A 56,908-nucleotide genomic window follows, 5' to 3' on the forward strand; every position below is an offset into this window, starting at 1 on the left:
CGAAATGATGAAGAGCGCGCCCGCCGCACCGGCGGTCACAAGAACATCGTCAGGCGAAATGCCGGAATCCTGCGCCGCGATCAGCGCCCGCAACTCCTTGTCGCCGCGATGCTCGCCGTAGAACAGCGTGAGATCCGGCAGCGACAGGCCGACGTCGGAGAGTTTCTGATCGGCGATCGAGCTTTCGGAGAGATTGAACCGAATGCGATCGTAGCCGTATTCCTCCGGCGCCTCTTTCTCGATCACCATTCTGGCGTAGTTCATGGCTGCTCCCCCAAAGTCCTGACACTCAGAGGTACAAGCCATAAAAGCACGAAGCCTGCCAAGGCTCATTTGCCGGCAGGCTTCTGTTCCAGTCGTCCAAACGATTGGCTCAGGGCCGAGGCGCTGATCCCACTCAGGCCGGAACTTTGGCCTTCCGACCCTTGGCTTTCGCCGGCGCGGCCACTGCAGCCTTGCGGCCGAGGCCGATCGACTTGGCCAGCTCGGAGCGCGACGCCGCGTAGTTGGGGGCAACCATCGGATAGTCGGCCGGCAGGCCCCATTTGGTACGATAGGCTTCCGGCGTCAGGTTGAAATGGACGCCGAGATGGCGCTTCAGCGATTTGAATTTTTTGCCGTCCTCGAGGCAGATGATGTAATCCGGCGTCACCGACCGCTTGGGATTGACGGCCGGGATCTGCGGCGCCGCCACTGGGGCCGGCGGCTGGCTGAGCCCGCCGATCGACGCCGCAACGCTGGCGATGAGATCGCTCAGGCCGGCAACGGGCAAGCGGTTCTTCTCGACGTAAGCGGACACGATATGGGCGGTAAGCTCGAGCAGGTCGATGTCCTTGTCAGAGTCGTTGCTGTCGTCGGCCAATTTATCTCTCCGTCGCTAGGGGGTGGCGGAAACTCCCAGAGCGGTCCCAGCGGAGCCGGAAATCCGCTCTAGTCATTTGTCTTGCCGCATATGTGCGGTTGCGCCAGATGATTCCATCCGGTGCCACCGATCTAATCGCCAAATCTGCGTAACGCAATGACTTCGTATCGCGCCACACGTCATTTTGAACAACTATACTGAATTTTAATACTATCAGACGATCAGCGCCTTGTCGCGCCATAGTCGAAAACCGCCCTCGAAGGCGCGCGTATTGTCGCCACGCCTGGATGTGGCGGGCAATTCATCCAGTCTGTCGACATTGCCGCCGCCGATGACGACATAATCCGGCTGCAGCGCCGCACGCAGCCGCCCGACGACGTCGAAAACGTATTTGCGCCATTTCTTCTTGCCGTATTTCTCCAGGCCGCGCTCGCCGACATAATCTTCGAAACTGCCGCCCTTGCGGTACGGCAGATGCGCCAGCTCCATCGGCTGGCCGACATTGTTGAGGATCATCGCCGCGCCCAGGCCGGTGCCGAGGCCGAGGAACAGCATGCGCCCGCCATCGTAGCTGCCGATCGCCTGCAGCAGCGCGTCGTTGACGACCTTGACCGGCTTGCCGAAGGCGGCGGCAAAATCGTAGCCGTCCCAGCCCTTGCCGAGATTGGCGGGATCGAGCGAAGGCCTGTTGTGCCTGACCGGGCCGGGATAGCCCATCGAGATCACGTCATAGGGCAGCCCTTCGGCCAGCGTCTTCACCGTGGCGACCATCTGCTGCGGCGTCAGATCCGGTCCGGAATCGGCCCGGCGCATCTCGCCGCCTGCGCTGGTGAGGATTTTTACGTGCGAGCCGCCGACATCGATCGTCAGCACGATCGGTTCCGCCTTGGCCTTCGCGGGCCTGGCTGCCTTGGCCATGTCGTTTCCTCCGCTCACTTGGCGCGTTCCCCGTTTCAGGGAAACGGGGGAATGCTCCAAGTCTTTGTTTTTACGCAATTCCGGACGGAAAAACCGCTCGCACTTTCCTGGAATTGCTCAACTCGGATTGATCCAGCCGTTGGGCGGCCCGAAGCTGGCCATGGCGTCGGCCGGCCCCCAGGTCTTCGGCTCATACATATGCGGCGGCGTGGTGTCGCCGAGCACCGGGCCGACAATGCGCCAGGCAAGCTCGCTGGCATCCTGGCGGGTGAACAATTGGCCATTGCCGTTCATGGCATCGCCGATCAGCCGCTCATAGGGCGGCATGTCGCCCTTCGAATCGTCGAGCGCGGTGAGCTCGACCTGCTCGCCGACCATGTCGTCGCCGGGCGCCTTGCGCTGCGCGCCGATCGAGATCGCCACCTGCGGGTCGATGCGGAAGCGCACGTAATTGGCGTCGCTGGGCTTGATCGGATCGAAGACGTCGAGCGGCGGCCGCTTCAGCCGCACGATCACTTCGGTCACATGCACCGGCATGTTCTTGCCGGTGCGGATGAAGAAGGGCACGTCCTGCCAGCGCCAGGTGTCGACCATGAAGCGCACCGCGGCAAAGGTTTCGACCGGCGAGTTCGGCTTCACGCCGGGTTCAGCGAGGTAGCCGGTGAACTGGCCGCGCACGACGTCGTCCTTGGTCAGCGTGCGGATGGCGCGCAGCACCTGCACCTTCTCGTCGATCAGATCGTCGGCCGAGCGGCCGACCGGCGGTTCCATGGCGAGCAGCAAAAGGATGTTGAGCAGATGGTTCTCGATCACGTCGCGGATAGCGCCGACATCGTCATAGAATTTGCCACGGCCTTCAACGCCGAAGTCCTCGGCCATGGTGATCTGTACGCTTTCGACGAAGTTGCGGTTCCAGATCGGCTCGAGAAAGGAATTGGCAAAGCGGAAATAGAGCAGGTTCTGGATCGCCTCCTTGCCGAGATAGTGGTCGATGCGGAAGATCGACTGCTCTTCGAACACCAGATGCAGCACGCGGTTCAGCCAGCGCGCCGATTGGAGATCGTGGCCGAACGGCTTTTCCACCATCAGCCGCGCGCCATGCGCGGTACCGGATTGCTCCAGCCCCTGGACGACGGTCTCGAACATGGTCGGCGGCACCGCCATATAGTGAAGCGGCCGCTGCGCCGAGCCGAGCGCCGTCTTCAGCTTCTCGAAGGTCGCGCCGTCGCGGTAGTCGCCGCTGACATAGCGCAGCAGACTGGCGAATTTGGCGAAGATCTTTTCGTCGATCTTGCCGAGAGCGTTGACGATGCCGTCGCGGGCCCTCGCCTGCAATTGGTTGATGTCCCAGGCATCGAAGGCGACGCCGATCACCGGCTCGGTCAGCGTCCCCTTGGCTACCATCTGGTAGAGGGCCGGAAATATCTTCTTGTGGGCAAGGTCGCCGGTTGCTCCGAAGAGCACCAGCGTGTCGGACCGTTCCGGGCTCATCTTGCGAGTCTCCCCTGCGGCCTTCACTTGCCGGCCTTCGGCTTTTCGACATGGCCGCCAAAGGCATAGCGCATGGCCGACAGCAGCTTGTCGGCGAATTCGGATTCGCCCTGCGAGGAGAAGCGGTCGAACAAAGCCGAGGACAGAACCGGCGCCGGCACGCCGGTGTCGATCGCCGCCTTCAGCGTCCAGCGGCCTTCACCGGAATCGGAGACGCGGCCGCCGAACTGGGCCAATGCCGGGTCGCTCTTCAGAGCGCCGGCGGTGAGGTCGAGCAGCCAGGAGCCGATCACACTGCCATGGCGCCAGACCTCGGCCACCTGCGGCAGGTCGATGTCGAACTGATAGTATTGCGGGTTTTCCAAAGGGCTGGTCTCGGCGTCGGCAGTGCGCTGTCTTTTGCCGGCATTGGCCGATTTCAGGATGTTCATGCCTTCGGCGTAGGCGGCCATGACGCCATATTCGATGCCGTTGTGGATCATCTTGACGAAATGGCCGGCGCCGCTCGGTCCGCAATGCAGGTAGCCAAAGGGTGCGGTCCCGCCCGCCTTGTCGGGCGTGGCGCCGGCATCGGCGCCGGGCGCCAGCGTGGCGAAGATCGGATCGAGGTGTTTGACCGCCGTATCGGGGCCGCCGATCATCAGGCAGTAGCCGCGCTCCAAGCCCCAAACGCCGCCGCTGGTGCCGACATCGACATAGTGCAGGCCCTTGGCCGCAAGCTCGGCCGCCTGGTCGACAGCGTCGTGATAATAGGAATTGCCGCCGTCGATAATGATGTCGCCGGGCTCCATCAATGCTGCCACCTGGTCGGCGATCTTGCCGGTGATCGCCGCCGGCAGCATCAGCCAGGCGCTGCGCGGCTTGGAAAGCTTGCCGACGAACTCCTCCATCGATGCGGCGCCGATGGCGCCATCGGCAACCAGGGCGGCAACGCTTGCCGGGTTGATGTCGTAGACGACGCATTGATGGCCGTCGCGCATCAGGCGGCGCACCATGTTGGCGCCCATCCTGCCCAGTCCCATCATTCCGATCTGCATGGTGTTGTCCTAGTCGCTTGAGGAAAGAAATTGCTGGCGAGTTAGTTCTCAATGCCGACGGTGAAGTCGACATTCTCCCAACGGTCGCCGTCGGGCCAGAAAAAAGTGAAGACGATCGTATTACCTCGCGGAATATCGGTCACCGGCAGATCCGCCATATGGACGCCAAAGACATTCACGGACGTGTTGATTTCATGGCTGGTCTGCCACTGGTCGCCGCTCCAGCGGATCAGTGCCGGCTGCAGCAGTTCAACCCGCAGCGTCTTGCCGGCTTCCATGGTGCGCAGCCTGTTGTTGAAGCGCCATATCCTCAGCGGCGAGCCGGTCTTGTCCCTGACATAGCGCTTGACGCCTTGCGGCGGCATGTCGAAGACGGCGCCGTCGCGGAGCGAGCGCAACAGCTTGATGTGTTCCGAATGCGCCCAGACCAGCGGCATGGCGCTGCCCGACGGCTTGCCCAGCCACAATTCGCGCTCCGGTATGTCGGCGCCGTCCCAGACCTGTTCCGGCAGCAGACCGCCCACACCAGCCGAAGCCTCGAATGTCCTGAGCAGGCTTGCCGCCTTGTCCTTGTTACCGGCGGCCAGCTCGTAGTGGGCGCGTTCGCCGGCCAGCAACGGCCAGGGCCGGCCCTGGCCGTTGCCGTCGAAGGGCGCGCCGTCGGCGTGTTCGCCATAACCGTCGCTGGTGTAGCGATACCAGAGAGGCCCTTGCGGCAGGTCGCAGCGCAGTTGCGCGTCTATGATCTTGACCGTGCCGACGATGCGCGGATCGTCCGCGGCCCTGAGGCCGAAGCGGACCAGCGCCAGCGCGTCCGGGCTGACAATCGCTTCGGCCGGCTTGTCGGTATCGCCCGGCGGACGGTTCTTGATCGGTACGAAGCCGTCCTTCGGCGATGCGGCGCCTGAAGCGTCGGCCGGCGCGATGCGGATGTAGTAGCCGTCGACGCCAGCCTCGTGGCACTCCGGTGTGCCGGTGACATAGGTCCAGCGCTCGATCTGGTCGTTCCAGCAATCCGCGACCTCGCGCAAATAGTTAGCCGGCTCGGGTTTGCCGTTGACGTCGAACAGATCGGCGGCGCCAAGCAGTGCCGATATTTCGACGGCGAGCGTGAATGGGCTGTAGCCGGCATCCTCTTCCCAGCGGTCCTGCCCGGTGACGGGACCATTGCGCACGACATAGGACATGGCCTTCTCGATCATCGGCATGAAGGCGGCGAGCTTGGCGCGCGGCAGATGGCCGGCGCGGTGCAGCGCATCGGCAAGCAGCAGCGGGAAGGCGCATTCGTCCATCTGGATGCCCGGCCAATAGAGCGAGCCGTCGAGCCACACATTTTGTGGCCAGTGGCCGTCCGGCTGCTGGATGGAACGGAGATAGGCGAGGATCTCAAGCGCCTGCGCCGGATCGCCGGCGGCGACGAAGCCGCCCGCGGTTTCGACGAGGTCGCGCGGCCAGACCAGATGATATCCGCCAAGGTCGTCGTCGCCCTTGCTGAACCCCCAGGGGATCGACAGGCTGGCAACGGCCGCACCGGGCCTCGCCAGCGACAGGTGTGTCGCCAGCACCGCTGTGCTGACGCGGTAGGTGTTGAGGCCGGATGCATCATGGTGGTCGAGCGCCGTCAGGCCTGCCTGCCATTTCCGCCATTTCGCGACATAGGCCTTTGCCGCCGGCTCAAAACCGCGTTTCAGGCTGGCGGCGGCGTTTTCGGCCGCTTCATCCGGCGTTGCCCCAAACCCAAGCGCAAGCAAGGCTTTGCTGTTGCGTAAGGAAAAGCCGATCTCGCCGGTCAGCGCGACATTGCCGTCCTCCGCCCTTTGGCAGGCCGGATCGAGCCGGCCGGCGCGGCTGAGTTGCTGCCAGCCGTCGGAAAAGCCTGCATAGCCGGCCGAGCAGTCGCCCCAGGGCAGCGAGGAGGCAAGCGCCAGGCAGGTGCCGCGCCCGGACGCAAACAGCATCGGCTTGCCCTTGTGCTCGCCGATCCAGGCGGTGTTGCCCATGCCGGCATTGACCAGATGCGGCGCCAGCAGGGCGTAGACGCGGTAGTCCGTGGCCACGCCCTCGAGTGCCGTGAAGCTGGTTTCCTGCAGCAAGGCCGGGCGCGCCGGATCCGCCAGGATGCGCTTTTCGACCCGGTAACAGGCCGTCGCGTTGACCAGCCGGTAGGCGGGCACGCCGTCCTCGAACGGCTCGATGGCATGTGTGGCGTCACGCTTCTCCTCGGAAAACCAGCCGCCGGGACCGGTGACCAGCAGTCCCATGTCGCGCGTGCAGGCGCTGTCGAGGCCGGGATAGTAGACTTCATTGACGATGCCATGGCTGAGCGTGAACCAGACGCGGCTCGCCGTTGAAAGCGCGGCACCTACGCCGCTCTTGGCGCTTGACGTCCAGCGCGCCGGAATTCCGGGCGCGCCCATTCTTTTGGGTGCACTGGGGGGAAGGGTCGGCGGCGTCGCTGCCATGCATGGTCTCCTGGGCCCTTCCCTAGACCAGCAGGCGAAGGCTTTTCAATCATCGCACCTGAAGTTGATCGCCAAAGCGTAACCGATCGCAGTTGACAAGCGAGCTCATCTGCATTTGTCTGACAATAGATAAAAAACAGGCAGCCAACGCCAAAACCATCAGCAACAGTCGGCGGGGCCGACAATCCATGGGAGGATTATGACATGAAGAAACTGCTCGTCCTGAGCGCTCTGGCGGCGATGCTCGCCTCGGGCACGGCGCTTGCCGACACCAGCGGCAAGAAGATCGCCTTCTCCAACAATTACGCCGGCAATTCGTGGCGTCAGGCGATGCTCGACAGCTACGGCATCGTCACCAAGAAGGCGGTTGAGGATAAGATCGTCGGCGCCGCCGACATCTTCACCACCGCCGACAAGGAAGTGCCGACCCAGGCTGCCCAGGTGCAGAACCTGATCCTGCAGGGTTATGACGCCATCGTCATCAATGCCGCATCGCCGGATGCGCTGAACGGCGCCATCAAGCAGGCCTGCGATGCCGGCATCGTCGTCGTCTCCTTCGACGGGACCGTCACCGAACCTTGCGCCTACCGCGTCGTCGTCGACTTCAAGGACATGGGCAAGCAGGAAGTCGAGCAGATGGCCAAATTCCAGCCCAAGGGCGGCAATTTGCTGGAAATCCGCGGCCTTGCCGGCACCTCGATCGACGATGCCATCCATGCCGGCATCCTCGAAGGCGTCGCCGCCCATCCCGAGTTCAAGATCGTCGGTTCGGTGACCGGCGACTGGGACCAGACGACGGCGCAGAAGGCGGTCGCGACGATCCTGCCGTCGTTGCCCGACATCGTCGGTATCGTCGACCAGGGCGGTGACGGTTATGGCGCGGCACAAGCCTTTGCCGCCGCAGGCAAGCCGCGTCCGACCATCATCATGGGCAACCGCCAGGACGAGCTGAAATGGTGGAAGGAGCAGAAGGACAAGGATGGCTACCAGACCTGGTCGGCCTCGATCGCGCCCGGCGTGTCGTCGCTGGCCTTCTGGGTGGCGCAGCAGGTGCTCGACGGCCGCACGGACATTCCGCATGACCTTTTGGTGCCGTATCTCGCCTTTACCCAAGACAATTTCGAGACCGAGCTGCCGAAAATCAAGGAGGGCGGCGTCGCCACCCACGAATACAGCCAGGAAGACGCAATCGCGGCGATCAAAGCCAATATCAAGTGATGCATTGCATTCATTGCCAGCGGCATGACCGACCGGATATCGTTGAGCATGCCTGAGGCCAATACGGACATCATCAGACTGGGCGGCGCCGAAAAACAAATCGGCGCCGCCCATTTGGACATCATCAGGCTGAACGGCGCCGAAAAACATTTCGGCGCCGTTCGGGCGCTTAACGGCGTCGACTTCCATGTTGTATCAGGCGAATGCGTCGGGCTGGTCGGCCACAACGGCGCCGGCAAGTCGACGCTGATGCATATGGTGGCCGGTACGCTGCAGCCCGATGGCGGTGAGATCGCGGTGCGTGGCAATGCCGAAACCGACTACTCGGTGGCGCGCGCGCTGAAACTCGGCATACGCTGCGTGTTCCAGGAACTGTCGCTCTGCCCTAACCTCAGTATCGCGGAGAATACGCGCCTCAACCATCCGGCGCTCACCGGCTTCGGCTGGCGACGCAAGGCGGCTGCTCTCATTGCCGCCAAGCTGGACGAAATCTTTCCGGATCACGGCATCTCGGCGGACGACATTGCCGGCGATCTCTCCATCGGCCGGCGGCAGATGGTCGAGGTGGCGCGCGCCTTCACGGTGACGCGCGATCCGCTCGACCTGGTCATCCTCGACGAGCCGACCTCTTCGCTGGACGCGCATACTGCGGGCCAGCTGCTTGCCTTCGTGCGCCGTTTCGTCGCCACCGGGGGCAGCTGCATCCTGATCTCGCATGTGCTGGGCGAGGTGCTGCAGAATGCTGACCGCATCGTGGTGATGCGCGACGGCAAGGTGGTCGCCACGGACGTGGCAAAAGCGTTCGACCGCGACCGGCTGGTGACGACGATGGGCGGCGCGGAAGCGTGCGAGAAGATCGCGGCGGAGATCGCCGCCAGGCCGGCGGCGGGCCCGCTCAGGGTGCGGGCGCGGCCCGAGCGGCAGCAGGACGGCAAGGAGCTTGTCGCCCGCGCCGGCGAGATCATCGGGCTTGCCGGGCTTGCCGGCCATGGCCAGACCGACCTGTTGCTGGCGATCTTTGCCGCCGCGACGCGTAGAAGGCTTGATATCGAGGTGACCGCCCCGGTGGCGCTGGTGGCCGGAGACCGCCAATCGGACGGCATTTTCCCGCAATGGTCTATTGCCGAAAACATCGGCATCCGCTCGCTGGCGCAGCTGCGCAAAGGGCTGCTGATCTCGCCGCAGCGCGAGGCCGAGCTTGCCGAGTTCTGGAAGCAGAAGATTGGCATCCGCACGCCTGATATGACCAACAACATCTTCTCGCTGTCCGGCGGCAACCAGCAGAAGGCGCTGTTTGCCCGCGCACTGGGTTCCGATGCGCAGATCGTGCTGATGGACGATCCGATGCGCGGCGTGGACATCGGCACCAAGCTCGAGGTCTACGATCTCGTGCGCGAGGAGGCGGCCAAGGGCCGGACCTTCCTCTGGTACACCACCGAGACCGAAGAGCTCGACAATTGCGACCACATCCATGTCTTCAAGAACGGCCGCATCGTCGCCAATCTCACGCGCGACGAGCTGACCGAGGAAAAGATCATCCAGTCCTCATTCGGCGACGCGGCCTGAGATGACGGCAATCGCTCCCGGCCCGACGACCTCGCCGCGCAGCAGTGCCGCCCGCGCGCGCCTGTTGCGCAGCCTGTTGCCGGCGCTGTCGCTGGCGCTGGTGGTTATCGCCATCGCCTGGCTCAACCCACGCGCCATCAGCTATTTCGGCTTCAGCCTGATGTTGAACCTGGCTATCCCGATCGCGCTGGCGACGATCGCCCAGATGTTCGTCATCGCCGGCAATGAGCTCGATCTGTCGATCGGCACTTTTGTCGGCTTTGTCGGCTGCGTCACCGCGACCTGGCTGAAGGACGCGCCGCTGCTCGGCGTGGTCATCCTGCTCGGCGCCATCGGGGTCTATGCACTGCTGGGCGCATTGATCCATCTGCGCAATCTGCCGTCGATCGTGGTAACGCTGGGCATGAGCTTCGTCTGGCAGGGGCTTGCCATTCTGGTGCTGCCCAAGCCCGGTGGCAAGGCGCCGGACTGGCTCTTGTCGCTGATGGCCTTCAAGCCGCCCTTCATTCCGTTCCCTATCATCGCCGCGCTGGCGATCGCAGCGGTGGTGCATTTTGGGCTGATGCGCACCTCTTATGGCGTCATCCTGCGGGGATCCGGCGGCAATCCGGCGGCGCTCAGGCGCGCTGGCTGGTCGCTGCTTCGAACCAAGATCGTGCTGTTTGCGCTGACCGGCCTATTCGGCGTTCTGTCCGGCATGGCGCTGATCGGCATCACCACCTCGGCCGACGCTAATATCGGCAATGGCTACACGCTGCTGGCGATCGCCGGCGTCATCCTCGGCGGTGGCGAGTTCGTCGGCGGCCGGGTATCGCCGATTGGCGCCGTGCTCGGCGCGCTGACACTGGCGCTGGCGGCATCGCCTCTGCTCACCTTCATGCACATTCCGCCGGACTGGCAGGTCGCGGCCAACGGCGCCATCCTGATCATCGTGCTGGCAGCCCGCGTCCTGATCAGCCGCAGGGAGAGGTAGCGATGACGCTGGTTAAATCGCTTGTCGCCAAACCCTGGATCTGGTCGTTCATCGGCGCGATGTTCGTCTGGCTGGCGACCATCGCTTTCACCGGCGGCTATGGCGGCGGCGGCATGATCACGGCGGCACTTTCGCTTGCCGTGTTCACCGTGATCGTCGGCGTCGGCCAAATGTTCGTCATCACGCTCGGGCCAGGCAATGTCGACCTGTCGCTGCCGGCCAATATCGGGCTCGCCAGTGCCGTCGCCATGAAGGTCATGGGCGGCAGCGATTCCATGATCGTGGTCGGGCTGCTCGCCGCGCTCGCCTGCGGCGCTGCCATCGGTGCCGTCAACTATCTCCTGATCTGGGCGCTGAGGATCCCGCCGATCATCGCCACTCTGTCGGCCAGCTTCATCATCCAGTCGATCGACATCAGCTATGGGCGTGGCCTGCAGATCAAGCCGCCGCCCGGCTTTGCCGATTTTGCCAACTGGCAAATCCTGGGCATTCCAGTGCTGGCGATCCTTACCGTATTGTTCACCATCGGTGCGGCCATCGCCTTGCAGCGCATGATCTATGGCCGCTCGGTGCTGGCGATCGGCCAGAACATCCGCGCCGCGTGGCTTGCCGGCGTCAATGTCGGCCGCACCCGCTTCCTCACTTACACGCTGTCGGGCGCGCTCGGCGGCATGGACGGGGCGCTGCTCGCCGGCTATTTCCGCGGCGCCAATGTCGATATCGGCAACGAGTACCTGCTGGCCTCGATCGCCGTCGTCGTCATCGGCGGCACCTCGGTTGCCGGCGGCAAGGCCAATGTTCCCGGTGTCTGGGGCGCGGCGCTGTTCCTGGTACTGCTTCTGACCATGCTCAACACGTTCGGCGTCAGCGCCGGCGTTCGGCTGTTGCTGACCGGGCTGATCATCGTCGGCGTCATCACCGTAGCCGGCGGCGAGAAAGCGCTGCGCTAAAAGGCGTGAGCCCGGCAGCAGTCCCGCCAAATTTGACCATGTGGACAAAAGTCCGCACCCGTTCCATAGTTCCGCGTCTGATTTCGGAACAGTCGGCTCGACACGGCTGTCAAACAGAGGGGCACTAGATGGAAAACCGGAAAAACAAATCGCAATCGACCGGCCTGTCGCGGCGCGACGTGCTGGAACTCGGCGCACTTGGCCTGGCCGCAGCCATGCTGCCGGGTGCAGCCCTCGCCAAGGACAAGAAGCTGAAGGTGGCGGCGATCTTCGCCACGCCGATCGAGGAGCCGTGGGACAACCAGATCCACGTCGCCCTGCAGAAGGCCGAGAAGGAACTCGGTATCGAATACAAATGGTCGGAAAAGGTGCAGACCGCCGATTTCAGCCGCGTCATGCGCGAATATGCGCAAGGCGGGTACCAGCTGGTGCTGGGCGACGCCTTCGCCGCCGAGCGTGAATCGCGCCGCACGGCAAAGCAGTTCCCGAAGACGGCATGGCTGTTCGGCTCGGGCGCCGGCCCGGCCGAGCCCAATTTCGGCGTCTTCGACAACTGGATCCACGAGCCGGCCTATCTCTCCGGCATGATCGCCGGCAAGATGTCGAAGTCGGGCACGATCGGCGCGGTGGCGGCCATGGGCATTCCGGAAGTGAACCGGCTGGTCAACGCCTTCTTTGCCGGCGCCAAGGAGGTCAATCCCAACATCAAGAAGAAGGTCGCCTTCATTGGCTCGTTCTTCGATCCGCCCAAGGCCAAGGAAGCGGCGGTCGCCCAGATCGATGCCGGCGTCGATGTCATCTATGCGGAGCGCTTCGGCGTCATCGAGGCAGCGGTGGACAAGAAGATCCTCGCCATCTCCAATATGTCCGACCAGTCGAGCCTCGGCCCCGACACGGTCATAACCGGGCCGGTCTGGGACATGTATCCGACGGTCGAGCAGGCGATCAAGCTGGTCAAGGCCGGTGTCTTCACCGCGCAGGACTATGGCGATTTCTCGCGCATGGCCAAGGGCGGGTCGTTCCTGGCGCCCTACCATAAATTCGACAAGACGCTGCCGGCGGATGTGAAGGATCTGGTCGAGAAGAAGAAGGCCGAGATCCTGGAAGGCAATTTCCGGGTGGATGTGGATGAGAACACGCCGGTTTCGGATTAGCTCGGCGCACCCCCTCCCCCTTGAGGGGAGGGTGGCCCGCAGGGCCGGGTGGGGTCCTCCGCGAAGTGCTCCATCCTGCTAAGTCATGGGTTGAGGCAGTTGACGTGACCCCACCCGCCTCGCTTCGCTAGGCACCCTCCCCTCGAGGGGAGGGGTATCTCCGCAGGAGCATCCTTGTCCGCCCCTCTCATCGAAATGCGCGGCATCACCAAGAGCTTCGGCGCCGTCAAGGCGAATGAGGCTGTCGATCTAAGCGTCGCCCCAGGTGAGATCCTCGGCCTGCTGGGCGAAAACGGCGCCGGCAAGACGACGCTGATGAATGTGCTGTTCGGCGCCTATGCGCCGGATGCCGGCGAAATTCTTATCCAGGGCAAGACCGTGCGGATCACCAGTTCGGCCGATGCGCTGGCCGCCGGCATCGGCATGGTGCACCAGCATTTTCATTTGGCGCCAAGGCTGACGGTCCTGGAAAACCTTCTGATTGGCATTCCCGGCAAATCCGGCCGCATCGACCGCGCCGGCGGACTTGCCCGGTTGTCCGACATCAGCCGTCAGCATGGGCTGACGCTGGACCCCAACCTGCCTGTCTCCGCGCTGTCGGTCGGCGAGCAGCAGCGGCTCGAAATCGTCAAGGCGCTGTTTCGCGGCGCCAGGCTGTTAATCCTCGACGAGCCGACGGCGGTGTTGGCGCCGGGCGAGGTCGACGGGCTGTTTTCGGCGCTGCGCTCGATGGCGGCGCAGGGGCTCGGCATCATCTTCATCTCGCATAAATTGAACGAGGTGCGGGCGCTCACCCATCGCTGCACCGTATTGCGGCACGGCCGCGTCGCCGGCCGTGTCGACGATCCGGCGAACACGACATCGGCAGAAATGGCGCAGCTGATGTGCGGCCATGAGATCGTGCCGCCGGCAAGAGGACCTTCGACCCCAGGCGCGGCGGTGCTGACGCTCGACGGTATTTCCACCTCACGGCATTCGGGGACGCCGCTGCGCGATGTATCGCTTGCCGTTCGCGCGGGCGAAATCCTCGGCATTGCCGGGGTCTCCGGCAATGGCCAGCGGGCGCTGGCCGAGGTGATTTCCGGCACGCGCGCGCCCGACGCCGGCGCGATGACGATAGCCGGCAAACCTGTTACGCGGTTCTCGCCGCGCGAGGTGCAGGCGCTCGGCCTTGGCCGCATCCCGGAAGACCGTATGACGACCGGGCTGGTCACCAATCTGCCGCTCGCCGATTCCATGGTGTTGCCGCGCATTGGTACTGCGGCTTTCAGCAGCCGGGGCCTGCTCAAGCCAGATGCGATCCGCGCCTTCGCCGAAGAACAGATCAAGGCCTATGACATCAGGTGCCCCGGGCCGATGACCCGCGCCGGCGCGCTGTCGGGCGGCAATCTGCAGAAGGCGCTGCTGGCGCGCGAACTGGCTTTCGACCCGAAGGTGCTGATCGTCTCGCAGCCGACGCGCGGCCTCGACATCGGTGCCGCTCGCTTCATCCACGAAAAATTCCTCGACATGCGCGCCAAGGGCTGTGGGATCATCGTCATCGGCGAGGATCTCGAAGAGCTGCTGGTGCTCTGCGACCGCATCGCGGTGATGTATGAGGGCCGCATCGCCGGCACGCTGGACAGCGCCGATGCGACCATCGCGCGGCTTGGGCTGCTGATGACCGGGGCGGAGGGCAGAGCCTAGATGGACTTTCTCACTCGGTTCCTCGCAGAAACCTCAAATAATACTGCCCGCTTTTGGCTGACTTTAAGCGTCAGCGCTGCCCCTCACCTGCCTGCCGGCATCCTCTCCCCGTATAGAGACGGGGAGAGGGGCTCTCACCCATGGTTTCGCCAATCACCACAGCTGCAAGAGGGGAGTTGCATAGGGCCCAGATCCCTTCTCCCCGTGTCTATACGGGGAGAAGGTGCCGGCAGGCGGATGAAGGGCGGCGCGACCGTCTGGGCGGCGGAGGGGCATAGCTGATGTTCCGCCTCGAAGCCCGCAGTTCCACCCCCGCCTGGTTCAATCTCGCTTTGCCGCTGCTGGCCATCGGCGCAGCGCTGGTCCTGTGCAGCGGCCTCATCGCGCTGGCCGGCGCCGGCGTGCTTGAGGCCTATGGCGTGATGCTGTCGGCCTCGTTCGGCGACAGCTATGCCATCACCGAAACGCTGGTGCGCGCCGCCCCGATGATCTTCACCGGGCTGGCTGTGGCCGTCGCCTTCCGGGCCAAATTCTGGAACATCGGCGCCGAGGGCCAATTGCTGGCCGGCGCCGTGGCCAGCTGCTTCGTCGGCGCCATCCCGATGCCGGGCGCGCTGGCGATCCTGTCGATGGCGCTGGCGGGCGCTGCTGCCGGTGCCGCGGTAGCGCTGGTGCCCGCGACGCTCAGGGTCAAATTCAAGGTGGACGACGTCGTCAGTTCGCTGCTGCTCAATTCGGTCATCTACTATGCGCTGATGGCGCTGATCGAGGGGCCGTGGAAGGACTCGTTCAGCGGCTATCCGATCTCGCCGCCGATCGAGGATTCGGCGAATTTCCCGGTGCTGCTCGAAGGCACAAGGCTGCATCTGGGTGTCATCGCCGCGTTGATCGCGGCCCCGTTGATCTGGTTCCTGATCGTGCGCACCACGCTCGGCTTCCGGATCAGGGTCACCGGCGAAAGCCCGGAAGCCGCCCGCTATGGCGGCATACATGTCGAGCGGGTGCTGATCTCGACGGCGCTGCTGTCGGGCGCGCTGGCCGGGCTTGCCGGCGTCGGCGAGGTCGGCGGCGTGCATTTCCAGGTGATGAGCGACATTTCGCCGGGCTATGGCTATTCCGGCATCGTCGTTGCCATGCTGGCCAGGCTCAATCCGCTCGGCGTCGTACCGGCGGCGATCTTCCTGGCCGCCGTGATGACCGGCGCCGAAGCGATGTCGCGCGCCACCGGCGTGCCGGCGTTCCTCAGCGATGTCATCCAGGGCACGGCGCTGCTCGCCATGCTGGTGGCGCTGCTGTTCACGGCCTATCGCATCCGCCGCGTCGGTGCCGCCTTATGAGCGCGGTGTTCGAACAGATCTTTCAGGTCGGCTTCCTCGCCGCCATTATCCGCATCGCCACGCCGCTGGCATTTGCCACGCTGGGCGAGATGTTCTCCGAGCGGGCCGGCGTGCTCAATCTCGGTATCGAAGGCATCATGCTGCTCTGCGCGATGACCGGCTTCACCGCCGCCAGCCTCAGCGGCAGCCTTTGGCTCGGCGTGCTGGCCGCGGTGTTGACCGGCATGGCGATGAGTGCGCTGCATGCGCTGTTCACCGTAGCGCTCGGCCTCAGCCAGCATGTCTGCGGCATCGGCGTTACTTTGTTCTCGTCCGGCCTTGCCTATTTCCTCTACCGTCTGACCTTCGGCCAGCAATCGGTGCCGCCCAGCATCAAGGGTTTTCAGACGGTGCCGATCCCGCTGCTGTCGGATATTCCGGTTCTGGGGTCAGCGGTTTTCAACCAGTTTGCGCTGGTCTACTTGGCAATCACTGCCATCCCGCTCGCTGCTTTCGTGCTCTACCGCACGCCTTGGGGGCTGTCGGTGCGGATGGTCGGCGAGAACCCGCGCGCCGCTGATTCCGCTGGGGTCAGCGTCATCGCCACGCGCTTCCAGGCGGTCATCCTCGGCGGTGCGCTGATGGGGCTTGCGGGCACCTTCCTCACCATGGCACAGTTCAACGCCTTCACCTTTGGTGTCGTGTCGGGCCGTGGCTGGGTGGCGATCGCGCTGGTCGTGTTCGGCCGCTGGGACCCGTGGCGCTCTGCGGGCGCGGCGCTGCTGTTCGCCTTCGTCGATGCGCTACAATTGCGCATGCAGGCGAGCGGCCTCGGGCATATTCCCTATGAGGCGTTCTTGATGCTGCCCTTCATTTTCACCATCGTCGCGATGGCCGTGATGTCACGCAACGCGGTTGCGCCGTCGGCGCTGCTGAAGCCGTTTCGACGAGAAGAGCGGTAAGGCGAGTAGGACTTGGCGCCCTTCCTCTCCCTCCGGGGGAAGAGGTGGCGCTGCGAAGCAGCGACGGAGCGGGGAACCACCTCGCCACTGTTGCCAACGGGTGCGCATGAATCTTCCTTGCGCCAAGGGTCGACCCCCACTCCGTCGAGTTGCGCTCGACACCTCTCCCCCGATCGACGGGGGAGAGGAAGGGCGCCAAGCCTGGGATACTCACATCGCCGTAAAACCATTATCGACAAACAGATGCGTGCCATTGACGAAGCTGGACTCATCGCTGGCGAGGTACAGCGCTGCCTTGGCCACTTCCTCCGGCTCACCGATGCGGCCCTGCTGTGCGGCCAATGCGGCGTCCGACACGTCGACGCCGAGCTTGCCGAGATCGGCGACCTCGCGCAGGCCGTGCGGCGTGCGGATGAAGCCGGGACAGACGGCGTTGCAGCGTATGTTGCGGTCGCGGAATTCGACTGCGATGGCGCGCGCGAACATGTGGCAGGCGCCCTTGGTGGTGTCGTAGAGCACCTCCATGGGTGTGGCCGCCACAGCCGAGATCGACGAGGTGCAGACGATCGAACCGCCACCGGCAGCGATCATGCCCGGCAACACGGCGCGCGTCATCAGGAACATCGAGCGGACATTGACCGCATGCAGCCAGTCCCATTCCTGCACTGTCGTCTCCAGGAACGGCTTTATCACGATGGTGCCGGCATGGTTGAACAACACCGTGGCCGGGCCGAGCCTGGCAGTCGCCGCCTTCACTGCGGCCTCGACCTGCGCCTCGTCCGAGACGTCGGCCACCCAGTGTTCGGCGATATGTCCCCGCGCGCGTATCGCCGCCGCAGTGGCTGCCGCCGCCTCGCCATTGCGGTCGATGATCGCCACCTTGGCGCCTTCGGCGGCGAACAATTCCGAGGCCGCTCCGCCCATTCCGGTCGCGCCGCCCGAGATGATTGCAATCTTGCCGGCTAGTCTTGTACCCATGTTCTGTTCCCGTTCCCGATCGAAATGATCCGCATTTATGCCGGAATGGCGATGCTATCGCCTATGCAGACGTCGGCCAAGCTTGTCGCTCGCTTGTCGCCAGCAGGGGTCCCCCAGCAATCCAAAACCAAATAATAAGGCATACTGAGAAAATCGTTCTACATATCGCCAAAAAATAGCACTCGACAAAGTCTACTGATTTTATAGATTAATCCGCAAGACGGAGGTCGATATGTCCTATATCCAGAACGCCGAGACGGACCGCACCAGCCAGAGGCTGGCCAATAGCCAGGCTTTCCGCCCGGCCTATGCCGGCGCCTTCGCCTATCTCGTCTTTGCCCTTGCGTTCGTGTTCACCGGGGCAGTCGTGCTCGGCTTGATTCCCTGACCCGTTCAGGCCGAAGGGTGGCGACCTATCGCTTTCAGTGAGTGACCGGAGTTGATGAACCGAATGCGGATGCGCTTTGGCGCTGACCGCTTGTTTTTACGCATGTCGTCGTCTCAAAAACCGGGGCCACTTTTGGGCGACATACATCCAACGTGATGGAGGAGATGGCAATGCCGATCGAGTTCACGCATGTTCCCGGTAAAACGCATGCCGCCGACGCCGGTTCGGCCGTTCCGTTCTTCTATGATTTCGTCGAGACGCCGACAAAGCTGTCGCTGATCGAGGATTCCGGCTTCCAGAACATCGTCGTCGACGACCCGGCCGGGCTGTTGACCAATATGGACATCGCCGCCCAGGCGCTGGACCGCACCTCGTCGCTGGAAGTGGTGCTGACGCACTGGGCCGGCGTGATCGCGCCTGCGGTTGCGGCGCGGCAACTGGCGGCGCTCGACGCCAGGAGCGGCGGCCGGCTGGCGCTGAGGATGCTGAGCGAGCCGCTGGATGACGACGATGCCGAGACGCGTCCGGTCGGCCACACCGTGGTCTGGCAGCGCATCGACGAATATCTGGTGCTGCTGAAGCGGCTGTGGTCGAACGACCGGCCCTTCGACCATGAAGGTGCGTTCTACAGCATCAAGGGTGGCTATGTGCCGCGCAAGGGGCCGCATGGCGTCGATATCACCATCCGCATGGGTGGCCAGTCCGGCACGGCGCTGAAGGTCGCCGGCCGCCATGCCGACGTCTTCGAGCTGGCGCCTGGTTCGCCCGACGAGATCCGCCAGCTGATGGAACGGGCGCGCAGCGCCGCCGCCGAGCATGGCCGCGCCGGCAAGCTGCGTTTTGCGCTTCCGGTCCGGGTCCGCTCGGAGGGTGGCGCCTCTACCGTCGGACACAAGGCGGTCGAACTTTCCGGACCACCGGCGCAGATCGCCCTGTCGCTGCTGTCCTATGCGGCGCTGGGCATCAGCGAGTTCATGATCGTTGGCGTCGACAGGCCGCGCGAGATCGCCGGCGTCGGCCGCGAGACGATCGCGCTCTTGCGTAATTCGCTGGCACGCCGTGAGGCGGAGGTGCCGCAGCCCGGCGCGTTTGCCTCGCGGGGCGGGTCGGATATTCACGCAGCTGGGTAGCGAGATCGCGATCGGGAACGCCGGCGGGGACAGCACCCCCCTCTGTCCTGCCGGACATCTCCCCCTCAAAGGGGAAGATTGGCAGCTTGAGCGCCGGCTCTCAACGTTGGTAATTGGCGAAAGCCGACGTGATGTCTGATCGCCCTCCTTGCGGGGGATGCCCGGCAGGGCAGAGGGGTGCTGTCCCGCCAGCGTCTAATCACCACTCAGCACTGCCAGCGCCTCCAACACCGCGTCAGATTCCGTCAGCGTACCAAATACCCCGTCCTCCACCGTCACCATATGCAGCGCCGCGTCATGCGCGTATTGGTCGCCGCTGGCGCAGGCATCGGCGATGGTCAGGCACTGGAAATTGCGGTCGCAGGCCTCGCGCAGCGTCGTGTGCACGCAGACATCGGTCGTGCAGCCGGAAAAGATCAGATGGGTGATGCCGCGTGCGCGCAGCACAAGTTCCAGGTCGGTGTAGGTGAAGGCGCTGTTGCAGGTCTTGTCGACGATGATGTCGTGCGGCGCGACGTCGATGTCGGCGACGATCTGAAAGCCGGGGCCGGAGCGCAGCAGCACGTCGGTGCCTTCGAGACCCGCCCGCTTGCGGCGCCATCTCTCGTACGGCGTCATGTCGGCCATGTCGCCGCGATATCCCTGCCTGGTGTGAATGATGGTGAGGCCGGCCGCGCGTGCCGCTGATATCAGTCGGTTGACTGTCGGCAGGATGGCGCGCAGCGGCGCGGGGTCATAACCCTTCCTGGCGAAATAGCCGGTCGGCGAGAGGAAATCCTCCTGCAGGTCGATGACCAGCAACGCGGTGTTTGCCGGCACCAGCCGGCCGTCATAGGGGAAATCGAACGGTATCGCCTTGATCATCGCAGCCTGCCTCAATTGCTGCCCGGTATCGTGGCCCAGCAACCCTGCGGCCGTCCATCCCTCAGTGCGACGACACCAGGTAGACCGACGCCAGGACGATGTGCCGCTGAGACATCGCGCCGATAATCGTTGGCCAAAAAAGCCATCTTGTTTGTTGACTAGTAAACTCATGTTTTATAGTCAAGCAGGGCACTCGGCCGCCTGAATTGTTTCCAGCGGCTGTGCCGCGTTTGAGAGAAGCCAGAACCAGTGGCTGGATTTCCGGGGTCGACATTCCGTCACCGACCAGCCGATCGTACGTGCAATGACGAAGCGAGGAAGAAGCGTGTCCAGAAATGGTTTGTTGGCGGCGCTGGCCGCGGTCATGCTGTCGGCCGGCAGCGCTGCTGCGCAAGAGCAGCCAAACACGCAGCCCAGGGTGACGACGGAACCCGCTGCAGCTGCCCGGTCGGCGGCCCAGCCTTCCCCGGTCGCAGTCGAACGGCCCGCACCGGCTGCGCCTGTCGCGCCGGCTTCGCCAACTGCCGGGCAGGCGGCGCCGACCGCGCCACAGCCGGCAACCCAGCCCGGTGCATCCGCGCAGGCCGAGCCTTCGGCAATATCGCTGACGCTGCCGCACGATCTGTCGCCCTGGGGCATGTTCATGGCCGCCGACATCATCGTCAAGGCGGTGATGATCGGGTTGGCCTTCGCCTCGCTGGTCACCTGGACGGTGTGGCTGGCCAAATCGCTGGAGATTCTCTTCGGCAAGCTCGGCGCCCGTCGCGCTGCGCGCGCCATCGGCAATGCCGCCACGCTGCGCCAGGCCGGGCGCGCGCTTGGCAACAGTGGCGGCCCCGGTGCGCTTTTGGTGCGGGCGGCCGAGGAAGAGACTGCCCTTTCGGCCGGTGCGCTCGGCCATGTCACCGGCGACGGGCTGAAGGAACGCGTGACGTCGCGCCTGTCGCGCATCGAAGCGGCGGCGGCGCGGCGCATGTCGCGCGGCACCGGCGTGCTGGCGACGATCGGCTCGACGGCGCCCTTCGTGGGCTTGTTCGGCACCGTCTGGGGCATCATGAACGCCTTCATCGGCATCTCGCAGGCGCAGACCACCAACCTCGCGGTCGTCGCGCCCGGCATCGCCGAGGCGCTGCTCGCCACGGCGATGGGCCTGGTCGCGGCCATTCCCGCGGTGGTCATCTACAACGTCTTTGCGCGGTCGATAGCCGGCTACCGGCAGCTCCTTGCCGATGCCTCGGCCGGGGTCGAGCGGCTGGTCAGCCGCGATCTCGATTTCCGCACGGTGCCGCAGGCGCCCGCGCTGGCGGCGGAGTGATGGGCTATGGCGGCTAGAATTCGCGAGGCTATCGATGGCGATCTCGAGGAAAACCACGAGATCAATGTCACCCCGTTCATCGATGTCATCCTGGTGCTGCTGATCATCTTCATGGTCGCTGCACCCTTGGCGACAGTCGACGTCAATGTCGATCTGCCGGGTTCGACGGCGACGCCAGCACCCCGGCCGGAAACGCCGCTGTTCCTGACCCTGAAGGACGATCTGACGCTCGCGATCGGCAATGACAGCGTGCCGCGCCAGGCTTTCGCCGCGGTGCTCGACGGCAGAACCAAGGGCGACAAGCAGACCCGCATCTTCCTGCGTGCCGACAAGGCGGTCGGTTATGGCGAGCTGATGGAGGTGATGAACCTGCTGCGCGGCGCTGGTTATCTGAAGATCGCGCTGGTGGGGCTGGAGACGGTGCCGGCGGACGCATCCGCGGCGCACCGGGGCGCCGCCCCGTGACGCAACTGGCCGCCGCCGCACCCGCGGCCGACCCGCCACGCGCCGGCCTGCGCGAAATTGGCTTGTGGGCGGCTGCGGCCATTGTCATTGTCGGCGCGCATGTCGCGATCGCCTATGCCGTCCAGAGCTTCAGCCTGGCCAACATGGCCGATGGCGGCCCGCCGCCGGCTGTGGCTATCGAGCTGTCGCCGATGATGGTGGCGCCGGCGGTGCAGGAGGACTCGATGGCCGACGTGGTGACGCCTGAGCCGCCGAACCAGATCGAGGAGGCGGTTGCCGAACTGAAGCCCGTCGTGGAGCCCGAGCCCGGTCAGCCGGGGCCGGTCGCCGAGAAGACGGAAGCGGTTCAACCCGCCGCTCCGATCGAGACGGCAGCGGCCGAGCAGCCCGATCAATCGCCGCCGCTGGATGAGGTGGTGCCCGACATCGTCCCGACCATAGCGCCGGATGTGGTCATTCCGCCGCCCCAGACCAAGCCGGCGGAGACCAAGCCGATCGAGAAGGCGAAGAAGGCTGCCGAAAAACCCAAGCCGAAAGCAAAGAAAGAGAAGAAGGAAAAGGCCGCGCCGGCGAAAGCGGTCGTGACCGCCAGTGTCGATCAAAAGGCAGCGGCGAAGGCGTCGGCGCCGAAGGCTTCGCAATCGAGTGGATCATCAGTCAGTGCAAGCAAATGGAACTCCCAGCTGATCGGATGGATCAATCGGCACAAGCGCTACCCGAGCGCGGCAAGGTCGCGGCGCGCCGTGGGTACCGCAAATGTGACCTTCGTCGTCAGCGCTTCGGGCAAGGTGACCTCCGTCCGGCTGACCCGATCTTCGGGGGACGCCGATCTCGATCGCGCCGCGCTCGGCATTCTGCAGGGTGCGACGGTGCCCGCGCCACCGCCTGAGAAGGCCGGTACGGCTGTCGTGGCGCCTTTGATGTTCACGCTGCGGAACTAGAAGCAGCCGGACAAGGCCGATCCCATGACCACGTACTTTCCCGCTTGACTGACCCGCCGGACCGAATACGCTAGCGCAAAATACCGGCCTTGGTCGCCGGGCGGCAAATATGCCTCGTATGCCTCGCCCTCCGGCGCTGGCTGCGGGGCATTGTCATTTCTGAGGATCGGTTTGAAACGGCGTATCGAGATCGGCATCCTGTATTCCCGCTCGGGCAGCTACCAGTTGGTCTCCGATGCGTGCCGGATGGGCGCCACGCGCGCCATCGCCGACATCAATGCCGATCGGAGCTATGGCATCGAACTGGTTCCGGTCGAGCGCGATCCGCAAAGTAATGCCGATCGCTACGCGACTTTGTGCGAGGACATTTTCAGGACCAGCAGCGCGCGCCATGTCGTCGGTTGCGTCACCTCGTGGAGCCGCAAGGAAACCATCCCGGTGCTGGAGAAGGCCGGCGGCATGCTCTGGTATGCCTGCCCCTATGAAGGGTTCGAGGCCAACGAGCATGTCGTCTACATGCACGCCTGCCCCAACCAGCATCTGGTTCCGCTGATGGCGCATGTCGTGCCGCGTTTCGGCGCCAACGGCTTCCTGCTCGGCTCGAACTACATTTGGGGCTGGGAGATGAACCGCGTGGCGCGCGACCTGATCGCGGATGCCGGCGGCAAAGTGCTGGGCGAGCGCTATCTGCGCATCGGCGAGACCGACGTGTCGCGGTTGATCGCGGAAATCCGGGCGACGAGGCCGAGCTTCATCCTCAACAATCTGATCGGCACCTCGTCGTATGCCTTCCTGGCGGCTTACCGCGAGTTGGGCGATGAGGATGCGGCATTCAGGCCGGAAAACTGCCCCGTCATCTCCTGCAACCTCACGGAAGGCGAGTTGCCGGCGATCGGCGAGACAGGGAAAGGGCATCTGTCGGTCGGGCCCTATTTCGCGCCCCGGCCGGCTGCCTTCGCTTCGTCCTTCGAGGCCTCCGCCTATGCCTCGGTGCAGGTGATGGCCGACGTGCTGTCGCGCAACACTGATGCCGGCCCGGCGGAATTTTCCAAGGCCTTCGCCGAGCGGCGCTTCTCCACCCGGCTCGGGCCGATCGCCATCGACGCCCACTCCCAGCACGCGACGCTGCCAGTGATCATCGGCCGGATCGCCGATGGCTTCTTCGAGGTCGTCAGCCAGGAGGATGAGGTCGCGCCGGATCCCTATCTGTCGCGCTACGACCCCGCCAAGACATTCGGCCGTCCGCGTCTGAGGGTGGTGTCATGACGCGGACGCGCATCCCCAATCTCGGCGGCGCGCGGGCTTTCATCCTGCATCGCCCGCATCCGACGGTGCAGGCCATCACCAGGCAATTGTCGGCCATCGGCCTGGCTACGATCGACTGCTGGCCGGAATTGCCGCCGGAAGCTCTCGCCGCCGATTTCGTCTTCTTCGATGCCGATCTCGGTTTCGACGAGCAATTCCCGTGGAAGCCGGGCGAGGCGCCGATGCCGCTGGTGGCGCTGATCGGTTCCGAGGCGCCGGGGCGTATCGAATGGGCGCTGTCGCACAAGGCCGATGCGCAGCTGCTGAAGCCGGTCGGCAATGCCGGCGTCTACAGCGCTCTGTTGATCGCGAGACAGAGTTTCGAGGCCCGAAAACATTTAGCCGGCGAGATAGCGTCGCTGCGCCAGCGCGTCGCCGAGCGCCAGACCATCGTGCGCGCGGTGACGGCCTTGTCGAAAGGCAGCGACGACGAGCGCGCCTATGCACAACTGCGTTCGCTGGCGATGAGCTGGCAGATCAGCGTCGAGGATGCCGCGCGTCGGATCGTGGCAATGACAAGCGAGGAAGCGACGGGGGAAGAAGGCGGCGATGACCAGTCCCATCGCGCCTGATCTACCGGTGCGCATGCCGGTCAAGCCGCGCGCCGGTGTCTGGCGCCGGCTGGTGAAACGCCGCCTGGCGCTGCTCGGCCTGATCATCGTCGCCATTGTCCTTGCCGGCGCTGTGCTGGCGCCCCGGCTGACCGGCTATGACCCCAACGAGCAGATGTTCGACGGCCTGACCATCGAGGGCTCGCCGCTGCCGCCCAGCGCCCAGTACTGGCTCGGCACCGACCTGCTCGGACGTGACCTCTTGACCCGCATCCTCTACGGCGCCCGCACCTCGCTCATCATCGGCATCGTCGCCAATGGCGTGGCGCTTTTGATCGGCACTTTGGTGGGCGTCACCGCAGGCTATTTCCGCGGCTGGATCGGCAGCGCGCTGATGCGCTTCACCGATCTGATGATGGCGTTCCCGGCGCTGCTGCTCGCCATCTGCCTGGCGGCAGTGTTTCAGCCCAGCCTGTGGATCGTCGCCATGGTCATCGCGCTGGTCAACTGGGTGCAGACGGCGCGTGTCATCTACACCGAGACATCGTCGCTGGCCGAACGCGAGTTCATCGATGCCGAGCGCAGCATCGGGGCGAGTGCGCCGCGCATCCTATTTCGCCACATCCTGCCGCATCTGCTGCCGACCATCATCGTCTGGGGCACGCTCGGCATCTCGACCACGGTTCTGCTCGAGGCGACGCTTTCCTTCCTCGGCATCGGTGTGCAGCCGCCGACCGCGTCGTGGGGCAACATCATTTTCGAGAACCAGACCTATTTCCAGGCCGCCCCCTGGCTGGTGTTCTTCCCCGGCGCCGCAATCCTGGCGTTGGCGCTGGCCTTCAACCTGATCGGCGACGCATTGCGCGACATCCTCGATCCGACGCAAAGGGGCCGGGAATAATGGGGGGCCGGTCATGATCGCCTATCTCGGTCGCCGGCTGATCCAGTCGCTGCTCATCCTGGTTGGCGTCTCGCTGATCACTTTTGCGCTGCTCTACCTCTTGCCGGCCGACCCGGTGCGGCAGATCGCCGGCCGCAGTGCTACGCCGCAGACGGTGGAAAACATCCGCCAGCAGCTCGGCCTGGACCAGCCTTTCGTCGTCCAGTATTGGCACTACCTGACGAAGCTAATCAGCGGCGATCTCGGCCGCTCCTACATCCAGCGCTCGGAGGTTACCGAGCTCATCGTCTCGCGGCTGCCGGCCAGCCTGCTTTTGATGGTGGGCGCCATATTGTGCGAGTTGCTGATCGGTCTAAGCATGGGGCTGATCGCCGCCGTCAAGCGCGGCTCCGCCACCGACCAGACCCTGATGGTGGCCTCCTTCGTCGGCGTCTCGGCGCCGCAATTCGTCGTCGGCTTGTTGCTGCTCTACGTCTTTGCCGTGCGGCTAAGCTGGTTTCCGATCGGCGGCTACGGCACATGGCGCCATCTGGTGCTGCCGTCGTTGACCATGGGCGTACTCGGCGCCGGCTGGTATGCGCGCATGATGCGCTCGTCGATGATAGACGTCCTGCGCCAGGATTATGTCCGCACGGCGCGGGCCAAGGGCCTGGCGCGCAGCGCCATCATATTCCGCCACGCACTGCCGAATGCCATCCTGCCGGTCATCGCCATGATCGGCATCGACATCGGCATCTTCATGGGCGGCATCGTCGTCGTCGAAAGCGTGTTCGGCTGGCCCGGCATCGGTCAGCTGGCGTGGCAGGCGATCCAGCGCATCGACATTCCGATCATCATGGGCGTCACGCTGGTGTCGGCCTTCGCCATCGTGCTCGGCAATCTGCTCGCCGACATCATCGCGCCGTTCATCGATCCCCGCATCAAGCTCAGATGAAAATGAAACAGAGAAAGGGAACACAACAATGAAAAAGTTTCTCGCATCCACAGTCGCGGCATCCGCCTTGGCCCTCATGCTCGGCATGACAAGCGTCCGCGCCGAAGACACGGTCGATCCCAACGCCAAGCAAGGCGGCGCCATCACCATCACCTACAAGGACGATGTTGCGACCCTCGATCCGGCGATCGGCTATGACTGGCAGAACTGGTCGATGATCAAGAGCCTGTTCGATGGGCTGATGGATTACGAGCCAGGCACCACCAACCTGAAACCCGATCTGGCAGAAAGCTACGAGATTTCGCCCGACGGCCAGACCTTTACCTTCAAGCTGCGCCATGGCGTGAAATTCCACAATGGCCGCGAGATGACGGCCGACGACGTGAAATATTCGCTCGACCGCGTCACCAATCCGAAGACGCAGAGCCCCGGCGCCGGCTTCTTCGGCTCGATCAAGGGCTATGACGATGTCGCTGCCGGCAAGGCCGAAGGCCTTTCCGGCGTCACCGTCGTCGATCCCTACACGGTGAAGTTCGAGCTGACCCGGCCCGACGCCACCTTCCTGCATGTCATGGCCATCAATTTCGCCCATGTCGTGCCGAAGGAAGAGGTCGAGAAATATGGCGCCGATTTCGGCAAGCATCCGGTGGGCACCGGCGCCTTCAAGCTCGCCGAGTGGACACTCGGCCAACGCATCGTCTTCGAGCGCAATGCGGATTACTGGCACAAGGGCCTGCCGCATCTCGACAAGATCACCTTCGAGATCGGCCAGGAACCGATCGTGGCGCTGCTGCGCTTGCAGAAGGGCGAGATCGATGTGCCCGGCGACGGCATTCCGCCGGCAAAATTCCAGGAGGTGATGGCCGATCCCGAGCAGAAGGCGCGCGTCGTCGAAGGCGGTCAGCTGCACACCGGCTACGTCACCATGAACACTACCATGGCGCCGTTCGACAATGTGAAGGTGCGTCAGGCCGTCAACATGGCGCTCAACAAGGCGCGCATCATCCAGATCATCAACGGCCGCGCCGTGCCGGCTAACCAGCCGCTGCCGCCGTCGATGCCGGGCTACGACAAGGAATACAAAGGTTATCCCTATGACGTAGCCAAGGCCAAGGCGCTGCTGGCCGAGGCCGGTCATCCCGATGGTTTCGACACGCAGCTGTTCGCCATGAACACCGATCCCAACCCGCGCATTGCCCAGGCGATCCAGCAGGACCTGGCGGCCATCGGCATCAAGGCCAGCATCCAGTCGCTGGCGCAGGCCAATGTCATCGCCGCCGGCGGTGACAAGGCCGGCGCGCCGATGATCTGGTCGGGCGGCATGGCCTGGATCGCCGACTTCCCCGATCCGTCGAATTTCTACGGCCCGATCCTCGGCTGCGCCGGCGCGGTGCCGGGCGGCTGGAACTGGTCGTGGTACTGCAATAAGGACCTCGACGCCAAGGCGGCCGAGGCGGATTCTGTGGTCGACCCGGCAAAGGCCGGCGAACGCGACAAGATGTGGAGCGCCATCTACGACAAGGTGATGGAAGACGCGCCCTGGGCGCCGGTCTTCAACGAACAGCGCTTCACCATGAAATCCGCCCGAATGGGCGGCGCCGACAACCTCTATGTCGACCCGGTCCATATCCCGATCAACTATGACAATGTGTACGTAAAAGATGTGCAATAGCTGCGACTACACCATCCATGGGCGCCATCACCATTTCGGCTGGGACAATTCCTTTATCCCGGCCGAGCGGGTGACGCCCGGCGCGACCATCGAGTTCCAGTGCCTCGATGCCGCCGGCGGCCAGCTGAACGCCGACAGCACGGTTGCCGAAATCGCCAAGCTCGACTTCGCCGGGGTCAACCCGGTGACCGGGCCGATCTTCGTCGAGGGCGCCGAGCCGGGTGACGCGCTCAAGGTGACGATCGAGATGTTCAAACCGTCCGGCTTCGGCTGGACGGCGAACATTCCGGGTTTCGGCCTGCTCGCCGACGACTTCACGGAACCGGCGCTGAACATCTGGAAATACGATGCAGCCGCGCTCGAACCGGCGCTGTTCGGGAAAAACGCGCGCGTGCCACTGAAGCCGTTCGCCGGCACCATCGGCAATGCGCCGGCTGAGATGGGGCTTCACTCGGTGGTGCCGCCACGGCGGGTCGGCGGCAATCTCGACATCCGCGATCTCGCTGCCGGCACGACGCTCTATCTGCCGGTTGAGGTGGCCGGCGCGCTGTTCTCGGTCGGCGATACGCACGCCGCACAAGGCGATGGCGAGGTCTGCGGCACGGCGATCGAGAGCCCGATGGACGTCGTGCTCAAGCTCGACCTTGTCAAGGACGCCAGGCTGAAGACGCCGCGCTTCACCACCGCCGGTCCGGTGACGCGCCATCTCGACGCCAAGGGCTATGAGGTGACGACGGGTATCGGGCCGGACCTGATGACCGGCGCCAAGGAGGCGGTGGCGCAGATGGTCGATCTGCTCGCTGGGCGGTATCAGATCGATCCGGTCGAGGCCTATATGCTGGCCTCGGTGTGCGGGGACCTGCGCATCAGCGAGATCGTCGACATGCCGAACTGGGTGGTGTCGTTCTATTTTCCGCGTTGCGTGTTTGAATGACGGTACGTCGGCGCCGCACCCCCACCCCGCTGCTTCGCAGCGACCCTCCCCACAAGGGGGAGGGTAAAGCGCTGCCACCCTACCTCCCCCTTGTGGGGAGGTCGGACCGGAGGTCCGGGTGGGGGTCAGCGCCAAGGTTTGTGCGAATGGTGCGACGGAACCAATCCGTCGCAGGGCTCCACCCACAATGACCCTCGCCGACAACCCCATCCTCTCCATCGCCAACCTCTCCGTCAGCGTGCGCGGCGAGGACGGCGAGCGCGATGTCGTCTCCAACCTGTCGCTGACGCTGGCGCGCGGCGAGACGCTCTGCATTGCCGGCGAATCCGGCTCCGGCAAGTCGATGACCGCGCTGGCGATCATGCAGCTTTTGCCGCAGCCGGCGGCGCGCATATCGTCAGGCATGATCCGTCTTCGGGATGGGAATCGGGGCGACACCGACCTAGCAACCCTCGACGAACGCCAGATGCGGCGCATTCGCGGCGACCGCATCGCCATGATCTTCCAGGAGCCGATGACCTCGCTCAACCCGGTTCTGTCGATCGGCCGGCAACTCACCGAATCAATCGAGGCGCATACCAGCCTGTCGTCGGCGCAAGCCCGCCGGCGCGCCATCGAGGCGTTGAAGGCGGTGCGCATTTCGGAGGCGGAAAGCCGGTTAAAGCAGTTTCCGCACGAACTCTCCGGCGGCATGCGCCAGCGGGTGATGATCGCCATGGCGCTGGCGCTCGAGCCCGACGTGCTGATCGCCGACGAACCGACGACGGCGCTCGACGTCACCGTGCAAGGCGAAGTGCTGGAGCTGTTGCGCGACCTGCAGCGCCAGCATGGCACCAGCGTCATCCTGATCACCCACGATATGGGCGTGGTTGCCGAAATGGCCGACCGGGTCATCGTCATGCGCGACGGCCGCATGGTCGAAGAAGGCACGACATCGGATATTTTTGTCCAGCCGCAGGCCGACTATACGCGCGAACTGCTGGCTGCCGTGCCGCGCATCGGCAGTGGCGTCGGTCGACAGAAATCCAGGGATGCGATCGACGTCTTGAAACCGGCCAATGTCGCCGAGATCAACGACCTGCATGTCCGCTTCGATCTGCGTGGCGGCATCTTTGGCCAGGTCACCCGCCGCGTCCACGCCGTCGAGGGCGTCAGCTTCTCGATCGCGCCCAACGAAACGCTCGCTCTGGTCGGCGAATCCGGCTGCGGCAAGTCGACGACCGCCAAGGCGCTGGCCGGACTGGCGCCGTATAGCGGCGACATCGTCATTGGCGGGCGCAATCTCTCCGGTCTTGGCCGCGACGAGCGCAAGGCGGTGCGCCGTGACGTCCAGATGATTTTCCAGGATCCCTTCGCTTCGCTCGATCCGCGCATGCGCGTCGGCGAGCTCGTCGCCGAGCCGCTGGTGATCCATGGCATCGCCTCGAAGGACGAGCGCCGGGAACGGGTCGCGGCGCTGTTCGAGCGCGTCGGCCTGTCGGCCGACCAGATGGAGCTTTACCCGCACGAATTCTCCGGTGGCCAGCGCCAGCGCGTCTGCATCGCCCGAGCGCTGGCGCTACGACCAAAACTTATCATCGCTGACGAAAGCGTCTCCGCGCTCGACGTCTCGGTGCAGGCGCGTGTGCTCGATTTGCTGAAGGAATTGCAGCGCGAATTCGGCGTCGCCTATCTCTTCATCTCGCACGACATGGCGGTGGTCGAGAACATTTCCGACCGCGTTGCCGTCATGTATCTCGGCCAGATCGTCGAGATGGGCACGCGCGACCAGGTGTTTTCCAACCCGCGCCATCCCTACACCAGGCGGCTGATCGACGCCGTGCCGGTGCCCGATCCGGCGCAGCGCAGAACGCGCTTCGCGCGCCTCGACCAGGAAATCCCGAGCGCCACCCGCAGGATCGGGGAGGCGCCGCTGAAGCTGGCGCTGAACGATGTCGGCGGCGGCCATCTGGTTGCTGCGGAAAGCTGAGCCCGCACTGGCTGGCAGCTGTTCTTTTACTTTGTTGAGTACAACCAAGAACTGCCGTCTCGGGTTTACCGCGTCTTAGGTGGACGGCGGCCACTATACGGTCGGAGTTCTTGCCAAGGGGAAAAATAGTGCTCAAGGCGGTTCTGCAGCTGCTGCCGGGTCGGTTCATGGATGTGCGCATGCGCGTATCCGCCGACTACGAGACGCGCGTCGTGGAGCGGCCCGGGCGCTGGATGAAGGCTGCCGAACTGGAGCAGCTGAGCAGCGATCTGCGGCTGGTAGCGTCCAAGACACTGAAGTTCGGCAGCCTGACCTATGGCGTGTTTTCCGGCGACCGCAGCCGGCTGGAACATTCCATCATCACCATTGTCTACCGGCGCAGCGACCGGCAGCCGATCGCCTTCAACTCGCTGGCGCTGATGGAGATATCGCTCGCCGGCAAGCCCTATGAAGTCTTGCACCTCGGTCTGGTCATGATCGATCCCGACGAGCGCAGCCGCGGGCTGAGCTGGATCCTCTACGGCCTGACCTGCTTCCTGATGTTTTTGCGCAATCAACTGCGGCCGATCTGGATTTCCAATGTCACCCAGGTACCCGCTGTCGTCGGCATGGTCGCGGAGGCGTTCAGCAATGTGTTCCCAGGACCGCATGCCGGCGCGCGCCGCTCGCTTACCCATGTGCTTCTGGCGCGGCAGATCATGGCGCGCCATCGCCATGTCTTCGGTGTCGGCCCCGAAGCTGGTTTCGACGAAGAGCGCTTCGTCATCACCAACGCCTATACGGGCGGCTCGGACGATCTGAAGAAGACCTTCGACGAGGCGGCCAAGCACCGCGTCGAGACCTTTAACGAGTTCTGCCACAAAGAGCTCGACTACACGCGCGGCGATGATGTGCTGCAGATCGGACAGATGAGCTTTCAGTCGGCGCGCACCTATCTCGCCGACGCGGTTCCGCGCGGCTCGCTTGCCGCCCTTGCGGTAGCAGGTGCGGCGGCCACGCTGCAGCGGCTGGTTTTGCCGGTGGTACACTGGGCGGATAGCAGCCGCCAATGGAATGTGCTGAGACCATGGACACGCTGATGGCTTCATCCGTGATGATGCCTGGGTGTGAGCTGATGGGCGCTGACCGATGAACCTCGACGGCACGCTCGTGGCCGACACCATCACCTCGCTGGCGGCGCTGTTCGGGCTGCTGATCGTGATATCGGTCGTCGGCGGGCGCGACACCGGCGATCCGCTGTCGCGGCGTTTTCTGTTCGGTTTGCGGGTGCTGGCGGTGCTGCTCGCCTGCCGAATCCTCGACTGGACTACCGGCCTCGCACTCTTCCGCTTCGTCACCATCGCGGCGGCGGGCCTGCTGCCGCTGGCCGCACTGCTGCTGACCGAGGGGCTGTTGCGCCGGCATGCGCCGTTTGCGCTAAAGTTCTTTGCCGCCGGCGGCGCCCTGCTGTTGCTACTGCTGGCGCCGATCTCGGAACGCTTTGCCGAGCCATGGCGGATGGCGGTACTACTTGCCTTCCAGTTCGGAGGTTTTCTCGCCATCGGCTGGCTGGTGATGACGCGCGATCGCGACAGCCTGTCGGCGGCCGAAAACCGCACGGTCGAGCGCATGGCGCTGTCGCTGCTGTTGATCATTCCGTTCATGGTCACCGACTACCGGCCCGGCCTGTTCGAAGTGCCGGTTCGGCTTGGCGGCATCGCCATCCTGTTCCTGTGCTGGCTGACGATCGGCCTTGGACGGGCAAGCCTCGGCCATCGCGACACGATCGGCGCCTTTGCCGTCATTGCGCTGAGCTCGGTGTTTGCCGGGCTGGCGCTGGGCGGCATCGACGATCTCGGCTGGCGCGGCAGTGTGCAGGGCGTGGTTATCGTACTTTCCGCAACGCTGCTGGCAGTCATCTACAATGACAGCGTCAGCCTCACCGCCGAGAAGCGCCGCGACTCGTTGCTGAAGCATATGGCCGAGGGTGATCTCACCGATTCGGCGCGCTTCCTGCGCGGCCTGCAGAGCCATATCCTAGTCGACGGTGCGCTTATCCTGCCGGCAGCCGACCTCGGTGATTTCGACCTCAAGGTGCTGGCCCGGACACTGGAGCAGGAGCCCGTGCGCTCGCTCGCCGATGTCCAGCCGGATTCACCCGTGGACGAGAACATACGCGAGCAGTTGGCATGGCTGTTCGAGAAATATGAGGCGACCCATGTACTGCTGGCGACGCTCGATCCGCTGACCGTGGTGGCGCTCAACATGCCGACGCTTGCCTCATCGCCGGGCGTGGAAATGGAGCTGCGGGCAGTCCAGCGCATGGCGATGCTGATTTCGCAGCGGCAGGCGAAGGGTTGATCATACTGAACGGGCCGGCTCTTGCGTCGGCCCGTTGCCGTAGCCGGGTCAGGCGGCCTTGGTCTTCAAGGCCTCTTCGTCGCGCACCATTTTTGTCACGGCGGCGAAGTCGAGCTTGCCGGAGCCAAGGACCGGTACCTTTGAGACCACCCGCACTTCGGCCGGGACCATCAGGTCCATGGCGCCGTTGGCCTTGGCGTAGGCGAGGAATTCCGCTCGTGTGGCGCCGGATGCCTCAGTGATGAGGATCAGCTTTTCGCCCTTGCGCGCGTCGGGCACCGTGGCGACCGCCGACAGCGAGCCCTTCCACAATTCGCCGGCCAGCGCTTCGACAGCGGCGAGCGAGATCATCTCGCCGCCGATCTTGGCGAAGCGCTTGGCGCGGCCGCGAATGGTGATGAAGCCGCCTTCGTCGATAGCGACGACGTCGCCCGTATCATGCCAGCCGTCCTCCAGCGGTTCGAGCACGCCGGGCTTCTCGGCCCGGAGATAACCGGCCATGACATTGGGGCCGCGCACGAACAGCCGGCCGCCTTCGTCGACGCCGGGGACCGGATCGAGGCGGTATTCCATGCCGGGCATGATCTTGCCGACGGTTCCGGAGCGATTGTACATCGGCGTGTTGATGGAGATCACCGGCGCCGTCTCGGTGACGCCGTAGCCCTCGAGGATGCGTAGGCCGAACTTCTCCATATAGGTCATGCGCGTCGCTGTCTTGACCGGCTCTGCGCCGGCAAAACAATAGCGTATCGAGCGGAAGTCGTAGGGGTGCGCGGTGCGGGCATAGCCGGAGAGGAAGGTGTCGGTGCCGAAGATGATCGTCGCGTTCGAGCCGTAGATCAGTTCCGGCACGAGGCGGTAGTGCAGCGGCGAGGGGTAGAAATAGACCGGCACGCCGGAGATCAACGGCAGCACCGTGCCCGCGGTCATGCCGAAGGAGTGGAAGATCGGCAGCACGTTGAACACCTTGTCGCCCGAATGGAAGTCGATACGCGACGCCGCCTGGGCGGCGTTGGCCAGGATGTTGCGGTGGGTCAGAACGACGCCCTTCGGCGTGCCTTCCGAACCCGAGGTGAACAGGATCACCGCCGCATCGCCGGGCTTGCGTTTCGCGCGTGGCGTCGACTTGCGCAGCAAGCCGAGCAGCTTATCCTTGAGACTGATGGTCTTTCTGAGATCGTCGAGCCACACGATGTCGACCGAGCGACCGAGTTCCTCGACTACAGCGCCGAGCTTTGCCTGTTCGACGAACGCGCGGGACGTCAGCACGGTGCGGACTTCGGCGGCCTTGCAGGCGGACAGAATATTGGCAGCACCTGCGGTGAAGTTCATCATCGCCGGAACCTTGCCGGCGGACATGACGCCGAGCAGCGTCGCGCAAGAGCCGTTGGCGTTGGGCAGCATGATGCCCAGCGTCTGCTGGTCGGCATAAAGGGTCTGGAACTTCTCACCAAGCACGGCGGCAGCCGTGAGCAGCTTGCTGTAGCTGAGAGAACCGGTGACCGGATCCTGAACTGCGAGCTGTTTCATGCCGCGTTCGTTCGCCGTCTCGATGATCTTTTCCAGTACGGTCTTGTCGATGTCCTGGGTGCGGAAAACGAGATCCGACATCACCTGGTAGAGCGCGGAACCCGCCGCGGCGCGGCGCTTGCGGCCCTTCAGCTCCTGCGGCACCTCGAGCTTGACCGGTTCCAGAATAGTCACCTTGACCTTCGGGAACAGGCGGCGGCGCACATGCTGCGAGCTCAGCCGCGAGAAGTAGGTCTTCTCCAGCCCGTCGATGCGCACCGGCACAACCATCGAGCCGGTCTTGTCGGCAACCATGGCGGCGCCGTCATAGACTTTCATCAGGCCGCCGGTCACGGTGATGCGTCCCTCCGGGAAGATCACCAGCGGGTCGCCGCCCTGCACGATCTTGATCAGCGTGCGGGTCGACATCGGCTTGGCCGGGTTGAGCGGCAAGGCGCGGGCAAGTTTCATGAACGGCTTCATCCACCAAGCCTGGGCAATGGTGTAGTCGATGGCGAAGACCGGTTCCTCATCGGTCAGCGTCAAGGCGAGCGGACCGTCGAGGAAGCTGACATGGTTGAGCGCCAGGATCGGCGCCTTGCCGGCCGCCTTGAGGTTTTCCATGCCCTCGACTTCGAGGCGCAGGAAAGCGCGGAACAGGATGGAGACGAAGTCACGGAAGGGGTTCGTCGGCAAATATTTCAGCATCAGCCAGGCGGCAATCGCATTGGCCGCGACGAGGCCGAACAGGATGCCGCCGGTCGAGACCTTCGTCTGGATCAGGGCCATGATGATGCCGCCGCCAGTCATGAAACCGGCATTGACGATACTGACGGCGGCGACGACCCGGGCGCGCCGCGCTTCGGGCGACCAGGCCTGCACGGCGGCGAAGGTCGGCACCACCAGGAAAGCGGCTGAAATGGCCATGCCGGCGAGGTCGATGGCGACGCGGATCGTGTTTGGGCCGGCGAAGAATGCGCCAAGGGTTTCCGCCTGGGGCGACGGCGTCATGCCGGAGATGGTCCAGGCGAGATGCAGGCCGAACAGGGCGAGCAGCGCCGTGCCGACCGGTGCCGGCAACAGCACGATGCGGCCCTGCGACATCCAGGCGGCGATGGCCGAACCGATGGCGATCGAGACGGCGAACACGGCGAGGTAGACGGTGACGGCCATTTCGTTGCCGCCGAGCGAATCCTTGATCAGGACCGGCAGGAGCGAGAGCACGATGGCGCCGATCAGCCAGAACCACGACGTCATCAGGCCGGCGCGCCAGATGCGCGTGTCGGTGCGCAATTCGGCGACCTGGCGCCAGGTCGAGCGGAAGATGTTCTTGTCGATGACAAGGTCGGGCGCCGCCGAACCGGTGGACGGGATATAGCGGCTGACGAGCCAGCAACCGACGGCGAGCGCCATCATGATCGGTCCGAACACCGCGACGCCGATACCATCGGCGGAAACGACGCCGCCAGCTATGGTGCCGCCGAGAATCGCGGCAAACGTGGCTGACTCGATCCAGGCGTTGGCCTTGGGCAGTTCCTTGCGTTCGAGGTGATCGGGCAGGATTCCGTATTTGATCGGTCCGAACAGCGCCGAGATGATGCCGAACATCAACAGCGCCGTCATCAGCACGGGAATGGACGACAGGGCGATGCCGACGACGGAGACACCCGCCGCGGCGATCTCGGCGAATTTCAGACGCTTGGCTATGAGAGCCTTGTCGAAGCGGTCGGCGAGCTCGCCGCCGAGCGCCGACAAGAGCAGGAAGGGAGCCATGAAGACGGCGCCCGCCAAGGTGACCAGTGATGCCGCCTGGTCCGCCGCCAGCGTGAACAGAATAAGGAACACCAGCGTGTTCTTGAGGAAATTATCGTTGAAGGCGGACAGGAACTGCGTCCAGAACAAGGGCGCAAAGCGCCTGGATGTCATCAGATGAGCTGTGGGACGATTGATCGGGGCGATTTCCATAGCGGCGACTTCCATTGGGCAAGACCGGTGAAAATCCTGACTGGATTGATCAGCGGTCTTGCGCGTTGAGCCTTGTTTAGCGGGAACCCGGTTACACTTCGTTACTGCGGCTGACTTCCATCAGCAACTTCTCGGTCTTGGCGTCTTCCAGCCGGTTGATGAAGCGGCTTGCCTCTTCCGAGTCGCGCAGTGTCTTGGTGATGGTGATCGAGGTGTGCACGAGCATGATGGCGGCCATGGCATAAAACCCCTTGGCGGCGAAGCTCGCCTCCATGAAGTAGATGCCGCCGGCCATCATTGTGGCGGCAACGGCGAAACTGGCCATGGTGAAGGTCTTCCAGGCGCTTGAGTCCTTGGGGGAATAGGTGTTCGGGGTCATCGATATGGTCCTTTCGTTTCAAGGTTAGGTTGGTTGGGCGTGGGTCTGTTTCAGGCTGGATACAATCAGGCTGGATACAATCAGACTGGATAACAATCAGGCCGGGTACGATCAGGCCGGCTTGGTCATGGTCTTCGTGAGCCGTTCGAGCACGGCGTCGGCGCTGCTTCTCAGCGGCGCACCGCAGCCGGCGGCCGCAAGCTTCTCTGAGACCGCGGCAGGATCGCCCGACTGTTCCATCTCGGCCATGGCGGCCGCGGTGTCGTCGATCTGCTTTTGCCTGGTGCGCAGGCGCAGCAGCGTCTCCTCGGCGTCCCTGAGCGCCGACAGGCTGGAGCCGGGCGCGCTTTCTCGCAGGCGCTGGGTCGAGTCGACCGCGGCAACGATGCGCTGGCCGCGCTGCAATTCGCGCAGGCGCATTTCGGAGACGCGGATAATCCGCTTGAGACGCTCAATCTCGGTGCCGAAGCTTTTCTGCGCCTCGGCGGAGGCGTCGCGTTCGGCTTCCAGCATGGCGATGGTTTCGGCGGCTTCGCGGGACAGTTCATTCTGTCCCTGCTCGATCGCGGCGATCGTGCGATTCTCCAAGTCGTCGATGCGGAGGACAAGCTTCTTGTACTGCGCGACTTCCTGTTCGTTCTGGGCGATGGCGATTGCAACCGCCCGGCGGGCGGCCGCGATAGCGTCGGCGCAATCGCGGATCTGCTGGCGCAGGATTATCAGCGCGTTGCGGTCGACGACCGCCTCGGCGGCTTCGTAGCTTCGGCCGCGAACGAGAGCAAAAAACTGTTTCAACATTTCCGTTTCTCCTCTATGAACGTTGTTCATGAGGCAAAGTAGCACATTGTGAACGGCGTTCAAGGAGAAAATGAACGGTGTTCATGATTGCGCATAAGAGAAGGTTAATGACCGCAAAACGGGACGCCAAACGCGAGGACCTCAAAGGCAGGCTGATCGAGGCCGCGCAAGCGCGCATCCAGTCCTCGGGGCTCGCCGGTCTGCGTGCGCGCGACATCACGGCCGATGCCGGCTGCGCGCTGGGCGCGCTCTACACCGCCTTCGCCGACCTGGACGAGCTCATCCTGCACGTCAATTCGATCACACTGGCCAGGCTGGGGGCGGCCCTGCAGCAAGAGGCGACCGGCGTCGCCGAGCCTAGGGCAAGGCTGAAGGCGCTGGCCAAGGCCTATCTCGGCTTCGCCCGCGACAACCGCATGGCGTGGAAGGCGCTGTTCGAGCACCGTATGGCGCCAGGCGTGGCGGTGCCCGAATGGCATCTGGCCGAACATGCGGTGCTGGTCCAGCATCTGGTTGAGCCGCTGGCCCAGCTGCTCCCGGCGGCGGCAACGCCGGAGCTTTTGGCCTGCGCGCGCACGCTGTTCTCCGCCGTGCATGGGATCGTCGCCATCTCGCTCGAAGACCGTTTCATTGGCCTGGCGTCCACCGACCTCGAAAGTGAGCTGCTGGGTTTCGTCGACACGCTGGTGAGCGGACTGGAGACGGAAAGGGAATGAACTGCTGCGATCGGCTCTTGCCTCACGGCACTCTGCCCTTATGAAGATCGTGGCGCGGACTGCCGGTTGATCCAGGCCGGCTGAGACTGTTGGGGATATCCGGTGACAATCGATCAGAACCGTCGGTTTCGACCCGAAATACAGGGGCTGCGCGGCTTGGCGGTCGCGCTTGTCGTGGTCTATCACATATGGCCGGATGTGCTGCCTGGCGGATATGTCGGCGTCGACGTCTTTTTCGTCATCTCTGGCTATCTGATCACGGGCCTGCTGGCGCAGATGGCGCTGCGTGGCGGCCGGATTTCACTGATCGAATTCTACTCGCGACGGGTGCGACGGTTGTTGCCGGCAGCAACCCTGGTGCTGCTGGTGGCATTGCTGGGCACGCTGCTTTTCATCTCAAAGGCGCGCTGGGAGGAAATGGGCAACCAGATCGTGGCGAGCGCTCTTTATGTCGAGAACTGGCGGCTGGCCTCGATTGCGGTCAGCTATCTCGAGGCCGACACCTTGCCGAGCCCGGTGCAACACTACTGGTCGCTTTCCATCGAAGAGCAGTTCTACATCGCCTGGCCGTTGGTGATGATCGGCGTGATCTGGCTGGCGCGCCGCCGTGACCTTCCGCTGAGGGCCTGCTTGATCGGGGCGTTGTCGCTCATTTTCGCGGCATCACTTGTTGCCTCTGTCGTTTTGACGGCGACGGATCCGGCCCAGGCCTATTTCGTCAGCCATACCCGCCTGTGGGAATTGGCGCTGGGTGGTCTGCTGGTGCTGACCGAACACCAGTTTCGACTGGCGGCACTCACTAGACAGTGGCTGGCGATCGCCGGCATCCTGGGCATCGTTGCGTCCGCCTTGCTGTTTTCCGCTGCAACTCCATTTCCCGGCGTCAGTGCGTTGTTGCCGACCTTGGCCACAGTGCTGGTCATCCTGGCTGGCGAGGTTGAAGTCGGCCGGTTTCGTGGGCTCGATTCGTTGCCACTTCGTTTCATCGGCGATCGCTCCTACTCGGTCTATCTATGGCATTGGCCGCTGATCACCATCTCCCAGGCGCAGGGTCATTCGCTGACCCTTGCCGGCGGTTTCGGCCTGATTGCGGCGACCCTGCTTCTATCGGATCTGTCCTATCGATATGTTGAGCAGCGCTACCGGCAAGCTCGGGGCGGCGCCTGGTGGAAGCCGCTGGGATACGGCACCGCGGCGGTTCTCACATGCGTGGCCGCATCCGGCAGCCTGCTGCTCTTTCTGAAGACCGAACGCATCGACACCGCGCTGATCGGCACGCCTTCCTACCCTGGGCCCGCCGCTCTCGTCTCCGGCGCCGTGGTCCCGGACGGTGTGAACCTTCTGCCGCCGCTGGCCCGGCTGAGGCGGGACGTGCCGGTCGTGTATGCAAGGAAGTGCCACCAGGAGGAAAGCTCGGAGCCCAAACGATGCTCTCTAGGCGATCCCACGGGTGCGAAAACAATGGTTCTGGTGGGAGATTCTCATGCAGCCCAGTGGGTGCCGGCACTGGACAAGATCGCAAAGGACCGCAACTTCAAACTGGTTACCTTTACAAAATCCGCCTGCCCATTCACCCGCGTGGCCATCACGGCGGATGGCAAACCCAACGTCTTATGCGCGCAGTGGCACGAAAAGGTGCTGGCCGAGATCCTAAAGCTGAAACCGGATCTGATCTTCACCAGCCAGTCCAATTACGGAGCGGTTCAGCAAGACGTGATGATCGAGGGGCTGCGAAGTCTCTGGGGCGGGCTGACGGACGCCGGCTCGCAAATCGTTGCCATCCGCAACACGCCCTATATGAAATTCGACCCGGGCGAATGCCTGAGTTCGACCCCAACGAAATGCGTCACCAAACTGAGCGATATTGAGCGGAGCAACGTGTTGGCGCTGGCCGCGGAAGGACAGAAAAATGTGCGCGCCATCGATATGCTCGATGCCATTTGCGGGCCGCAACTATGCCCGGCAGTTGTCGGCAACATCATCGTCTGGCGGGACAGTCATCATCTGACCGCCAGCTACTCGCTTGCCCTGGCGCCCTATCTCGCAGCGAAGGCGGGGCTTTGACGAGACGTCTCGGAAGTTAGATGTGTCGACAGGCAGGAAAATTCCGCTGGTGGAGCTGAGGAGGATCGAACTCCTGACCTCGTCATTGCGAACGACGCGCTCTCCCAGCTGAGCTACAGCCCCGTCCAGCGGATGGCGCATTTATCGAAGGCTGCGGTTTCCTGTCAAGGCGGGGTTTTGCCGAATTCCCTTGTGCCCGGTGCTTGCAGGCGACCGGCCCTTGCCGGTTTCGCGCGCAATGGCTACATGTCGGCAATAATCGGAGACCGGCATGCTCGCCCTCATTCAAACAATCGTCATGGCGCTGGACCTGTACTGGTGGGTCATCATCGCCTCGGCGATCTTTTCCTGGCTCTATGCGTTCAACGTCGTCAACTCGCGCAATCAGTTTGTCGGCAGCATCGGCAACATGCTCTACCGGCTGACCGAGCCGGCGCTGCGGCCGATCCGTCGGTTCATGCCCGACCTCGGCGGCGTCGATATTTCGCCGATCATCCTGCTTCTGCTCCTGTTCTTTCTCAGGCAGCTCATTCTCACCACGATAGCGCCGCTGGTCCTGTGAACCTGACGATAGGCATGAGCGCGCCATTCCGCTTGCGCGCTGACGGCATCGACCTGTTTATCCGGCTGACGCCGAAGTCTTCGGTGGACAGGCTCGAAGGCGCCGAGGTATCGGCCGACGGGCGCAGCCATTGGAAGGCGCGCGTGCGCGCCGTGCCGGAGAATGGCGCGGCCAATGCGGCGCTGGAACCGCTGGTGGCCAAGGCGCTGGGCGTTCCGGCATCGGTCGTGTCGGTCGTTGCAGGCGGCACGGCGCGGCTGAAGACGGTGCGTGTCGGGGGTGATCCGGCGGTGCTGGCGCAGCGTATCGGGGCGCTCAGCGGCTGATCGAAGATCCAGCGTTGCGGCATGCAGCCCCTTGATCTGTCGGCGGAACAGCGCCCCCTCTGTCCTGCCGGACATCTCCCCCACGAGGGGGGAGATTGGCAGCTTCCGCCCCACTCTCAGTCCCCCAGCGGCAGCTTCGGATCGTCGACCTTCAGCGTGTTCACGCTCTGCTTGATGCGGCGCAGGTTTTCGAGAACCCTGGGTCCGCGCGTCTCGGCCACGGAGGTGACGATCATGTCGACGATCGACAGCAGAGCATAGCGCGACGAGGTCGGCTTGTAGATGTTGCCGTCCTCCAGCGACTGGAACTGGATGACGGTATCGGCGGCCTTGGCGAGCGCTGATTCCGGCGGGGTTACGGCGATGGTGGTGGCGCCATATTGCTGGGCCACCTGAACGGCGTCGATCACCGATCGCGCATAGCCGGACACCGAGAACGCGATCAGCGTCGTCTCCGATGTGGCGACCGCGGCATACATGCGCTGCAATTGCCCGTCGATCTGCGCCAGCACCGGCACGCCGAGCCGAAACAGCCGGTTCTGCATCTCGGTCGCCATCATCGAGGAAATGCCGCCGGAGCCGATGCACAGCACATTGCCCGAACTGACGATGCGCGCGGCCACGCCCACCAGCGTCTTCATGTCGAGGTTTTCGCTGGCGCGCTGGATGGCGGCGATTGCCGCTTCGGTGATGGCCGACGCAATGCGCTGCTCGCGCGCGTCGCGGTTCAGCGGTTCGGGCGACAGATACTGGCCGCCAATGGCAATCGCCTGCGCCAGGTAGAATTTGAAATCGCGCAGACCCTCGCAGCCGAGATTGCGGCAGAAACGGGTGACCGTCGGCTCGCTGACGCCGACGCGCGCCGCAATTTCCGAGATTGCCGCCTTGGAGGCGAAGTCGAGATCGGTCAGCACGAGGCCGGCCAGGCGGCGGTCCGATTTGGTGCCGTCCTGCGACATCAGCTGCAGGCGCGTGATGATGTCGGCCGGCGTTTTCATTTCTGGGTTGTCGTCTTCATAGCGCTGCCTTCATAGCGGCAGGCCTGTTGCCGTGTCGAACAGATGAATGTTGCCCGGCGCGACGGAGACCGGCAGCATTTCGCCGGGCTTGACCTGAACCCGGTCGCGGAATACGGCGCGCACCGTGTCAGCGCCGATGGCGCCATAGACATGGGTTTCCGAGCCGGTCGGCTCGACGAGATCGACCTTGATCGCCATCGCGTCGACAGCCTCACCGATGACGAAGTGTTCGGGCCGTATGCCGGCCTCGACCGTGCTGCCAGCCGGCACCGTCTTGCTGCCGAGCGCCAGTCGCCCTCCGCCGGCCGATTCGAACCAGCTTTTCTCGGGCGTCGTCTTCAGGGCGCCGGAGACAAAACTCATCGACGGCGAGCCGATGAAGGAGGCGACGAATTTGTTGGCGGGACGGTCGTAGAGTTCCAGCGGTGCGCCGACCTGCTGGATCTTGCCGCGGTCCATCACCACGATGCGGTCGGCCATGGTCATGGCCTCGATCTGGTCGTGGGTGACATAGACGATGGTCGATTTCAGCCGCTGGTGCAGCGCCTTGATCTCGGTGCGCATCTGCACGCGCAGTTGCGCGTCGAGATTGCTGAGCGGCTCGTCGAACAGGAACACCGAGGGTTCGCGCACGATGGCGCGGCCCATTGCGACGCGCTGGCGCTGGCCGCCCGACAGTTCCCGGGGATAGCGGTCGAGATAGGAGAACAGGTTGAGGACGCCAGAGGCCTTTTTCACCTTGGCGTCGATTGCCGTGCGGCTTTCGCCGCGGATCTTTGGGCCAAAGCCGATGTTGTCGGCCGCTTTCAGGTGCGGAAACAGCGCATAGGACTGGAAGACCATCGCGATGTTACGCTGCTGTGGCGGCAAATCGTTGGCGCGCACGCCGCCGATCAAGAGGTCGCCTGCGGTGATCGGCTCCAGCCCGGCCAGCATGCGCAGCAAGGTCGACTTGCCGCAGCCGGAAGGGCCGACCAGCACGACGAACTCGCCGCTCTTGATGTCGAGGCTGATGTTTTCGAGGATCTTGTGGCGTCCGAAGGATTTCGACAGGTCACGGAACTCGACATCGGTCATGGTCAGGCTCCCAATATGTCGTCGATGAAGGGCAGGAAGCCGGCGGTCAGTCCGGCGTCGACCGGCACCACCGCGCCGGTTATCCCCGATGCGCGATCCGAAACAAGGAAGGCCACCGCTTCGGCCACTTCCGTGGCGTCGACGATGCGGCCGAGCGGATAGAGCCGCTTGAGCTTGCCGAGAACATCCGGGTTCTTGGCCAGCCGATGGTCCCATGCGGCGGTGCGGATCGAGCCGGGGCAGACGACATTGGCGCGCAGCCCGTTGCGGCCGAGTTCCACAGCGACCGCTTTGGCATAGGCATTGATGCCGGCCTTGGCCGCGGCATAGGCCGGGTTGCCGAAGTGGGCGATGGCGTTGACGGAAGAGATGAAGACGACGCTGCCCGAACCGCGCGCGGCCATTGCCTTGATCAGCGGATCGGCGAACAGCATCACCCCGGTCAGATTGAGGTCGAGTTCATGCGTGATCTTGTCGGGGGTCAGCGCTGCAAGAGTCTCGGCGCGCGTCCAGCCGGCATTGTTGATCAGGATGTCGGGCACGCCGTCTTTCTCGAGGATCGCCGTGATCGCGGCATCGGTGGAGATCCGGTCGAGAAGGTCGAAGACGTGGCGCGACGCCAGATGCGGACTGCCGAGCTGGTCTTGCGACTGGTCGCAGCCGACGACGCGCGCGCCTCGTTCGGCCAGCAGCGCCACAATAGCCGAGCCGAGCCCGCCGCCGGCGCCGGTCACCAGCACGGTCTTGCCTGCGAATTCGGCCGTTGAAACCACGCTGCGCGCCTCCCTGGGATCTACGATAATCGGAAAACGCTATTTTAAGAAATGTAATTAAGCAACAGGATAATCCGCTTGCACAGCGCGAAATCATGGATAATGTAGGAAAGTCACATAAAGCCGTGGCCGCCTCAAAGCCGCAAGAGTGCAGACGCAATCAAATGGGAGAGATCGAATGAAGCTTGCAAAATGGACTGTCGGCGTGATGGCCGGAATGAGCCTGCTCGCCCTGGCCGCGCAGGCAGATGCCGGCGAGGTGCGCGTAACCGTCGCCGAATACAGCGCCAAGACCGGCCCGTATTTCGAAGCGGTGAAAAAGGAATTCGAGGCAGCCAACCCGGGTATCACCGTCAAGTTCGAAGTTGTGCCGTGGGACGTGCTGCTGCAGAAGCTGACCACCGACATCACGGCCGGTACCAATGCCGACCTGTCGATCATCGGCACCCGCTGGCTGATCGATTTCGTCCAGCAGGATGTCGCCGAGCCGCTCGACGCCTACATCAAGCCGGAGTTCAAGGACCGCTTCATCGACACCTTCCTGTCGCCGTCGATCATGGAGGGCAAGACCTATGGCCTGCCGATCGCGGCCTCGGCGCGCGCCATGTACTACAACAAGGAATTGTTCGAGAAGGCCGGAATCGCCAACCCGCCGGCAACCTGGACCGAGTTGCAGGAGGATGCGCGCAAGATCAAGGCACTGGGCACCGGCACGTTCGGCTTCGGCCTGCAGGGCAAGGAGATCGAGACCGACGTCTATTATTATTATGCGATGTGGTCGCAAGGCACCGAGATTCTCAACAAGGATGGCACGTCGGGCCTCGGCACGCCGGGCGCGCTCGAAGCCGCCAAGCTCTACAAGTCGATGATCGACGAAGGCCTGACGGAACCCGGCGTCACCTCCAACAACCGCGAGGACGTCCAGAACCTGTTCAAGCAGGGCAAGGTCGGCATGATGATCACCGCGCCCTTCCTGTCCAACCAGATCAAGGACGAGGCGCCGAACCTGAAATACGGCGTGGCCGCTATCCCCGCCGGACCGACCGGCGCGCGCGGCACGTACGGCGTCACCGATTCCATCATCATGTTCAAGAATTCCAAGAACAAGGATGAGGCCTGGAAGCTGCTCGACTTCCTGTTCACCACCGAACAGCGCGCCAAGTTCACGCAAGGGGAAGGCTTCCTGCCGGTGAACAAGGAAGAGGCCAAGATGGACTATTACGTCAACAATGCCGATCTGGCAGCGTTCACCGCGCTGCTGCCCGACGCCCGCTTTGCGCCGGTCATCCCCGGCTGGGAAGAAGTCGCCCAGATCACCTCGGATGCCATGCAGAAGATCTATCTCGGCGGCGACCCCGAGGCAGGCTTGAAGGAAGCGGCTGCCAAGGCCAACGCCGTGATCAAGAAATAGGGCGTATCTCCCTGCGCCCGGCGCGCCCCTGAGATCGGGGCGCGCCACACTTTCCTCTCCCTCCGGAGGGGGAGAGGTGGCTCGGCGAAGCCGAGACGGAGTGGGGGAACCACCTGGCAACCGCCGCGAACGGACATAGGAAGGGCAATAGGGGCAAACATCACCTCGCCTTGCGCCCCAAGGGTCGACCCCCGAGCTTCGCTCGACACCTCTCCCCTGATCGACGGGGGAGAGGAAAGGCATTCTTCTGAAGCGCTGCTAAAGACCGATATGCAAGATTGATCCGAGCTGGCGTGCCAGCGCCACAGAACCACGGTACAAAACCGGCCGATGCAAAATCGCTTCTTGCCCTATCTGCTGACCTTGCCCAGCCTGTTGCTGGCGGCGGTCGTCATCTTCTGGCCGGTCTGGGACCTGATCCAGATCTCGACGCATGACGTCAGCCGCTTCGGCCAGCTACGCGACTTCAACGATTTCGCCAATTATTCAGCCTTCCTCGCCGATCCCGATTTCCTGGCGGCACTCTGGCGCACCGGCCTGTGGACGTTGCTGGTGGTCGGCGGCGCGCTGCTGTTGTCGGTGCCGGTGGCGATGATCCTCAACACCGATTTCTACGGCCGCGGCATTGCCCGCGTCATCATCATGCTGCCCTGGGCGGTGTCGCTGACGATGACGGCGGTGGTCTGGCGCTGGGCGCTCAACGGTGAAAGCGGCATGCTGAACTCGGCGCTGATCGGGCTCGGCCTGATCCATGAAAACATCCAGTGGCTGGCGCGCGCCGAGACGGCATTCCCGATGCAGGTGCTGATCGGCATATTGGTGACGGTACCGTTCACCACGACCATCTTCCTCGGCGGCCTGTCGTCGATCCCCGACGACCTCTACGAGGCGGCGGCCCTGGAGGGGGCGACGCCGCTGCAGCAGTTCCGCGAGATCACCTTTCCGCTGCTGAAGCCGTTCATCAACATCGCCATCGTGCTCAACACCATCTACGTCTTCAATTCCTTCCCGATCATCTGGGTGATGACGCAGGGCGGGCCGGCCAACTCGACCGACATATTGGTCACCCATCTCTACAAGCTGGCCTTCCGCATCGGCAAACTGGGTGAAGCATCGGCGGTGTCGCTGCTGATGTTCGCCATCCTTTTGATCTTCACCATGATCTATGTGCGGCTTGCCATGCGGGAGCAGCGCACATGACGCCCAAGCTGAAGCGTACGATCATCGCCTGGCTGCTGCTTTCGCCGCTGCTCGTGGTGACGATCTTCCCCTTCGCGGTAATGTTTTTGACCGCGGTCAAGCCGCGGCAGGAGGTGCTGTCGCCGACCTGGTGGCCAAGCGAATTCCACTGGTCGAATTTTGCCGACATGTGGGTGGCGACCGGCTTTGGCCAGGCGCTGGCCAATTCGCTCTATGTCTCTGTTATCGCCACCGTCGGCGCTATCCTGATCTCGGTGCCGGCCGCCTATGCCATGTCGCGGTTTCGCTTTGCCGGCTATGGCGCCTTCCGCCAGTTCCTGCTGATCTCGCAGATGATCTCGCCGATCGTGCTGGTGCTCGGCCTGTTCCGGCTGATGGCGGCCTGGGGTCTGATCGAATCCACGACCGCGCTCGGCGTCATCTACATGGCTTTCAACGTCGCCTTCACCGTGTGGATGCTGCAAAGCTATTTCGACACCATCCCGCGCGATCTCGAGGAAGCAGCGTGGATGGAAGGCGCCGGCCGATGGCTGACCTTGCGAAAAGTGTTTCTGCCGCTTTGCCTGCCGGCAATAGCGGTGACCGCCATCTTCACCTTCATCAACGCATGGAATGAGTTCGTCGTTGCGCTCACAATGCTGCGCAGCCAGGAAAGTTACACGCTGCCTATCCAGGTGTTCTCGCTGGTCGCCGGCCGCTACACGATCGAATGGCACCATGTAATGGCGGCGACGCTGCTGGCGACGCTGCCGGTGGCAATCCTGTTCATCTGGCTGCAGCGCTATCTCGTCCGCGGGCTGGCGCTCGGGCGGTCAAATAACGGCGCCATTCACAACGGAGCTTTCATGCGCATCTTCACCGCCTCGCTGGCGACCGAAACCAACACCTTCTCGCCGGTGCCGACCGACCGGGCGTCGTTCGAGATGGCGTTCTATGCCGGGCCGGGCAAGCATCCAGACACGCCGACCTTGTGCTCCTCGCCGATGGTCGCGCTGCGCCGGCGTGCGGCTGCCGAAGGGCTGACCGTCATCGAAGGCACCGCCACCTGGGCGGAGCCGGGCGGGCTGGTGCAGCGGCAGACCTATGAGTCGTTGCGCGACGAGATTCTCGGCCAGTTGAAGGCAGCCTTGCCGGTCGACGCCGTCATCCTCGGCCTGCACGGCGCCATGGTGGCGCAAGGCTATGACGATTGCGAAGGCGATCTGCTGGAACGGGTTCGCGCAATCGTCGGGCCCGACGTGGTGATCGCGGTCGAGCTCGACCCGCACAGTCATCTGACCCCAAAGCGCGTCGCGGCATGCAATGTCATGGCCTATTTCCTCGAATTCCCGCACACCGACTTCTATGAGCGCGGCGAACATGTCGTCGAGCTTGGATTGGCGGCGGCGCGCGACGAGATCAAGCCGGTGATCTCGACGTTCGACTGCCGCATGATCCAGGTGCTGCCGACCAGCCGCGAGCCGATGCGCTCCTTCGTCGACCGCATCAAGGCGCTGCACGGCAAGGACGGCGTGCTGTCGGTCTCGGTCATCCATGGCTTCATGGCCGCGGACGTGCCGGAAATGGGCACGCGCATCCTGGTCGTCACTGACAATGACAAGGCCAAGGGCGATGCGCTGGCGGAGAGGCTAGGGCACGAGCTTTACGCCATCCGCGAAAGGACGGCGATGACGATGCTGAACACCGAGGACGGCATCGCGCGGGCACTGGCCGTGCGCAAGGAAAATCCCGGCAAGCCGGTTGTGATTGCCGACATCTGGGACAATCCCGGCGGTGGCGTCGCCGGCGACGGTACGGTCGTGCTGCGCGCCATGCTGGAACAGGGCGTGGACAATTTTGGCGTGGCGACGATCTGGGACCCGATCGCTGTCACCTTTTGCCAGGCGGCAGGCGAAGGCGCCGTCATCGACCTGCGCTTCGGCGGCAAGGCCGGGCCGCTGGCCGGCGAACCGATCGATGCGCGCGTCAAGGTGTTGAAAGCCGTCCCCGAGGGCTGGCAGAGCTTCGGGCCGAGCCGGGTGACGCTCGGACCGACGGCGCTGGTGCGGCTCGAAGGCACCGAAATCGACATCATCCTCAACACCAACCGCACGCAGACCTTCGAGCCGGATGTCTTCTCCAACATCGGTGTCGATCCGTTGTCGAAGGACATATTGCTGATCAAGTCAACCAACCATTTCTACGCCGGCTTTGAACCGATCGCGGCGGAGATCATCTATGTCTCGGCGCCGAGCTCGTATCCGAGCAATCCGGCGGTGACGGATTACAGGAAGCTGACGCGGCCGGTGTGGCCACGGGTGGCGGATCCTTGGCGCTGGTGATCTCCCCCTCGAGGGGGGAGATAAGGCGGCGCTATAGCAATCCCCGCTTCACCATCATCGCTTCCGGCGAAGGCATCTTGCCGCGGAACGCCGTGTACAGCTCCTCCGGATCCATCGACCCGCCAGCGGCATAGATATTCTTCCGAAGCCGTTCCGCCAGCGCCGGGTTGAAGGGATCGCCGGTCTCCTCGAAGGCGGCGAAGGCGTCGGCGTCGAGCACTTCCGACCACATGTAGGAATAGTAGCCGGCTGAATAACCGTCGCCGGAGAAGATATGGCCGAAATGCGGGGTGCGATGACGCATGGCGATGGTGTCGGGCATATCAAGCTTTTCCAGCGTTTCGGCTTCGAAACGCAGCGGTTCCGCCGGCGCATCCGGCCGCGCGTGATACGCCATGTCGATCAGCGCCGACGCTGTGAACTCGACCGTGGCGAAACCGGCGCCGAACGTGCGGGCGGCCAGCATCTTGTCGAGCAGCGACTTCGGCATCGGCTTGCCGGTCTTAACATGCAGCGCATGCTTTTCCAGCACTGCGGGCACCGTCAGCCAGTGCTCGTAGAGCTGCGAAGGCAGTTCGACGAAATCGCGGGAAACCGAGGTGCCCGCCACCGACGGCCAGGTGACGTCGGTCAGCATGCCGTGCAAAGCATGGCCGAACTCGTGGAACAGGGTCTTGGCCTCATCGACCGACAACAGCGCTGCTTCCCCGGCCGGCGGCTTGGCGAAGTTCATGATATTGTAGATCACCGGCTTGGAGCCATCGCCAAGCTTGTAGCCCGACTTCAGCGCGCTCATCCACGCGCCGGAGCGCTTCGAGGACCGGGCGAAATAGTCGGCGAGGAACAGGCCGCGCTCGCTGCCATCGGCGTTCTTCACCACGAAGACGCGCGCGTCGGGATGCCAGGCGGCGATGCCCTTCTTCTCCTCGAAAGTGATGCCGAACAGTTTTGTGGCGACGTCGAAGCAGGCGTCGATGATGCGGTCGAGTTGCAGATAGGGTTTCAGTTCCGCCTCGTCGAAGGCGAATTTTTCGGCGCGCAATTTCTCCTGGTAGAAGCGCCAGTCCCAGGCGGCGAATTTTTCGTTGCTGCCTGCCTTGGTCGCCAGCCGCTCCAGCTCCTTCTGGTCGGCGGCGGCCTTCTCCAGCGCTTTCTCCCAGACCGGGTCGAGGAGGTCGTGCACCGCCTTCGGCGTCTTGGCCATGGTGTCGTCGAGTTTCAGCGCGGCGAACGAGGCATAGCCTAGCAGCCTGGCCTTTTCGGCGCGCAGTTTCAGCATGTCGCGCACCACTGCGGTGTTGTCGCTGGCGCCGCCATTCTGGCCGCGCATGGTGAAAGCGCGGAAGGCGCTCTCGCGCAGGTCGCGGCGTTCGGAGAAGGTCGTGAACGGCTCATAGATAGAGCGCGACAAGGTGACTGCGTAGCGGCCTTTCTGGCCGCGCGTCTCGGCGGCTTCGGCCATCGAACTCTTCACGAAGTCCGGCAGGCCCGCAAGATCAGCCTCGTCGAGGAAAAGCGCCCAGTCGCGCTCGTCGGCCAGCACGTTCTGGCCGAAGGTCGTGCCGAGCGAGGACAGCTCCTCGCTGATGTTGGCCAGCCGCTTCTTGCCGTCGGCGTCGAGTTTTGCGCCCGATCGCACAAAGCCTTTCCAGGTCTTCTCCAGCACCCGCAGCGTCTCGGCGTCGAGTTTGAGCGTCTCACGGCGCTGGTAGAGAGCGTCGACGCGGGCAAACAATTTCTCGTTCATCGAGATCGCCGAGAAATGCCTCGACATTTTTGGCGAGATATCGCGCTCCAGCGCCTGGATCGCATCGTTGGTGTGGGCGCCGGCCCGGCACCAGAAGATCGACGAGACATGGTCGAGCGGCTCACCGGCGAGCTCGAGGGCTGCCAGCGTATTCTCGATGGTCGGCGCATCCTTGTTGCCGGCGATCGCATCGATTTCGGCCTCATGTGCCTTCAGCGCCGCGTCGAACACCGAGGAGAAATCGTCGTCGCCGATGCTGGCAAAATCCGGCAGGCCGAGCGGCCCTTGCCATTTGGTCAGCGGATGGGCGGCGAGATCGACGGTTTTCGTGGACGGCATGGGGGATCTTTCGATGATTGGCGGAGCTTGCTGACCGATGTAGGGCGATGACTGGCGCGGCGCAACAGCGCGGCCGTTCAAGCCCGCGTCAGAAGCCGTCGCAATTTTCCGCGATCGCCGCTTGCGAACTGGCGGTGATGCGGTTGCCGGTGACGGCGAACGTCTCCTGCATCAGCATGTCATTGTTGGGGAAATCATAGCAGGCGATGACAGTTGTGACGCCGGCCTCGCTCTTTTCGACGCGATGCCGGATTGCGGCTCCGGCGACCGCGCCCTTCCATTCGTCGATCGACGCGATGAACTCCTGCTTCGACTGTACGACGCCGACATCGTCGAGCTTGATGCGGACATCGTCGGCGAGCAGGTCCGACAATTCGGTGCGATCGGCGACCAGCAGCGCCGAATACCAGCGGTCGATAATGGCGCCGTCATCGGAGCGGGCAGGGACGAGCGAAATCAGCAGCGCCGCTACGGCGAAAGCGATCGCAGGCCAAACCCGCATTCTTGCCTCCTCTTATTTGACCATGCCCTTATCCGAAAACCGGTTCCCACTTTTCGGGATCATGGGTCTACGTCAAATCCGGCCGCTCGAAGTCGCCGGTGTCCTTGTTCATCACCCAGAGCTCGCCGGTCGAGATGTCGAACCAGGCGCCATGCAGCGACAGCCGCCCCTTGCCTTCGAGGATGGAGACGCAAGGGAAGGTCCTGAGATTGGCGATCGAATAGCGGATGGAAATCCGCTCCAGCGCCGTCTGCCGTTCGGTTGTCGTCATGAACGTGCTGGACGAAACGGTTTCGGCGGCCGGCGCGATCAGGCTCATCCATTTGCCGATGAAGTCGCCGGGCGACAGCGGCGCCGAATTGGTGTCGAGCGCGGCGCGGATGCCGCCGCAGCGGCCATGGCCCATCACCACGATGTTTTTCACCTTCAGGCTCTGCACGGCGAATTCGAGCGCGGCCGAGGTCGAGTGGAACTCGCCGTCCGGCGCATAGGGCGGCACCAGATTGCCGACATTGCGCAGGACGAACAGTTCGCCCGGACCGGCGTCGAAGATCGCCTCGGGGGCAGAGCGGGAATCGCAGCAGGCAACGATCATGGTTTCGGGCGCCTGCCCCTCGCGGGCAAGCTCGCGATAGCGTCCGCTCTCGGTGAGATAGCGGCCATTCATGAAGTTGCGGTAGCCGGTCCAAAGATGTTCGGGGAGATGGGGCATGGGCTAGGGATGAAGCCTTTCGGGGTTAGCGACGGCAGCTCATTTCAAGTTAGAAAGGCTCTAACGGCAAATGCCCGTCGCGGGCAATGCCGAATTGCGGATGGCTTCGTCGCAAATCGCCATGCCGCACGCATGGCGCCGCTTGCCTCACGCCCAGATCGCCAGGGGAATGCCGAAACGGTCGGCAAGCGGCGGGTCGGGAAACGGCGTTGCCTCCCCGCCGGCAATGCGTCCGGCAATCAGCATCATCGCTGCGGCGTCGAGGAAATCGTCGGCGGCAGCACCGCGTTGCGGCGGCTGGTCAAGGAAAGCTCTGGTATAGCCGTGCCGGCAGAGCAGTGCCTTGCGTTCTTCCATCCCGGCCGGATTGACGGCGCCCTTGATCTTCTTCGGCAGTGTCATCGGTTTTTCGCCGTTCAGCCGGCAGAAGGCCACTTCGGGATGCGATTCGAAGACGCGGCGGCGCAGTTGCGGACGTGCGATCAGCAGCGCGTCGATCTCGCGTATCTTGGCAAAGATGCCGAAGGCCTGGATCGAGACGCCGCGTGGCGGATCGGAGGTCGCCTTGGCCACCTCGCTGGCGCGCCGATGTGCCTCATACCAGGCCTCGACCGTGGTGAAGCCGCTGGTGTCGGCGTAGAGGGCCGGGCGGGACGGGATAGAGAAGACGCTGGATTGCCGTGCTCCGAGCATTGGCCGTACCAAGGTCTCCGGCCCGCGCCCGCCTCTTTGCGAGACGTCCGGCAGGCCGATCGGCATGTCGACGACCACTGTCGCATCGGCGGGCAAGGCGTCGAGCAGGGTCGCAAAGCTGGGAAAGACGCGGACTGACGGCGCGGCATCCAGATCGCGGCGGACGGCGATCCAGCCGGCCTTGCAGCCGTCGACGCCGACGACCACGGTCGAGGTCACGCCCGGCGGTCCCGCCCCGGATGCGTGAGGTGGCGCAGTTGCACCATCGCCATCGGATGCGACAGGCTCTGGGCATCGGTTTCAAGCTGCAACTCGTCGCCGCCACGCTTGGCGGTTCGCGCCAGGATTTCGTAGACGGCGGCGGTGGTCGATTGCAGCGCCTTGATCGGCGGCTGCCCCGACAGGATGCGGGCGAGGTAGACGGCCGCAGTCAGGTCACCGAGGCCATTCGGCGGCTTGTCGATGAGGCGGTGTTCGGCCAGCAGCGCCTGGGTGCCGTCAAGCAGCAGATTGCCGGTGCCGCCGGTCATCATCGACTGTGCCGACGTCACCAGCATTGTTGACGGTCCGGCATGGAGGGCGGCCGAGATCACCGATTTCAGATCGGGCAAAGGCGCGCCGGCCATCCACTCCAGCTCATAGCGGTTGGGGGTGGCGATGTCGGCGATCGGCATCAGCCGGTCGCGCATCGCGGCGGCCGTCGGCTCGGGCACATAGAGCCCGCCGGAATCGCCCATCACCGGATCGCATATATAAATCGCGTCCGGCGTCTTGGCCTTGACCGCCGCAACCAGCGAGGCGACGGCCTCGGCCTGGCCGGCCTCGCCAAGATAGCCCGACAGCACCGCGCCGACCTCACCCAGCCAGGGCGCGCGCTCGAGATCGGCCATCAGCGCCTTGAACTGGTCGAGCGGCGGCACGATGCGCGTGGCGCGGCCATGGCCCGGATGCCAGGGCAAGATGACCGTCGGTACCGCCCACACGGGAAAGCCCAGCGTCTCCAGCGCAAACACGGCGGCGCGGTTGCCGACCGAGCCGCGGGCGACATGGCTGGAAATGACGATGACCGCGCGCGGCGCGTCGGCTTTTTCGCGGTTCATGGAAAATCCTAGATACGGATAATTTTTCGTTGAATCGTCATCCTGATCTATCTCTTTGGTTGGAGGATGATCTCCGGACAAAACGGTTCCCCGTTTGTCCGAGAAAACCGGTTCCCACTTTTCAGGATCATGCTCTAGCTGCCCCGGGAGACGTAGTACACGAGCCAGATCAAAAGGCCGAGGGCGACGATGAGCCCAAGTGCGCGACCGATGCGGGTGCCCCAGACCTCGATCGGATCGGATCGGTCGGCCTCCGCTGCGGTAACATGATCGCGCGCGCCTTTCGCTGCCCGTGACACCAGCGATGCGCCGCCAAGGCCGCCCTCGTTCGCCACGCGCTCGATAATGCGGCGCGATTCGCTGTCATCGTCGTGGCGTTCCGCCATGATCCTGTCCTGTTTGCCGGGAACCATACCGTGTTCGCGCGATCAATCACAGGGCCTCGCCGGCGCATGAATGCGCGCCAGGAATGCGCGCCAGCGGCAGACATTTTCTTGAGCGCGGATTGTGCTAATGCTTCGCATGCAACTTCTGTCGAGGGACCTCACCATGTTTGCCCAGCGCCTTGCCTTCCCTTTCCGCAGTCTGCCGGCCGTGCTGATGATGGCCGTCGTGCTGCCTCTGCTCGCCGGCTGCGGCTTCAACACCATCCCGACGGCGGAGGAAAACGCCAAGGCGGCATGGAGCGAGGTGCTGAACCAGTATCAGCGTCGGTCCGACCTCATTCCCAATTTGGTCGAGACGGTGAAGGGCTATGCCTCGCATGAAAAGGACACGCTCGATGCGGTGGTCGAAGCGCGCGCCAAGGCGACGCAGATCACGGTGACGCCGGAAACGCTGAAGGACCCCGAAGCGCTCAAGAAGTTCCAGGATGCGCAATCAGGGCTGACCAGCGCGCTGTCGCGGCTGATCGCGGTGTCGGAGGCCTATCCCGACCTCAAGGCCAACCAGAATTTCCTGGCGCTGCAGGCGCAACTCGAAGGCACCGAGAACCGTATCGCCGTGGCGCGGCGCGACTACATCCTGGCGGTCAAGGATTACAATCTGACGCTGAGGACCTTTCCGTCGGTGCTATGGGCAACCTTCTGGTTCCGCAGCAACGAGCCCTTCGCCAACTTCACCGTCGAAGAAGACAAGATGCAGCCGCCGAAGGTCGATTTCGGCACGAAGCAGGGCGGGTGATGACGTCTGGGTGAGCTTGGCCTTTGCCAGCCTTGCGTTCCTTCACACCCCCCTCTGTCCTGCCGGACATCTCCCCCTCAAGGGGGGAGATCAGCTGTCTTCTGTCCTTGCGCCAAATATCAGCGTTGCCGGCTGAGCGTCGGCAGCGAGATTGCCAATCTCCCCCCTCGAGGGGAGATGTCCGGCAGGACAGAGGGGGACGCGAAGGAACGCCAACCTTGGTGTTCTTCTCGCCTTTCTGGCCGTCTTCCTGCCCCTCACCGCCTTCGCCGCCGACCTCCCCGCGCTGACCGGCCGCGTCGTCGATAACGCCGGCATTATCGACGCGGGAACCAAAGCCGCGCTCACCCAGAAACTCGCCGACTTCGAGACAAAAGGCTCCGACCAGATCGTCGTCGCCACCATCCCCAGCCTCGACGGCGAGGAGATCGAGCCTTACGCCAACCGGCTGTTTCGCTTCTGGAAGCTCGGCCAGGCCAAGGAAAATAACGGCGTGCTGCTGCTGGTGGCGCCGAACGACCGCAAGATGCGCATCGAGGTCGGCTATGGGCTGGAAGGCACGCTGACCGATTTGCACACCAAGCTGATCATCGAAAACGACATGGTGCCGGCGTTCCGCGCCGGCGATTTCTCCGGGGGCATTTCCAAGGCCGTCGACGACATGGTGATGGTGCTGGAAGGCAATCCGGAGGAATTGGAGGCGCGCGGCGAGCGCAACCAGAAGCCGCCCATCAATACCGACAATCTGTTCTTCGGCGTCTTCATCAGCATCTGGGCAATCATCTTCTTCGGCAGCATGGCCGCCTCCATCCTGCCGCCGATCTTCGGCCAAAAACTCGGTCCCGGCCGCTATCGCTGGCTCGGCATGACATTCGAGCCGGGCCGGCGGTCGTCCAGCGGCGGCTGGTCTTCGGGCGGGGGCGGCTGGTCGTCGGGTTCAAGCGGTGGTGGCGGCTTTTCCGGCGGCGGCGGTTCGTCCGGCGGCGGCGGCTCCTCGGGAAGCTGGTGACGAGATGACAACACGCATCGCCAATCCCTGGCATGGCCGCTTCGCCACGATGACCGGCGCTGCCTTGCTGGTCTTGCTCGTCAGCTTCGCGGCGCTGGCGGCGGAACTGCCCGCCCTCACCGGTCGTGTCGTCGACAATGCAGGCATCATCGATGCCGCGACCGAGGCGGCGCTCACCCAAAGACTGGCCGATTTCGAGACCAAAGGCTCCGACCAGATCGT

The 56,908-nt window shown here is 64.0% G+C and carries 51 protein-coding genes, 1 tRNA gene and 2 pseudogenes (2 of these 54 only partly in view); 33 read left to right on the forward strand and 21 right to left on the reverse strand.

Features of this window, described 5'->3' with window-relative positions; genetic code table 11:
• From NL532_RS04750 to NL532_RS04775, 6 genes are all read right to left on the reverse strand, one after another.
• A protein-coding gene (locus NL532_RS04750; RefSeq protein ID WP_023828721.1) for an aminotransferase class I/II-fold pyridoxal phosphate-dependent enzyme crosses the window boundary here: on the reverse strand, positions 1-264 show its 5' end (the start). The gene continues 837 nt to the left of window position 1, outside the view; 264 of the gene's 1,101 nt are visible here — the first part of the coding sequence; its start codon is at positions 262-264; its stop codon lies beyond the left edge, outside the window.
• Positions 265-397: 133 nt separating this feature from the next.
• Positions 398-862, reverse strand: coding sequence for a Ros/MucR family transcriptional regulator (locus NL532_RS04755; protein ID WP_023687743.1), 465 nt, complete (start codon positions 860-862; stop codon positions 398-400).
• A 213-nt stretch (positions 863-1,075) separates the two neighbouring features.
• Complete coding sequence (locus NL532_RS04760; RefSeq protein ID WP_023715876.1) at positions 1,076-1,780, reverse strand: ROK family protein; 705 nt, start codon at positions 1,778-1,780, stop codon at positions 1,076-1,078.
• 117 nt (positions 1,781-1,897) lie between these two features.
• Positions 1,898-3,271: a glucose-6-phosphate dehydrogenase gene (gene zwf, locus NL532_RS04765; protein WP_023687745.1), complete on the reverse strand. Its 1,374-nt coding sequence runs from the start codon at positions 3,269-3,271 to the stop codon at positions 1,898-1,900.
• A gap of 23 nt (positions 3,272-3,294) precedes the next feature.
• The gene (gene gnd, locus NL532_RS04770; protein ID WP_023683928.1) at positions 3,295-4,308 is read right to left on the reverse strand and encodes a phosphogluconate dehydrogenase (NAD(+)-dependent, decarboxylating); all 1,014 of its coding nucleotides are present in this window, start codon (positions 4,306-4,308) and stop codon (positions 3,295-3,297) included.
• 41 nt (positions 4,309-4,349) lie between these two features.
• The gene (locus NL532_RS04775) at positions 4,350-6,770 is read right to left on the reverse strand and encodes a glucan 1,4-alpha-glucosidase (RefSeq protein WP_023828720.1); all 2,421 of its coding nucleotides are present in this window, start codon (positions 6,768-6,770) and stop codon (positions 4,350-4,352) included.
• A 204-nt stretch (positions 6,771-6,974) separates the two neighbouring features.
• On the opposite strand from NL532_RS04775, the gene NL532_RS04780 reads away from it, so the two are divergent.
• The 8 genes from NL532_RS04780 to NL532_RS04815 all read left to right on the forward strand — a co-directional run bounded on the left by NL532_RS04780 (position 6,975) and on the right by NL532_RS04815 (position 16,595).
• A complete protein-coding gene (locus NL532_RS04780) occupies positions 6,975-7,988 on the forward strand; it encodes an ABC transporter substrate-binding protein (RefSeq protein ID WP_023683930.1) in 1,014 nt (337 codons plus the stop codon).
• Positions 7,989-8,036: 48 nt separating this feature from the next.
• On the forward strand, positions 8,037-9,554 hold the full coding sequence (locus NL532_RS04785; protein WP_023828719.1) for a sugar ABC transporter ATP-binding protein: 1,518 nt from the start codon (positions 8,037-8,039) through the stop codon (positions 9,552-9,554).
• Between the two features lies 1 nt (position 9,555).
• Complete coding sequence (locus tag NL532_RS04790) at positions 9,556-10,527, forward strand: ABC transporter permease (protein WP_023752675.1); 972 nt, start codon at positions 9,556-9,558, stop codon at positions 10,525-10,527.
• Between the two features lie 2 nt (positions 10,528-10,529).
• On the forward strand, positions 10,530-11,477 hold the full coding sequence (locus NL532_RS04795) for an ABC transporter permease (RefSeq protein ID WP_023828718.1): 948 nt from the start codon (positions 10,530-10,532) through the stop codon (positions 11,475-11,477).
• A 128-nt stretch (positions 11,478-11,605) separates the two neighbouring features.
• Entirely contained in the window at positions 11,606-12,631 is a 1,026-nt protein-coding gene (locus tag NL532_RS04800; protein WP_023694458.1) for a BMP family protein, read from the forward strand.
• A gap of 174 nt (positions 12,632-12,805) precedes the next feature.
• A complete protein-coding gene (locus NL532_RS04805) occupies positions 12,806-14,317 on the forward strand; it encodes an ABC transporter ATP-binding protein (RefSeq protein WP_023710191.1) in 1,512 nt (503 codons plus the stop codon).
• Positions 14,318-14,598: 281 nt separating this feature from the next.
• Positions 14,599-15,654 (forward strand): ABC transporter permease, encoded by a 1,056-nt coding sequence (locus NL532_RS04810; protein ID WP_023683937.1) that lies wholly within the window; start codon positions 14,599-14,601, stop codon positions 15,652-15,654.
• Positions 15,651-16,595: an ABC transporter permease gene (locus NL532_RS04815; RefSeq protein WP_023828717.1), complete on the forward strand. Its 945-nt coding sequence runs from the start codon at positions 15,651-15,653 to the stop codon at positions 16,593-16,595. Before NL532_RS04810 ends, NL532_RS04815 begins: the two co-directional genes overlap by 4 nt.
• Before the next feature lie 210 nt (positions 16,596-16,805).
• On the opposite strand, the gene NL532_RS04820 is transcribed toward NL532_RS04815, so the two are convergent.
• Entirely contained in the window at positions 16,806-17,573 is a 768-nt protein-coding gene (locus tag NL532_RS04820; RefSeq protein ID WP_023686096.1) for an SDR family NAD(P)-dependent oxidoreductase, read from the reverse strand.
• A 232-nt stretch (positions 17,574-17,805) separates the two neighbouring features.
• Between NL532_RS04820 and NL532_RS04825 the strand changes: the two genes are divergently transcribed.
• Together NL532_RS04825 and NL532_RS04830 are read left to right on the forward strand one after the other, a co-directional pair.
• Entirely contained in the window at positions 17,806-17,961 is a 156-nt protein-coding gene (locus tag NL532_RS04825) for a hypothetical protein (RefSeq protein WP_023670454.1), read from the forward strand.
• A gap of 170 nt (positions 17,962-18,131) precedes the next feature.
• On the forward strand, positions 18,132-19,091 hold the full coding sequence (locus NL532_RS04830; protein WP_023828716.1) for an LLM class flavin-dependent oxidoreductase: 960 nt from the start codon (positions 18,132-18,134) through the stop codon (positions 19,089-19,091).
• Positions 19,092-19,286: 195 nt separating this feature from the next.
• On the opposite strand, the gene NL532_RS04835 is transcribed toward NL532_RS04830, so the two are convergent.
• The gene (locus NL532_RS04835; RefSeq protein WP_023686098.1) at positions 19,287-19,955 is read right to left on the reverse strand and encodes a cysteine hydrolase family protein; all 669 of its coding nucleotides are present in this window, start codon (positions 19,953-19,955) and stop codon (positions 19,287-19,289) included.
• Positions 19,956-20,280: 325 nt separating this feature from the next.
• Between NL532_RS04835 and exbB the strand changes: the two genes are divergently transcribed.
• From exbB to NL532_RS04895, 12 genes are all read left to right on the forward strand, one after another.
• Complete coding sequence (gene exbB, locus NL532_RS04840) at positions 20,281-21,270, forward strand: tonB-system energizer ExbB (RefSeq protein ID WP_023687757.1); 990 nt, start codon at positions 20,281-20,283, stop codon at positions 21,268-21,270.
• A gap of 6 nt (positions 21,271-21,276) precedes the next feature.
• The gene (gene exbD / locus NL532_RS04845) at positions 21,277-21,735 is read left to right on the forward strand and encodes a TonB system transport protein ExbD (RefSeq protein ID WP_023710186.1); all 459 of its coding nucleotides are present in this window, start codon (positions 21,277-21,279) and stop codon (positions 21,733-21,735) included.
• Positions 21,732-22,676: an energy transducer TonB family protein gene (locus NL532_RS04850; protein WP_286487911.1), complete on the forward strand. Its 945-nt coding sequence runs from the start codon at positions 21,732-21,734 to the stop codon at positions 22,674-22,676. The genes exbD and NL532_RS04850 overlap by 4 nt, the downstream gene beginning before the upstream one ends.
• A 171-nt stretch (positions 22,677-22,847) precedes the next feature.
• Positions 22,848-23,942: a transporter substrate-binding protein gene (locus tag NL532_RS04855; protein WP_023693237.1), complete on the forward strand. Its 1,095-nt coding sequence runs from the start codon at positions 22,848-22,850 to the stop codon at positions 23,940-23,942.
• Positions 23,939-24,553: an ANTAR domain-containing response regulator gene (locus NL532_RS04860; RefSeq protein ID WP_023668589.1), complete on the forward strand. Its 615-nt coding sequence runs from the start codon at positions 23,939-23,941 to the stop codon at positions 24,551-24,553. The genes NL532_RS04855 and NL532_RS04860 overlap by 4 nt, the downstream gene beginning before the upstream one ends.
• Entirely contained in the window at positions 24,531-25,433 is a 903-nt protein-coding gene (locus NL532_RS04865) for an ABC transporter permease (protein WP_023828713.1), read from the forward strand. Before NL532_RS04860 ends, NL532_RS04865 begins: the two co-directional genes overlap by 23 nt.
• A 13-nt stretch (positions 25,434-25,446) precedes the next feature.
• The gene (locus NL532_RS04870) at positions 25,447-26,367 is read left to right on the forward strand and encodes an ABC transporter permease (protein ID WP_023828712.1); all 921 of its coding nucleotides are present in this window, start codon (positions 25,447-25,449) and stop codon (positions 26,365-26,367) included.
• Between the two features lie 76 nt (positions 26,368-26,443).
• Positions 26,444-28,039, forward strand: coding sequence for an ABC transporter substrate-binding protein (locus tag NL532_RS04875; RefSeq protein ID WP_444849001.1), 1,596 nt, complete (start codon positions 26,444-26,446; stop codon positions 28,037-28,039).
• Entirely contained in the window at positions 28,029-28,973 is a 945-nt protein-coding gene (locus tag NL532_RS04880) for an acetamidase/formamidase family protein (RefSeq protein WP_023828711.1), read from the forward strand. The genes NL532_RS04875 and NL532_RS04880 overlap by 11 nt, the downstream gene beginning before the upstream one ends.
• 187 nt (positions 28,974-29,160) lie before the next feature.
• On the forward strand, positions 29,161-30,942 hold the full coding sequence (locus NL532_RS04885) for an ABC transporter ATP-binding protein (RefSeq protein WP_023828710.1): 1,782 nt from the start codon (positions 29,161-29,163) through the stop codon (positions 30,940-30,942).
• Between the two features lie 128 nt (positions 30,943-31,070).
• Positions 31,071-32,021 (forward strand): hypothetical protein, encoded by a 951-nt coding sequence (locus tag NL532_RS04890; protein ID WP_031202896.1) that lies wholly within the window; start codon positions 31,071-31,073, stop codon positions 32,019-32,021.
• Between the two features lie 49 nt (positions 32,022-32,070).
• Positions 32,071-33,282 carry a hypothetical protein gene (locus NL532_RS04895; protein ID WP_023755962.1) on the forward strand — a complete coding sequence of 404 codons (1,212 nt, stop codon included), beginning with the start codon at positions 32,071-32,073 and terminating at the stop codon, positions 33,280-33,282.
• A 48-nt stretch (positions 33,283-33,330) separates the two neighbouring features.
• Here NL532_RS04895 and NL532_RS04900 read toward each other — a convergent pair whose 3' ends face one another.
• From NL532_RS04900 to NL532_RS04910, 3 genes are all read right to left on the reverse strand, one after another.
• On the reverse strand, positions 33,331-36,756 hold the full coding sequence (locus tag NL532_RS04900) for an acyl-[ACP]--phospholipid O-acyltransferase (RefSeq protein WP_023700178.1): 3,426 nt from the start codon (positions 36,754-36,756) through the stop codon (positions 33,331-33,333).
• Positions 36,757-36,847: 91 nt separating this feature from the next.
• Positions 36,848-37,135: a YiaA/YiaB family inner membrane protein gene (locus tag NL532_RS04905; protein ID WP_023668598.1), complete on the reverse strand. Its 288-nt coding sequence runs from the start codon at positions 37,133-37,135 to the stop codon at positions 36,848-36,850.
• Positions 37,136-37,246: 111 nt separating this feature from the next.
• Positions 37,247-37,933 (reverse strand): PspA/IM30 family protein, encoded by a 687-nt coding sequence (locus tag NL532_RS04910; RefSeq protein WP_023755960.1) that lies wholly within the window; start codon positions 37,931-37,933, stop codon positions 37,247-37,249.
• Positions 37,934-38,040: 107 nt separating this feature from the next.
• Between NL532_RS04910 and NL532_RS04915 the strand changes: the two genes are divergently transcribed.
• Together NL532_RS04915 and NL532_RS04920 are read left to right on the forward strand one after the other, a co-directional pair.
• Complete coding sequence (locus NL532_RS04915) at positions 38,041-38,649, forward strand: TetR/AcrR family transcriptional regulator (RefSeq protein WP_023755959.1); 609 nt, start codon at positions 38,041-38,043, stop codon at positions 38,647-38,649.
• Between the two features lie 102 nt (positions 38,650-38,751).
• Positions 38,752-40,713, forward strand: a complete 1,962-nt coding sequence (locus NL532_RS04920; protein ID WP_081726890.1) for an acyltransferase family protein — start codon at positions 38,752-38,754, stop codon at positions 40,711-40,713.
• Between the two features lie 47 nt (positions 40,714-40,760).
• Here NL532_RS04920 and NL532_RS04925 read toward each other — a convergent pair.
• Positions 40,761-40,836: transfer RNA gene (locus tag NL532_RS04925), tRNA-Ala, on the reverse strand.
• A gap of 148 nt (positions 40,837-40,984) precedes the next feature.
• Here NL532_RS04925 and NL532_RS04930 point away from each other — a divergent pair.
• Together NL532_RS04930 and NL532_RS04935 are read left to right on the forward strand one after the other, a co-directional pair.
• Entirely contained in the window at positions 40,985-41,275 is a 291-nt protein-coding gene (locus NL532_RS04930) for a YggT family protein (RefSeq protein WP_023668602.1), read from the forward strand.
• A 14-nt stretch (positions 41,276-41,289) separates the two neighbouring features.
• Positions 41,290-41,601, forward strand: coding sequence for a DUF167 family protein (locus NL532_RS04935; protein ID WP_023830143.1), 312 nt, complete (start codon positions 41,290-41,292; stop codon positions 41,599-41,601).
• Between the two features lie 116 nt (positions 41,602-41,717).
• Here the strand turns inward: NL532_RS04935 and NL532_RS04940 are convergent, their stop codons facing one another.
• From NL532_RS04940 to NL532_RS04950, 3 genes are read right to left on the reverse strand one after another with little or no spacing between them, the layout of a single operon-like run.
• Complete coding sequence (locus NL532_RS04940) at positions 41,718-42,599, reverse strand: MurR/RpiR family transcriptional regulator (protein WP_023681445.1); 882 nt, start codon at positions 42,597-42,599, stop codon at positions 41,718-41,720.
• Between the two features lie 30 nt (positions 42,600-42,629).
• Positions 42,630-43,697, reverse strand: a complete 1,068-nt coding sequence (locus tag NL532_RS04945; protein ID WP_023830142.1) for an ABC transporter ATP-binding protein — start codon at positions 43,695-43,697, stop codon at positions 42,630-42,632.
• A gap of 2 nt (positions 43,698-43,699) precedes the next feature.
• Positions 43,700-44,470: an SDR family oxidoreductase gene (locus NL532_RS04950; RefSeq protein ID WP_023688835.1), complete on the reverse strand. Its 771-nt coding sequence runs from the start codon at positions 44,468-44,470 to the stop codon at positions 43,700-43,702.
• A 178-nt stretch (positions 44,471-44,648) separates the two neighbouring features.
• Here NL532_RS04950 and NL532_RS04955 point away from each other — a divergent pair, with 178 nt between their 5' ends.
• The 4 genes and pseudogenes from NL532_RS04955 (at position 44,649) to NL532_RS04970 (ending at position 49,402) form a co-directional block, all read left to right on the forward strand.
• Positions 44,649-45,881 carry an ABC transporter substrate-binding protein gene (locus tag NL532_RS04955; protein WP_023688836.1) on the forward strand — a complete coding sequence of 411 codons (1,233 nt, stop codon included), beginning with the start codon at positions 44,649-44,651 and terminating at the stop codon, positions 45,879-45,881.
• A gap of 330 nt (positions 45,882-46,211) precedes the next feature.
• A complete protein-coding gene (locus NL532_RS04960) occupies positions 46,212-47,081 on the forward strand; it encodes a carbohydrate ABC transporter permease (protein ID WP_023681441.1) in 870 nt (289 codons plus the stop codon).
• Positions 47,078-47,890: pseudogene (locus tag NL532_RS04965) on the forward strand (carbohydrate ABC transporter permease); the annotation flags it as partial. The gene NL532_RS04960 and the pseudogene NL532_RS04965, both read left to right, overlap by 4 nt.
• A gap of 36 nt (positions 47,891-47,926) precedes the next feature.
• Entirely contained in the window at positions 47,927-49,402 is a 1,476-nt protein-coding gene (locus tag NL532_RS04970; RefSeq protein ID WP_023688837.1) for a M81 family metallopeptidase, read from the forward strand.
• Between the two features lie 31 nt (positions 49,403-49,433).
• Here NL532_RS04970 and NL532_RS04975 read toward each other — a convergent pair whose 3' ends face one another.
• The 6 genes from NL532_RS04975 to NL532_RS05000 all read right to left on the reverse strand — a co-directional run bounded on the left by NL532_RS04975 (position 49,434) and on the right by NL532_RS05000 (position 54,881).
• Positions 49,434-51,488, reverse strand: a complete 2,055-nt coding sequence (locus NL532_RS04975; RefSeq protein ID WP_023830141.1) for a M3 family metallopeptidase — start codon at positions 51,486-51,488, stop codon at positions 49,434-49,436.
• An 88-nt stretch (positions 51,489-51,576) separates the two neighbouring features.
• Positions 51,577-51,990: a hypothetical protein gene (locus tag NL532_RS04980; RefSeq protein WP_023830140.1), complete on the reverse strand. Its 414-nt coding sequence runs from the start codon at positions 51,988-51,990 to the stop codon at positions 51,577-51,579.
• Between the two features lie 67 nt (positions 51,991-52,057).
• On the reverse strand, positions 52,058-52,702 hold the full coding sequence (locus NL532_RS04985; protein WP_023668613.1) for a carbonic anhydrase: 645 nt from the start codon (positions 52,700-52,702) through the stop codon (positions 52,058-52,060).
• 147 nt (positions 52,703-52,849) lie between these two features.
• Positions 52,850-53,614: a DUF429 domain-containing protein gene (locus tag NL532_RS04990; protein ID WP_023688840.1), complete on the reverse strand. Its 765-nt coding sequence runs from the start codon at positions 53,612-53,614 to the stop codon at positions 52,850-52,852.
• Complete coding sequence (gene pdxY, locus NL532_RS04995) at positions 53,611-54,495, reverse strand: pyridoxal kinase PdxY (protein WP_023688841.1); 885 nt, start codon at positions 54,493-54,495, stop codon at positions 53,611-53,613. Before pdxY ends, NL532_RS04990 begins: the two co-directional genes overlap by 4 nt.
• A 134-nt stretch (positions 54,496-54,629) precedes the next feature.
• The gene (locus NL532_RS05000) at positions 54,630-54,881 is read right to left on the reverse strand and encodes a hypothetical protein (RefSeq protein ID WP_023693217.1); all 252 of its coding nucleotides are present in this window, start codon (positions 54,879-54,881) and stop codon (positions 54,630-54,632) included.
• 163 nt (positions 54,882-55,044) lie between these two features.
• Here NL532_RS05000 and NL532_RS05005 point away from each other — a divergent pair, with 163 nt between their 5' ends.
• From NL532_RS05005 to NL532_RS05015, 3 genes and pseudogenes are all read left to right on the forward strand, one after another.
• Positions 55,045-55,677, forward strand: coding sequence for a LemA family protein (locus tag NL532_RS05005; protein WP_023681434.1), 633 nt, complete (start codon positions 55,045-55,047; stop codon positions 55,675-55,677).
• A gap of 151 nt (positions 55,678-55,828) precedes the next feature.
• Entirely contained in the window at positions 55,829-56,686 is an 858-nt protein-coding gene (locus NL532_RS05010; RefSeq protein WP_502882000.1) for a TPM domain-containing protein, read from the forward strand.
• A gap of 49 nt (positions 56,687-56,735) precedes the next feature.
• Positions 56,736-56,908: pseudogene (locus NL532_RS05015) on the forward strand (TPM domain-containing protein); its annotated part runs 283 nt beyond the window's last position; the annotation flags it as partial.

The sequence above is a fragment of the Mesorhizobium sp. C120A genome (assembly GCF_030323105.1).
Taxonomy (GTDB): Bacteria; Pseudomonadota; Alphaproteobacteria; order Rhizobiales; family Rhizobiaceae; genus Mesorhizobium.

What these genes read in the sequence shown, in the direction of transcription:
- NL532_RS04900 (WP_023700178.1), bottom strand. Translation starts at nt 36,756, where the DNA reads ATGGAAATCGCCCCGATCAATCGTCCCACAGCTCATCTGATGACATCC.
- NL532_RS04945 (WP_023830142.1), bottom strand. Translation starts at nt 43,697, where the DNA reads ATGACCGATGTCGAGTTCCGTGACCTGTCGAAATCCTTCGGACGCCAC.
- NL532_RS04865 (WP_023828713.1), top strand. Translation starts at nt 24,531, where the DNA reads ATGACCAGTCCCATCGCGCCTGATCTACCGGTGCGCATGCCGGTCAAG.
- NL532_RS04895 (WP_023755962.1), top strand. Translation starts at nt 32,071, where the DNA reads ATGAACCTCGACGGCACGCTCGTGGCCGACACCATCACCTCGCTGGCG.
- NL532_RS04985 (WP_023668613.1), bottom strand. Translation starts at nt 52,702, where the DNA reads ATGCCCCATCTCCCCGAACATCTTTGGACCGGCTACCGCAACTTCATG.
- NL532_RS04875 (WP_444849001.1), top strand. Translation starts at nt 26,444, where the DNA reads ATGCTCGGCATGACAAGCGTCCGCGCCGAAGACACGGTCGATCCCAAC.
- NL532_RS05000 (WP_023693217.1), bottom strand. Translation starts at nt 54,881, where the DNA reads ATGGCGGAACGCCACGACGATGACAGCGAATCGCGCCGCATTATCGAG.
- gnd (WP_023683928.1), bottom strand. Translation starts at nt 4,308, where the DNA reads ATGCAGATCGGAATGATGGGACTGGGCAGGATGGGCGCCAACATGGTG.
- NL532_RS04970 (WP_023688837.1), top strand. Translation starts at nt 47,927, where the DNA reads ATGCGCATCTTCACCGCCTCGCTGGCGACCGAAACCAACACCTTCTCG.
- exbD (WP_023710186.1), top strand. Translation starts at nt 21,277, where the DNA reads ATGGCGGCTAGAATTCGCGAGGCTATCGATGGCGATCTCGAGGAAAAC.
- NL532_RS04870 (WP_023828712.1), top strand. Translation starts at nt 25,447, where the DNA reads ATGATCGCCTATCTCGGTCGCCGGCTGATCCAGTCGCTGCTCATCCTG.
- NL532_RS04785 (WP_023828719.1), top strand. Translation starts at nt 8,037, where the DNA reads ATGCCTGAGGCCAATACGGACATCATCAGACTGGGCGGCGCCGAAAAA.
- NL532_RS04835 (WP_023686098.1), bottom strand. Translation starts at nt 19,955, where the DNA reads ATGATCAAGGCGATACCGTTCGATTTCCCCTATGACGGCCGGCTGGTG.
- NL532_RS04800 (WP_023694458.1), top strand. Translation starts at nt 11,606, where the DNA reads ATGGAAAACCGGAAAAACAAATCGCAATCGACCGGCCTGTCGCGGCGC.
- NL532_RS04910 (WP_023755960.1), bottom strand. Translation starts at nt 37,933, where the DNA reads ATGTTGAAACAGTTTTTTGCTCTCGTTCGCGGCCGAAGCTACGAAGCC.
- NL532_RS04795 (WP_023828718.1), top strand. Translation starts at nt 10,530, where the DNA reads ATGACGCTGGTTAAATCGCTTGTCGCCAAACCCTGGATCTGGTCGTTC.
- NL532_RS04940 (WP_023681445.1), bottom strand. Translation starts at nt 42,599, where the DNA reads ATGAAAACGCCGGCCGACATCATCACGCGCCTGCAGCTGATGTCGCAG.
- pdxY (WP_023688841.1), bottom strand. Translation starts at nt 54,495, where the DNA reads ATGAACCGCGAAAAAGCCGACGCGCCGCGCGCGGTCATCGTCATTTCC.
- NL532_RS04935 (WP_023830143.1), top strand. Translation starts at nt 41,290, where the DNA reads ATGAGCGCGCCATTCCGCTTGCGCGCTGACGGCATCGACCTGTTTATC.
- NL532_RS04830 (WP_023828716.1), top strand. Translation starts at nt 18,132, where the DNA reads ATGCCGATCGAGTTCACGCATGTTCCCGGTAAAACGCATGCCGCCGAC.
- NL532_RS04930 (WP_023668602.1), top strand. Translation starts at nt 40,985, where the DNA reads ATGCTCGCCCTCATTCAAACAATCGTCATGGCGCTGGACCTGTACTGG.
- NL532_RS04820 (WP_023686096.1), bottom strand. Translation starts at nt 17,573, where the DNA reads ATGGGTACAAGACTAGCCGGCAAGATTGCAATCATCTCGGGCGGCGCG.
- NL532_RS04780 (WP_023683930.1), top strand. Translation starts at nt 6,975, where the DNA reads ATGAAGAAACTGCTCGTCCTGAGCGCTCTGGCGGCGATGCTCGCCTCG.
- NL532_RS04880 (WP_023828711.1), top strand. Translation starts at nt 28,029, where the DNA reads ATGTGCAATAGCTGCGACTACACCATCCATGGGCGCCATCACCATTTC.
- NL532_RS04810 (WP_023683937.1), top strand. Translation starts at nt 14,599, where the DNA reads ATGTTCCGCCTCGAAGCCCGCAGTTCCACCCCCGCCTGGTTCAATCTC.
- NL532_RS04960 (WP_023681441.1), top strand. Translation starts at nt 46,212, where the DNA reads ATGCAAAATCGCTTCTTGCCCTATCTGCTGACCTTGCCCAGCCTGTTG.
- NL532_RS04815 (WP_023828717.1), top strand. Translation starts at nt 15,651, where the DNA reads ATGAGCGCGGTGTTCGAACAGATCTTTCAGGTCGGCTTCCTCGCCGCC.
- NL532_RS04980 (WP_023830140.1), bottom strand. Translation starts at nt 51,990, where the DNA reads ATGCGGGTTTGGCCTGCGATCGCTTTCGCCGTAGCGGCGCTGCTGATT.
- NL532_RS04775 (WP_023828720.1), bottom strand. Translation starts at nt 6,770, where the DNA reads ATGGCAGCGACGCCGCCGACCCTTCCCCCCAGTGCACCCAAAAGAATG.
- NL532_RS04975 (WP_023830141.1), bottom strand. Translation starts at nt 51,488, where the DNA reads ATGCCGTCCACGAAAACCGTCGATCTCGCCGCCCATCCGCTGACCAAA.
- zwf (WP_023687745.1), bottom strand. Translation starts at nt 3,271, where the DNA reads ATGAGCCCGGAACGGTCCGACACGCTGGTGCTCTTCGGAGCAACCGGC.
- NL532_RS04790 (WP_023752675.1), top strand. Translation starts at nt 9,556, where the DNA reads ATGACGGCAATCGCTCCCGGCCCGACGACCTCGCCGCGCAGCAGTGCC.
- NL532_RS04905 (WP_023668598.1), bottom strand. Translation starts at nt 37,135, where the DNA reads ATGACCCCGAACACCTATTCCCCCAAGGACTCAAGCGCCTGGAAGACC.
- NL532_RS05005 (WP_023681434.1), top strand. Translation starts at nt 55,045, where the DNA reads ATGTTTGCCCAGCGCCTTGCCTTCCCTTTCCGCAGTCTGCCGGCCGTG.
- NL532_RS04860 (WP_023668589.1), top strand. Translation starts at nt 23,939, where the DNA reads ATGACGCGGACGCGCATCCCCAATCTCGGCGGCGCGCGGGCTTTCATC.
- NL532_RS04915 (WP_023755959.1), top strand. Translation starts at nt 38,041, where the DNA reads ATGACCGCAAAACGGGACGCCAAACGCGAGGACCTCAAAGGCAGGCTG.
- NL532_RS04760 (WP_023715876.1), bottom strand. Translation starts at nt 1,780, where the DNA reads ATGGCCAAGGCAGCCAGGCCCGCGAAGGCCAAGGCGGAACCGATCGTG.
- NL532_RS04955 (WP_023688836.1), top strand. Translation starts at nt 44,649, where the DNA reads ATGAAGCTTGCAAAATGGACTGTCGGCGTGATGGCCGGAATGAGCCTG.
- NL532_RS04885 (WP_023828710.1), top strand. Translation starts at nt 29,161, where the DNA reads ATGACCCTCGCCGACAACCCCATCCTCTCCATCGCCAACCTCTCCGTC.
- NL532_RS04825 (WP_023670454.1), top strand. Translation starts at nt 17,806, where the DNA reads ATGTCCTATATCCAGAACGCCGAGACGGACCGCACCAGCCAGAGGCTG.